Here is a 55,230-nt window from a genome sequence, read left to right as displayed (position 1 = left end):
AGCGAGCCCGCCTCGCGCTCGATGCGGCGCGACACCTGCAGCTCATCGGCATCGTTGAAGGCGGCGGGTGCCGTGCGGTCGGTGTTGTCGAGGAAAAGCGTGACTTCGGCGGTGTTGCGCGCAGGCCGCGCACCCGAGCCCGAGAAGATCACGTCGTCCATGCCGGACGCGCGCATGTTCTTGTAGGAGCTTTCGCCCATCACCCAGCGCAGCGCTTCGACGAGGTTCGACTTGCCGCAGCCGTTCGGCCCGACAATGCCGGTCAGCCCGCGTTCGATGACGAACTCGCCGGGCTCGACGAAGGACTTGAAACCAAGGAGGCGAAGGCGCGAGAACTTCATTCGCGCCGCCCGACACTACAGGGGTGCGCGCCGAAGCCGGACCGCTTCGGCGCGGCCTGGATATCAGAGCAGAGGGTCGATGATGGCCGACATTTCCTCAATCGACATCGCCCCTTTGTAGGTCTTTCCATTGATGAAGAAGGTCGGCGTCGAGTCGACCTTGAACTCGTCCGCTCCGCGTTTCTGGACTGCTCTCACATCGTCCAGAAGTTTCTGGTCCGTCAAGCAGGACTCAAAGGACTCCTGTGTAAAACCGGCGAGCTTCGAGATCTGCAGCAGCGCTTCCTTGGTATTGCTGACGCCAACCCAGCTCGGCTGCTGCTTGAACAGCACGTCAACCATGGCGAAGTAATTATCCTTCGAGCAGCGCGCCAGCATGAAGCCGGCCTCCGCGCTCGGGTCGAATGGGAATTCGCGCAGGATGTAACGGACCTTGCCGGTGTCGATGTATTTCGATTTCAACTGAGGGAAGGTGGTGTCGTTGAAATGCGCGCAATGCGGGCAGGTCATCGATGCGTATTCGACGATTGTGACCTTGGCGTCGTCCTTGCCGAGCTGCTTGTCGGGCAGCGCGCCGGGCTTCAGCAGTTCCGCCATGTCGACGGTGCCTTGCGCCTCGGGCACCTGGGCCGCCGCCGGCGTCGCGGCCGGCTTGGCAGGCGTCGACAGGTTGGCCGGCTTCACATCGGCGGCCTTGGCCTCCTCGCCGGAGTCGCTGCATGCTGCAAGCAGCGCCACCGCAGGAACAGCAGCCAGCGTGGTCAGAAGGTTTCTGCGAGACAAGCTATTGCCAAACGGGCTTTTGCCAAACGGGGCACGGTTCATGCGAATCACCTGATATCGGTTGGATTTTGCAATGCAAGGGCTAGAAAAGGCGAGAGTTGGCGCGAATTAAGGCATCGCGATCCCCAATCCAATCGGGAAACTTGATCACAAGCATCACGAATGCGCGAGATCGGTAACGCATTCATGACGCTTCTTACGATCCTTTGGGCTTCCTTTCACCCATAATTGTGGCGCCGAGCCGCTCCAGCGAAGCGCGCAGGCCGTCGTCCTCGATCTTGCCGACCATGCGCGAAAGCTTCGATTTTTCGGCCTCGCTCAAAGCCCGCGGCGCCGGCTTTGGGCGCGCCTTTTGCGAAAGCACCGGTTTTTGCAGAATCTTGATGCGGCCGACCGCGTTGAAACCCAGGAAGGCGTTGACGCGGTTGATCACCTCGCCGGCCTCGTGCTGCAGATGCAGCGCCGCCATGCCCTCGCAGGCGATGATCAACGTCGCCGGCTCGAACGGATCGTCTTCGTGCAGGCGGCGCGGCCACTGGATCTTCTCCGGCCGCGAATGGCTGGCGAGCCGAGGCCCGGCGATTTCTTCCCAGGACTGCACCAGCCCGATCGAGATGCCGGCGCGCTTCTTCAGCACCGGATCGAGGATCTCGGTCGCGAGATCGCTGACCGGAACGGGATTGCCGAAGGGCCTTTTCCCTGCCATGTGCGTTCTCCAGTCCCCAGTTCATCCGATCAATGGCACCACTAAACCAGACCCGCAAGGCATCACAGCAGGCCGCATCCAGCGACGCGGGATCCGGAGATACCAGCAAAGCTGGATCCCGGGATATCGGGGCCTGCCTGCTTGCCTGGTATGATGCGCATCATCGCGACTTGCCCTGGCGCGTGACGTCCGGCGCGTTTGCGCGCGGCGAAAGGCCCGACCCCTATCGCATCTGGTTGTCCGAGGTGATGCTGCAACAGACTACGGTCGAGGCGGTAAAAGCCTATTTCCGCAAGTTCGTCGAGAAATGGCCGACGGTCGAGGCGCTGGCGGCGGCGCCCGCCGAGGACGTGATGAAGGCCTGGGCCGGGCTCGGCTATTACTCAAGAGCGCGCAACCTGAAGGCCTGCGCCGACCTCGTGGCGCTGCGAGGCGGCCGCTTTCCCGACACCGAGGCGGCCCTGCGCGAATTGCCCGGCATTGGTGCCTACACAGCGGCGGCGATCGCGGCGATCGCCTTCGACCGGCCGGCGGCAGTCGTTGACGGCAATGTCGAGCGGGTCGTGGCCCGGCTCTATTCGATCGAGACGCCGCTTAGCGAAGCCAAACCGCAAATCCGCGCCCTGGTGGAAAAGCTGGTCCCGCAAACGCGGCCCGGCGATTTCGCCCAGGCGATGATGGATCTCGGCGCGACGATCTGCACGCCGAAGCGGCCGCGCTGCATGCTGTGCCCGGTGCGCGAGGATTGCAGCGCCATTCTCAGCGGCGATCCGGAACGCTTTCCGGTCCGCCTGCCGAAAGACGACAAGCCGCTGCGCAAGGGTGCCGCCTTCGTCGCCGAGCGCGACGACGGCGCCATCCTCTTGCGCAAGCGGCCCGACAAGGGCCTGCTCGGCGGCATGACGGAGGTGCCGACCACCGCCTGGACCGCCAGGGTGGATGGCGCGACGACGGCGGATGCCGCGCCTTTTCCCGCCGATTGGCGGCGTGCCGGGCAGATCGGCCACGTCTTCACCCATTTCGCTCTCGAGCTCGAAATCTTCCATGCCCACGTCAAGCGCGATGCGCCGGCGGGGCATTTCTGGTCGCTGGCCCATGAAATTTCGGGGGAAGCGCTGCCCACCGTCATGAAAAAGGTAATCGAGACGGCCATACCGGGCGCGACCAAAAAGCAGCACCCGCATTGAAAGGACCGCAATGACCGAAATCCGCCATATCGTCTTCGACATCGGCAAGGTGCTTATCCATTACGATCCGGACATTCCATTCAGCCGCCTGATCCCCGATGCCGAGGAGCGGCGGTGGTTCTTCGACAATGTCTGCACAAGCGCCTGGAACATCGAGCAGGACCGTGGCCGGACCTGGGAAAAAGCCGAGTCGTTGCTGATCGCCGAGCATCCCGCCCATGCCGAGAACATCCGCAACTTCCGCCGCCACTGGCACGATATGGTGCCGCATGCCTATGACGACAGCGTCGCGCTGCTCGAGGGCCTGATCGATGACGGCCGCGACGTGACCCTGCTCACCAACTGGGCGTCGGACACATTCCGCGAGGCTCGCGCCCGTTTTCCGTTCCTTGAAAAGCCGCGCGGCATCACGGTCTCCGGCGACATCGGCCTGATCAAGCCGGACCGCGCCATCTACGACCATCACGTCGCTTCGTTCGGGCTCGATCCGGCGGCTTCGCTATTCATCGACGACAGCCAGAAGAATGTCGACGGCGCCAAGGCCGCCGGCTGGCAGGCGGTGCTGTTCACCGACGCCGAGACGCTTAAAGCAGACCTTGAGCGGCTGGGGATTGCTGCCTGATCTGAATCGCTTGCGGCGATCCGTTGATGTTTTGGTTCAGCTTCAGGCGAATCAGCCCCCTGCCCGCTCCATGCCGAGGCGGGCGATGCGGCGCAGCTCGTCGATCGGGGTCAAGCCGCCGCTGCGCTCATAGTGCCAGAAGGTCCAGCCATTGCAGGCATCCAGCCCCTGCACCTCGGCGCCGATCTTGTGGATGGAGCCGGCGCTGTCGCCGATGGCCAGCGTGCCGTCGGCGCGCACTTTGGCCGCCCAGCGCTTCTTGGCGTCGTAGAGCGTGGCGCCCGGGGCCACCAGGCCATTGTCGAGCAGGCTGATGAAGGCGACGCGCGGTTCGGCGCGCTTGCCGGACAGCACGGTGAGATCGGCGCTTTCCAGGGGCCGTACCGCGGCGATGCGCTCATTGGCGGCATCGATATAGGCTTGCTCGCGCTCGATGCCGACAAAGTGGCGGCCCAGGCGCTTGGCGACGGCGCCGGTGGTGCCGGAACCGAAGAAGGGATCGAGCACGACGTCGCCCGGCTTGGTCGAGGCCATCATGATGCGGGCAAGCAAGGCCTCCGGCTTCTGCGTCGGATGCAGCTTGTTGCCGTTCTCGTCCTTGAGCCGCTCGCCGCCGGTGCAGATCGGGAACAGCCAGTCGGAGCGCATCTGCAGGTCGTCGTTCGAGGCCTTCAGCGCTTCGTAGTTGAAAGTATAGCCCTTGGCCTTCTGGTCTCGCGAGGCCCAGATCATCGTCTCATGCGCGTTCTGGAAGCGCCGGCCACGGAAATTCGGCATCGGATTGGTCTTGCGCCAGACGATGTCGTTCAGGATCCAGAAGCCGAGATCCTGCATGCGGGCGCCGACGCGGAAGATGTTGTGATAGGAGCCGATGACCCAGATGGTGCCGCTGGGCTTCAGCACGCGCCGCGCCGCGAGCAGCCAGGCACGGGTAAAGGCGTCATAAGCCTCGAAACTCTCGAATTGATCCCAGTCGTCGTCGACGGCGTCGACCTTGGACTGGTCGGGCCGGTGCAGGTCGCCGTCGAGCTGCAGATTATAGGGCGGGTCGGCGAAGATGATGTCGATCGACTTTTCCGGCAGGCGGTCAAGCGCGGCGACGCAATCGCCTTTCAGGATGATATCCAGCCATTCAGACCGCTGGGGAGCGTGGGAAAGCTCGTCGAGAAGACGCATGGCAGACATCAAAACACCCAAAGCACGCGTTACGGTTTACTGACCGTTATGGTTACCGATCAGCGTAAACATTCGGTGAAGGCTGCAGACGCTTGCTCGGTTTGCGAAGAGCGGCCCGTTGGTGTATGCCGCACCGCTTGGGCCAGCCATGCCGTGCTCCCCTTCTCAACTTCCGGATTGCCATGCCCCAGCCAGACCTTGTCATCTTCGATTGCGACGGCGTGCTCGTCGATTCCGAAATCATCGCCGCGCGCGTCGATGCCGAGCTTCTGACATCGGCCGGATTCGAGATTTCGGCCGAGGAGCTTGCCGAGACCTATGCCGGCCTGACCTTCAAGGACATCATGCTGCGGGTCGAGGAGAAGTCGCGGATCCCATTCCAGGCCTCGCTGATCGACCGCGAGGAGGAACTCGTCGACCGCAAGCTGCGCGCAGACGTGCGCATCATCGACGGCGCTCGCGAGGCGGTGGCTGCCGTCACCGCGCCACGCGCGGTCTGCTCCAATTCACGCACCGAGCGGGTCGAATTCATGCTGGAGAAGGTGCGGCTGCTGCCGTTCTTCGCCGGCCGCATCTTTTCGGGTCTCGATATTCGCGGCAAGAAGACCAAGCCGGCGCCGGACGTGTTTCTCTATGCCGCCGAAAAGCTCGGCGCCAACCCGAAGAACACTTTCGTGATCGAGGATTCCGTGCACGGCATCGCCGGCGCCAGGGCCGCCGGAATGCGTGTCATCGGCTTCACCGGCGCCGGGCACAGCTATCCGGGCCATGCCGATGCGCTGACCGAGGCCGGCGCCGAAACGGTCATCCGGCGCTGGGCGGAGCTCAACAGCACGATCGCGGCGCTGTCGGAGTGGTCGGAAGACGCTTGAGGATCGTTCGAATCCTGGCCCTTGCTCAGTTGGTCGCCGGAGCGCGCTTCTTCCTCTTGCCTTTCGCCTTGTCCGCCGAGGCGACCGGCGTGTTCTCGTCATAGCCGGCATAGGCCTGGTAGTCGCGCGCGGTCGGCTCCGGCACCACGACATTGCTGTCGACGAAGACGAATTGGGTAGCGGCCGATGGGTCGGTAACCTGCACCTGATACGGATGCAGCTGCGAATAAAGCACCTCGTCGCCATGCTGAACTGCGATGCGGATCGGCATGGTGACGGTGCCGGGCGCGAACATCGGCCCCGGCACGATCTTGCCGGCGACGGCTATCTTCATCGACATCTGGCCGTTGGCATGGGTGCAATCGCGCGTCACGTCGGTGATCGACGCCTGGTAGATAATCTTCGACGGATCGTGAGCGGGATCGATCGGCTGGCCGTTGGGTCCGGTCTGTGCGGCCGCGGCGGCTGCCTCGGCCTCAGCGTCGGCCGCGGCGTCAACCTTCTTTTTCTTGGGCTTCGCCGTCGTGCCCTTGGCATAGGTGTTGAAATAGGCAGTGCCGTCGCGCAGCGTCACCTTCGGACAATAGGCTCGCAGCTGGCTGGCAAGGATCTTGGGATCCTGCGGCGGCGGCGGCGCGACAGGATCCTTCTTGGTCAGACCAAAGTTAAGAATACCATTGTCGCTCGATTGGCAGCCGGCGGCGGCAAGCATAAAGCCGGTGAGCGCCAGACCCGCGACAAAACGACGGTTGACCGAATAAAAAGCCATGAAACTGCACTTCCCTCTCACAAAGCCGGTGACGTATAGCAACCGCGCGGCAAAAATGCGACTGAGCGGGCTCGGAAAATTAACCAATTGCCGTGGATGACGCGACCGGCAGCAATAGGCCTTTGACGATGCAATATGTGAGTACCCGCGGGGATGCGCCCGCGCTTGGATTTTCCGACGCTGTGCTGGCCGGCCTGGCGCGCGACGGCGGGCTCTACGTGCCGCGCGAGTGGCCACAGTTTTCGGCCGCCGACATCCGCGCCATGCGCGGCCTTGCCTATCCGGACCTTGCCATCCGCGTGCTGACGCCGTTCCTCGGCGGCGAGATCGCGGCGCCCGTCTTCGAGCGGCTGGTGCGCGAGGCCTATGCGACTTTCCGGCACGAGGCCGTCTGCCCGCTGGTGCAGACCGGGAAAAACACCTTCATCCTCGAGCTGTTCCACGGCCCGACGCTGGCCTTCAAGGACGTGGCGATGCAGTTGCTGGCGCGGCTGATGGATCATGTGCTTTCGGAACGGGGCAAACGCGCCACCATCGTCGGCGCGACCTCGGGCGACACCGGGGGTGCCGCGATCGATGCGTTCGCCGGCCGCGACCGCACCGACATCTTCATCCTGTTCCCGCACGGCAAGGTATCGCCGGTGCAGCAGCGCCAGATGACGACGTCGAGCGCGGCAAACGTCCATGCGCTGTCGGTCGAAGGCAATTTCGACGACTGCCAGGGCCTGGTTAAGGACATGTTCAACGACCACGCCTTTCGCGACAGGGTGTCGCTGTCGGGTGTGAATTCGATCAACTGGGCCCGCATCATGGCCCAGATCGTCTATTATTTCTCGTCGGCCCTGTCGCTCGGCGCGCCCGACAGGCCGGTCTCCTTCACCGTGCCGACGGGCAATTTCGGCGATATTTTCGCCGGCCACGCCGCCAAGCGCATGGGCCTGCCGATCGAGCGGCTGATTATCGCCACCAACGACAACGACATCCTGGCACGCACACTGGCGAGCGGCGAATACCGCACCAAGGGCGTGTTCGCCACGACCTCGCCGTCGATGGACATTCAGGTGTCGTCGAATTTCGAGCGGCTGCTGTTCGAGGCCGCAGGCCGCAATGCCGAGACCGTGCGGCGCTATATGAACGGCCTGAAGCAGTCGGGCGCCTTCACCATCGAGGAGGGCGAGCTCAAGCGCATCCGCGCCGAGTTCGATGCCGGCCGCGCCAGCGTCGACGAGGTCGCCGCCACCATCCGTGCGACGCTCGAGGCGAGCAACTACCTGCTCGATCCGCATACGGCCGCAGCCGTCCGTGTCGCCGCCAGCCAGGACTCCGGCGCGGTGCCCATGGTGGTGCTCGGCACCGCGCATCCGGCGAAATTCCCGGCGGCGGTCGAGGCCGCGAGCGGCATCACCCCTGCCCTGCCCGCATGGCTAGGCGGCTTGATGACAGCCGACGAAAAATACACGATACTTCCATCCGACTTGAAAATGGTGGAAGATTACGTGGACCGCCACTCGCGGGCGGCGCGTTAGGGAGTACTTGCCATATGGGTGTTGAGGTAAGCCGTCTGTCGAACGGCCTGACAGTCGCCACCGAAACCCTTCCAAGCATCGAATCGGTTGCCCTTGGTGTCTGGGTCAAGTCAGGCGCCCGCAACGAGCGCGACGAAGAGCATGGCATGGCCCATCTGCTCGAGCACATGGCGTTCAAGGGCACGAAGCGCCGCAGCGCCTTCGAGATCGCCTCGGAAATCGAGAATGTCGGCGGCGAGATCAACGCCGCCACCAGCGTCGAGACGACCTCCTACTACGCCAGGGTGCTTTCCGACGACGTGCCGCTGGCGGTCGATATCCTGGCCGACATCCTCCAGGAATCCGAATTCGATCCCGACGAGCTGGAGCGCGAGCAGCATGTGATCCTGCAGGAGATCGGCGCGGCGCACGACACGCCCGACGACATCGTCTTCGACCGCTTCACCGAAACGGCTTTCCGTCATCAGACCATCGGCCGCTCAATCCTCGGCACGCCGGAGACGGTCAAATCCTTCACCTCCAAACAGTTGCACAGCTTTATCGAGCGCCAATATGACGCCGAGCGGATGGTCGTCGTGGCCGCCGGAGACGTCAAGCACGACAATTTCGTGCGCGAGGTCGAGAAGCGGCTTGGCGGCTTCCGTGCCAAGGCGGCGGGCAATATCCCGCAATATGCGCAATATGTCGGCGGCGACTTCCGCGAGGACCGCGACCTGATGGATGCGCAGATCGTGCTCGGCTTCGAAGGCCGAGCCTATCATGTGCGCGATTTCTACGCCTCGCAGGTGCTGTCGATGATCCTGGGCGGCGGCATGTCGTCGCGGCTGTTCCAGGAGGTGCGCGAGAAGCGTGGCCTCTGCTACTCGGTCTATGCCTTCCACTGGGGTTTTTCCGACACCGGCATCTTCGGCGTGCATGCCGCCACCGGGCAGAGCGACATCGCCAAGCTGGTGCCGGTGATCATCGGCGAATTGCAGAAGGCCGGCGAGAGCATCCAGCAGGACGAGCTCGACCGGGCGCGGGCGCAATATCGCGCCGGCCTGATCATGTCGGCCGAAAGCCCAGCGAGCCGCGCCTCGCAGATTGCCCGGCAACTGCTGTTGTTCGGGCGGCCTATTGCCAAAGAGGAATTGATGGAGCGGCTTTCGGCGCTGACCGTCGAGCGGCTGACCGATCTCTCCTCGCGGCTGTTCTCGACCAAGCCGACGCTTACCGCGGTCGGTCCCGTGGGCACGCTTGCGCCCTATGAGGCGATCCTCGAATCGCTTGCGGGCCCGCAGACGACGGCCCGCCGGCTCGCCGTCTGATCTTCGACCAAAACCGTGTTCGCGCTCCCTTTCTTTCGCCGCGACCTGCCGGCACTGAAGGGCGACAAGGTCACGCTGCGCGTGCCCTTGACCAACGACTATCGCGAATGGTCGGCGGTGCGCGGCGAAAGCCGCGCCTTCCTCGAACCCTGGGAGCCGCGCTGGCAGCCGGACGAGCTCGACCGCAATGCCTGGCGCCTGCGCATCAGCCGCTACCGCGAGGATTATGCCCAAGGCACGGCCATCGCCTTCTTCATCTTCGAAAAATCGAGCGGCAAGCTCGCCGGCGGCATCACGCTCGGCAACATCCGCCACGGCGTCGCGCAGAGCGGCCATATCGGCTACTGGATCGGTGAACGCTTCGGCGGCCGCGGCCTGATGACCGAGGCGGTCAAGCTGGTGTCGCGCTTCGCCTTCGATACGCTGCGGTTGCACCGGATCGAAGCTGCCTGTATTCCCGAAAATGCCCGGTCGATCCGTGTGCTTGAAAAAGCCGGATTCCGGCGCGAAGGACTTCTGCGATCCTATCTCAGGATCAACGGCATCTGGCAGGATCACTACCTCTACGCCCGGATAGCGGACGATCCGCCGGGCGATGGAACGAAGGGCTGATTGTGACGAATTTTCCGCGATTAGCGTCGCTATTCGCCCTCATCATGACGGTCGTCGTCACGCTTTTTTCGGCCATGCCGGCTTTTGCCGTCGAGCCGATCAAGATCGCGCGCGACGACAAGGCGCTGGACCTGTCGCGCGCCGTGGAAATCTACCGGAACCAGGGTGAGAATTTCCAGGTCTCGACGGCGCCCGGCCCCGACGGCATAGTGCGGCGCATCGAAGTGGAAGCTAATGATGCTCGCTCGAGCGGCGACTGGGCCGTCTTCGCGCTCGCCAACACCACCGACCAGCAGCTCGATCGGCTGATCGTCGCGCCGCATTTCCGGCTGGTGAATTCCGGCATCTTCTGGCCGGATCTCGGCTCGACGCGCATCGCCGCCATCACACCCAGCGAGGGCTTCGCGCTCGACCGCCAGACAAGCCCCGACGCCGACGTGTTCCGGGTGACGCTGAACCCCGGAACGGTGGTGACCTTCATCGCCGAGCTCGCCTCGCCGAAACTGCCGCAGGTCTATCTCTGGGAGCCGGATTCCTACAAGGACTCAGTCAATTCCTACACGCTGTTCCGCGGCATCGTCATCGGCATTTCGGGGCTTCTTGCGCTGTTCCTGACGATCCTGTTCGTGGTCAAGGGAACCTCGATGTTCCCGGCGACCGCGGCGCTCGCCTGGGCGGTGCTGGCCTATATCTGCGTCGACTTCGGCTTCCTCAACAAGATCATCGAGATATCGCCCGGCAACGAGCAGATCTGGCGGGCCGGCACGGAGGTGGCCTTGGCCGGAACCTTCGTGGTGTTCCTGTTCGCCTATCTCAACCTCAACCGGTGGCATGGTCATTTCAGCTACGGCGCGCTGGTTTGGATCCTCGGGCTGCTGTTGATCGCGGGGGTGGCCATCGTCGATCCGGCGGTCGCCGCCGGCGTTGCCCGCATCTCGTTCGCCGCCACCGCGCTAACGGGCCTCGGCCTCATCATCTTCCTCGGCATCCGCGGCTATGACCGCGCGATCATGCTGGTGCCGAGCTGGGTGATGGTGTTGCTATGGCTATGCGGATCGTGGATGGCGATCACCGGCATGCTGGACAACGACATCGCCCAGCCGGCGCTGGGCGGCGGGCTGATCCTGATCATCCTCTTGATCGGCTTCACGGTCATGCAGCACGCCTTTGCCGGCGGCGCGCTGCATCAGGGCCTGTTCTCCGACCTGGAGCGGCAGGCGCTCGCCGTCGCCGGCTCGGGCGACATCGTCTGGGATTGGGACGTGCTGCGCGACCGCGTGGTGACTAAGCCCGACATCAGCCTGCAGCTCGGCCTTGCGCCCAACAGCCTTGGGGGTGCGGCCCGCAACTGGCTGCCGGTGCTGCATGCCGACGACCGCGACACGTTCCGCACCACGCTCGACGTGGTGCTGGAGCATAGGCGCGGCAAGGTAGCGCAGAACTTCCGCCTGCGCGGCGCCGACGGCCATTACCACTGGTTCTCGCTGCGCGCCCGCCCGGTGATCGGCTCCGACGGCGAGGTGATCCGCTGCGTCGGCACCATGATCGACGTCACCGAGCAGAAGAAATCCGAGGAAAGGCTGCTGCACGACGCCGTGCATGACAATTTGACCGGCCTGCCGAACCGCGAATTGTTCATGAACCGGCTGGAAGCGATCATCTCGATCGCCCGCACCGAGGAGAAGGTGCGCCCGACGGTCTTCATCATCGACATCGATCGCTTCAAGCAGGTCAATGACGGCCTTGGCATCTCCGCCGGCGACACCATTCTGCTCACTGTCGCGCGCCGGCTGCACCGGCTGCTCAAGCCGAAGGATTCGCTGTCGCGCTTTGCCGGCGACCAGTTCGCGCTGATGCTGCTTTCGGAACAGGACCCGGCCCGCATCGCTGCCATGGCGGACGCCATCAAGCACGCGATCAACAATCCGATCACCTTCGCCAAGCGAGAAATCGTGCTCACCGCATCGATCGGCCTGATCACCTGGACGACGGCGCAGACTTCGGCCGAGGACATGGTCAAGGACGCCGAGCTTGCCATGCACCAGGCCAAGCGTTTCGGCGGCGACAGGATCGAGCCCTTCCGTCCCGCCTTCCGCACCGTCGGCACAGACCGGCTGCAGTTCGAATCCGACCTTCGCCGCGCCATCGAGCGGCGCGAGTTCACGCTTGCCTATCAGCCGATCGTGCGACTGGAGGATGGCAGCGTCGCCGGCTTCGAGGCGCTGCTGCGCTGGGACCATCCGCGCCGCGGCATGATCCCGCCGGGGGACTTCATTCCGGTCGCCGAGAATTGCGGGCTGATCGTGCAACTCGGCCTGTTCGCCATGCAGCAGGCGGCCGAGGACCTCGCCACCTGGCAGAAGCAGATCGGCGACGCGCCGCTCTCGGTCTCGGTCAACCTGTCCAGCCGTCAGCTCATCCGCCGCGACCTGGTCAGCGACGTCCGCTCGGTGATCGCGCGCGCCAATCTGAAACCGCGCTGCTTCCGGCTGGAGCTCACCGAGTCCCTGGTGATGGACAATCCCGAGCAGACCGCGCATGTGCTGACCAAGCTGAAGCAGCTCGGCATCGGATTGTCGCTCGACGATTTCGGCACCGGCTATTCCTCGCTCTCCTACCTGACGCGCTTCCCTTTCGACACTATCAAGATCGACAAGAGCTTCGTCGACGACGCCACGCCGAAGCGTGCCGTGCTGCTCAAATCGATGGTCAACATGGCGCATGAGCTGGGGCTTTCGGTCGTGGCGGAAGGCATTTCGGATGAAAGCGACGCGCTGGAGCTGCGCCAGATGGGCTGCGAATATGTGCAGAGCTTCATGTTCGGCGCGCCGATGCCCGGCGACCAGGTGCTGAAGACGCTGAGGGAGCAGTATCCGCTCACCCAGGCTTAGGTTGGCGCGCTTGATGCGGCCGGTCGTTCCAATCGAGTAGCGAGACACTCTGCGATTGGCCGTTACGTCCATCACATCGTCATTCTCGGGCTTGACCCGAGAATCCATTCCGTGACGTTAACGCATTGAAAAGCGTTGCAGAGTTCTGCACCGCTGCACTCTATGCTCGATGTAACGGCATGGATCCTAGGGTCTGCGCGCGTCGCTTCGCTCCTTGCTCCGCCCTAGGATGACGAACGGGCTAAGCGTGCCCGGCGGCGGCGCTCAGATGGGCGAGGTCGATGCCGATCGAGGCAAGGATACGGTCGTATTTGCGCTCGATATCGGTGTCGAAGAGAAGCTCCGGCGTCGCCGGACAGGTGAGCCAGCCATTCTCGGAGATCTCCGTTTCGAGCTGGCCGGCGCCCCAGCCGGAATAGCCGAGCGCCATGAGGGCATGGCGCGGGCCGCGGCCGGTCGAGATGGCCCGCAGGATATCGACGGTTGCCGTCAGACAGATATCGTCGGAGACGTTGAGCGAGGATTCCACGCGATAGTCGCCCGAATGCAGCACGAAGCCGCGGCTGCGGTCGACGGGCCCGCCGTTGCGCACGACGAAATCGCGCGTATGCGCCGGCAGGCGGATCGCTTCCTGCTCGTTCATGATGCCGAGTTGCACAAGCAGGTCCGGAAACAGCATCTGCTGCGTCTGATTGATGATCAGGCCCATCGCGCCCTCGTCGCTATGGGCGCAGATGTAGATGACGGAGCGCGCGAAACGGTCGTCCTTCATGCCGGGCATGGCAATCAGGAACTGATCGTCGAGGAAACCGCGTCCGGCGGCCGACTTCTTGTGGCGCAGCAAGTCCATGGCCTCAGCGTAACGCGTTTCGGCAGCGCCGAAAAGATGGTGCCAGTCCCCGATGTCACGCAAATATGATACCGGGAGAGCGACGAAGTCATTGCGCGGCCAAGAACGGACGGTCAAATCACCGCATGCGATACATGAAATTACTGGTTCTCGGCGTCGTTTTCGGGTGGGCTACAAGCCCATCGGCCGAGGCCTCCTCCTCGAACTGGTACAACAGTGAAGGCGGCAAGGTTCGGCTGGTGACCACCGGCAAGCCCGACCAGGCCGGCAAGATCCACGGCGTGCTCGACATCGTGTTGAAGCCCGGCTGGAAAACCTATTGGCGCGATCCAGGCGACGCCGGCGTGCCGCCGCAACTCGACATATCGGGCAGCACCAATGTCGCCGACGCGCAATTGTCGTTCCCGCCGCCGCAGCGGCATGACGACGGCTACGGCAAATGGGCCGGCTACGATCGTCCGGTGTCGCTGCCGGTGACGTTCACGCTGTCTTCGCCCGACCAGCCGGCGACCATCGATGCCAATATCTTCCTCGGCATCTGCGAGACGATCTGCATTCCAGTGCAGACCCGGCTCAGCGTCGATCCCGGGTCCGACCCCGATAACGCGACCGACGCGGCCCTGGTGAAAACCGCACTTGCGACGCTGCCCTCCCCGGCCCGGTCCGATTTCGGCATCAGCGTGCTGTCCAGCGACCATGAGACCCTTGTCGTCCAGGCGCAGTCGCCCGGCGATCCGCAATCCGTCGATCTCTTCATCGCCGGCGAGCGCGACTACATGTTCGGCGCGCCGGTGCGCAGTCAGAAGGATGGCAAGCTCGTCTTCACCGTGCCGATCCTCGACCGGCCGTCGGCGGCGCCGACCGATGGCGGGCTGTATTACACGCTGACCAGTGCCGAGGGTTCGGTGGACGGGCTGCTGCCTTTCCCTTGATCCAGGGTCTTTCTGAGCCGCAATTCCGGACGGAAAACCGCTGCACACTTTTCCTGGAATTGCTCTGAAGAGTTGCCGGAGCCCGCGCAGTCCGATATCGAAGGCATCGATCCTTCCCATCCCCCAAGCGAGGCACCCCATGACCATTGCGGTTGGCGAAAAACTGCCCGAAGCGACCTTCAAGACCATGACCGCGGACGGCGCAAAGTCGATCACCGGCGATGAGATCTTCGCCGGCAAGAAAGTCGTGCTGTTCGGCGTTCCCGGCGCCTTCACGCCGACCTGCAGCAACAACCACCTGCCTGGCTATCTGGAGAATCATGACGCCATCCTGGCCCGCGGCGTCGACACGATCGCCGTCGTCTCGGTCAACGACGTGCATGTCATGGGCGCTTGGGCGCGGTTCACCGGCGGCGAAGGCAAGATCCTCTATCTCGCCGACGGCAGCGGCGATTTCGCCAAATTGGTGGGACTCGACAACGATCTTTCCGGGGCCGGCATGGGCCTGCGTTCGAAGCGCTTCTCAATGATCGTCGACGACGGCAAGGTCGTGGCGCTCAATGTCGAGACCAAGCCGGGCGTCGACGAGAGTGGCGCGGCAAAAATCCTCGAGCAGCTCTAGATCAGGTCAGGTTTCGTTGGCCCCATGATCTTGTCCGAAAACCAGTTCCACTTTTTGCGTTCGCTGACCTTCGGTTCAGGATCATGCTCTGATGTTTGACACCGTCTGGCGCGCAGTGGCGATCGGCATCGGCGCCACAGTATTCATGGATGTCTGGGCGATCGTCCTCAACAAGGCGTTCGGCCTGCCATTGCCCAACTGGGGCATGGTCGGACGCTGGGTGCGGCATCTGCCGAAGAGGGTTTTTCACGACGATATCGGCAAGGCGGCACCTTATGCGCATGAAAAGGCGCTCGGCTGGGCATTCCACTACCTCGTCGGCATTCTCTACGGCGTGATCCTTGTCGTGCTCGCCGGCGCGGGCTGGCTGGCGGCACCGACATTCCTGCCGGCCTTCATCCTCGGCATCGTCACGGTTGGGGCCGGCTGGTTCCTCCTGGCGCCGGGCATGGGCGCCGGCTGGGCGGCGTCCAAGCTTCCCAATCCGATGAAGGTGCGCGCGCTCAACCTCCTGGCGCACACGGTGTTCGCGCTCGGCATGTTCTCGACGGCGCTGCTGATACGGTGATGTTTCCCGTCACTAGCGGTGATGAGCTGATCAGAATAGACGGTTCAAATCCCTGCGCCCGTCCACGACACGAACGATCTCGACCAACTCTACCGGGCCATCGTCCCCATCCGGTGCCGTTTCGTAGAGCAGTACAAACGGCGCCGCCACCAACATGCGCGTCGAGGCCCGAATATCAGGCCGCCTTACGCCCATGCGTGGCTGGTCCGCCAACTGCAGCGCCCGATCCTCTATCCAGTCGTAGTAGCGATCGGCGGCCCTCAAGCTTTCACTGCCAATGGCCACATAGATGTCGATTAAATCGGCTCTGGCCGCTGGTGACCAGACTACCTTAACGGCCATTCGGCGCGGCGTCCTTTAGCCTCTGCCGAGCTTCCTTTCTGAGAGTGTCAAAGTCCAAGGGCTCCGGTCTCCCGCTCGCCTTGCCCTCGTCCCAGAGCCGCTGCAAACGATGTAAGTCCTCTTGGCGTAGTTCTCGCTTGGCCAACCAATCCCGCACCGCTTCTCGCACGATTTCGCTCGTGGTCGCGTATTCGCCGGTTTCCACGGCCTCACGCATGACAGCCGCCTGCTGCGTCGTGACCGCCACGCTGATTTTTTCCACGTTTGCCATCGGCAGCCATCCTTGCTCTATGGTAGTAAATAATACTCCCTTTGCAGGGCTGCAATCAATGGCACTGCTCATCAGGAGGCGATCAAATGACGTGATCTGGCGCCCGATCGTCGATCGGCCGCCAGGCGTGGAGGATGCGGCGCGCGCCGATATCAAAGGCGAAGTAGTTGCCGCCGCCCGCCGGCTGATCCGCGACACGACTGATTTGGCGGGAATCGAGCAGAAGCAGCAGAAGTGTCCCCACGCCTCCATGGCCAATGAAAGCCAAGTTGCCGGTGAGGCCGGTGCCAAGCACGGCGTCGACTTCGTCCATGATGCGCTGCTGTGCGTCTATCGCCCTTTCCCATCCGCGGATACTGTCGTGCGGCCTGGCGAAGAACTCGTCGGCAACCGCTTCGAATTCCGGCGGCGGCAGGAAGCCCGTCGCCGATCGGTCGTTCTCGTGCATCCGCTCCCGCACCTCGACCTCGAGATGAAGGTGCTTCGCCAGGATTTCCGCAGTTTCGACCGCCTTGCGTTCAGCGGACGACACGATGCGCCCTATCGAGCCAACCCAGGGCTGGTCGAGCATCGCAACAGCCCTTGCCCGGCCGATGTCAGACAGCCCCCATTCCGGCACCGGAATTTTGGCGTCGATCCGAACCTGCGGATGGGTAATGTAATAGGCGATCGGCAAGGCAAACTTTCTCCGATCAGATGCGGGCTCGATTGCCGATCAGTAGCTCTGGGTCGAGCGTCGCGCCTTTGCAACCGCCGGCCGCTTCGGCTGCGCTGCGGGCTGCGCCGCCAAAACAGGCTTCACCGGGCCCTTCTTGAACGGTGCCATGCCCTGCCGGGCCAGTTCGTCAGCGCGCTCGTTCTCCGGGTGGCCGGCATGGCCTTTAACCCAGTGCCAGACGACCTTGTGACGCCGGTTGGCCTCATCGAGCGCCTGCCAGAGCTCGCCATTCTTGACCGGCTTCCTGTCGCCGGTCTTCCAGCCGTTCTTCTTCCAGCCGTGGATCCATTTGGAGATGCCGTCCATGACGTATTTGCTGTCGGTGTAGAGGTCGACCGCGCAAGGCTCCTTCAGCGCGTTGAGCGCCGTAATGGCGGCCAGCAGCTCCATGCGGTTGTTGGTGGTCTCGGCCTCGCCGCCGGACAGCTCTTTGGTGACGCCGTTGTAGCGCAGCACCGCGCCCCAGCCGCCCGGCCCGGGATTGCCCGAGCAGGCGCCGTCGGTGAAGATCTCGATCTGCTTGTTCATGTCAGCCCGTATTCGGATGGCGACTTGATGGCGCGGTGGAAGCGCATGCGGCGGATATATTCGGTCGGATCGCGCTTCATCACCAGCCCGCCATCCGGAATGGTCAGCCAGTCATAGAGGCGGGTCAGCATGAAGCGCAGCGCCGAGCCGCGCGCCAGCATCGGCAGCGCCGCCTTCTCGTCGTCCTGAAGCGGCCGCACCGACTGGTAGCCGGCCAGCAGCGCCGCCCCCTTGGTCAGGTTGAAGGCAAAATCCTTCTCGAAGCACCAGGCGTTGAGGCAGGTTGCGACATCATAGGCGTAGAGGTCGTCGCAGGCGAAATAGAAGTCGATCAGTCCCGAAAGCTTCTCGCCGAGGAAGAAGACATTGTCCGGGAACAGATCGGCATGGATGATGCCCTTAGGGAGGCCGGTGGGCCAATTGCGCTCGAAATCGGCGAAATCGGCATCGACCTCGGCCGCCAAGCCGGGCTCGACCTCGTCGGCGCGCTCGCGCGAGGCAGCCCAGAGCTTGCGCCAGCCCTCGATCGCCAGCGCGTTCGGCCTTCGCATCTGAAAATCCTGGCCGGCAAGATGCAGGCTGGCGAGCGCCTTGCCGACTTCGCCGCAATGCGCGGCCGTCGGCCGCCTGAGCGACAGGCCTTCGAGGAAGGTGATGATGACGGCGGGCCGGCCAGCCAGCGTGCCGACGACGGTGCCGTCATGCGCGGTGACCGGCAGCGGGCAGGAAATGCCTTTCCTGGCAAGATGGCCCATCAGGCCGAGAAAGAACGGCAGGTCGGCCTTGTCGACCCGCTTCTCGTAGAGCGTCAGGATGTAGGAGCCGGTCGAGGCGTGGACCAGGAAATTGGAATTCTCGGTGCCTTCGGCGATGCCCTTATAGGAGAGCAGCTCACCCACCGGATAGGCCTTGAGGAATGCGGTCAGCTCGCCTTCGTTGACGTCGGTGTAGACAGCCATCCGGTTTCACGCCGCTCCATTGACGAAGGCCATGTCGGCCGCCGTCAGTTCGACATCGCGCAAAACCCGCATCACCGGAAAATCCTCCGTTTCCGTGGCCGTGACGGCCAGATCGATGGTGACGTCGAAGCGTTGCCGGAACGCGTCGATGATCTCGTCGACGATGATTTCCGGCGCCGAGGCGCCGGCCGACAGGCCGAGCGTCCTGATCCCGGCGATCTCATCCCACGGAATTTCGGCGGCGCGCTGCACGAGAAGCGACATTGTGGCGCCGGCGCGCTCCGCCACTTCGACAAGGCGACGCGAATTGGACGAATTGGGAGCGCCGACGATAAGGAAAAGATCGGCGCCGGCCGCTGTCTCCTTCACCGCTTCCTGGCGGTTGGTGGTGGCGTAGCAGATCGATTCGGCCGCGGCCGCATGCAGTTCGGGAAACCGCTCCTGGAGCGCCCGGATGATGCCGGCGGTGTCCTCGACCGACAAGGTCGTCTGGGTGACGAAGCCCAGCGCCGAAGCGTCGAGGGGGACGAAACGCGCGGCGTCAGCCTCGGTCTCGATCAACGTCACCGCGCCTTCCGGCAATTGTCCCATCGTGCCGATCACCTCCGGGTGACCGGCATGGCCGATCAGCAGCACATGGCGACCGAGCCGCTGGTGGCGCATCGCCTGCTTGTGCACCTTGGAGACGAGTGGGCACGTGGCGTCGAGGTAAAAGAGATTGCGCGCCTGCGCGTCCGCCGGCACCGATTTCGGCACGCCATGCGCGGAAAAGACCACGGGCGACTGGCGATGCTCCGGCGGAATCTCAGACAGTTCCTCGATGAAGACGGCGCCCAGGCTCTGCAGCCCTTCGACGACGTAGCGGTTGTGCACGATCTCGTGGCGGACATAGACCGGCGCGCCGTATTTCTTCAGCGCCAGCACGACGATCTGGATGGCACGGTCGACACCGGCGCAGAAGCCGCGTGGCTGGCACAGCCTGATCGTCAGCGGTGGCTTTTTCTGGGTCATGAATGCAAGGCCGATTCAGTCGGAACCAAGAACATGATGCCGAAAGGTGTGAAGCGGTTTTCGGACGACATCATGCTCTATCTGTTTGATTAGGCGAAATGAGGTGCGCACCCCTGCCCTGTCAAGAGCGAGCACGCTCACTGCTCCTTCGCCGGGCGGCGCAACCTCAGGATCAGCACGGCTGCAAGGGCGGCGGCCAGCCCGTACCACGTGACGGCATATTGCAAATGGTTGTTCGGCAGGTCGATGATGGTGACGCCACCGACCGGCAGGCCGCCAGGATTCGGCGTCTTGTCGGCATCGACGAAGAACGGCACCAGCACGAACCCGGCAGGCAGACCGGCGGTCGCCGCCATGACGTCGCGGTCCTTCCAATAGAAGATGTTCTTGGCGACGTCATTGTCGGGAAGCATCATCGACGGCTTTGCAGGCAGCGGATTGCGGGCGAGTCCGGTCACCGTCACCTTGCCGGCGACTTCGCCCTGCCGGCGCTTGGAGGGATCCTTGAGGTCGTAGGGAACGAAGCCGCGGTTGACGAGCACGAAGCGGCCGTCCTCGAGCTGCAGGGGCGTGTAGACGTTGAAGCCGCTGTCGCCTTGCCAAGTGGAAAAGAAGTGCCGCTCGCCCTGATGCAGGAAAGTGCCTGTTACCGTCACGGGCGTGTAGTCGACATCATGGGAAGCGGCGAATTCCTTCTCCACGTCCGCTAGAGCCAGCGGTGCGGAATGGGTGCGCTTGTCGATGGTTGCGAGCAGGCCTTCCTTCCAATGCAGGCGCTGGACCTGCCAGGTGCCGAGCCCGATCAGGACAGCGAACAGGACAAGGCCGAGGCCAAGCAGCAACGCCGTGCGCGGCCGCGAAGGGCCGCCAACCAAATCGGTCGTCTCGCTCATTTGTTGGAATCCAGCCTGCCTTCAGCAGCCTTCTTGGAGTACTGCAAGGTGATCAGCACGCCCTTGATCAGGCGCAGCGCCGTCAGGCAGAGCACCAGCGCCAGCGGTATCCACAACATAAAGTGCAGCCAGAGCGGCGGACTGAACGTCACCTCCATCCACAATGCGAGGCCAACGACGACGAAGCCGATGATCAGGATGACGAACACGGCCGGCCCGTCGCCCGCATCGGCGAAGGAATAGTCGAGTCCGCAATTATAGCAGCGCTTGCCGATGGTGAGGAAACCCGAGAACAGCTTGCCTTCGCCGCAGCGCGGACAGCGGCCATGCAGACCGGCCGAGATCGGATCGATAGGTGGCCAGATCGCCTTGTCTTCGCTCATGTTCTCACCGTAGACCTTTTTGTCCCAAAGAATAAGGCGGCCACGTCGCCGCAGCCGCCCTTTGGGATTCCGAAACCCGTCGGTTTAATGGCCTTCGATCAGTGCGCCGTTCGAGGCCCAGACATAGATGGCGCTGAACAGGAACAGCCAGACCACGTCGACGAAGTGCCAATACCAGGCGGCCGCTTCGAAGCCGAAATGCTGCTTCGGGGTGAAGTCGCCGCGCCACGCGCGGATCAGGCAGACGAGCAGGAAGATGGTGCCGATGATGACATGGAAGCCGTGGAAGCCGGTCGCCATGAAGAAGGTGGCGCCGTAGATCGAATCCCTGAAGCCGAACGGAGCGTGCATGTACTCGTAAGCCTGCACCATGGTGAACAGCATGCCGAGGCCGACGGTCAGCACCAGGCCGTTAATCAGGCCCTTGCGGTCGCCATGCAGAAGCGCGTGGTGCGCCCAGGTCACCGTCGTGCCCGACAGAAGCAGGATGATGGTGTTGTAGAGCGGCAAGTGGAAGGGATCGAGGACTTCAAGCCCCTTCGGCGGCCAGACACCGCCGGTGAAGGCGGTGCGGGCATATTGCGAGGCTTCGCCCGGGAACAGGCTGGCGTCGAAGAAGGCCCAGAACCAGGCGACGAAGAACATCACCTCGGAGGCGATGAACATGATCATGCCGTAGCGCAGATGCAGCGACACGACGCGCGTGTGGTGACCCTCATGCGCTTCCTTGATGGTGTCCGACCACCAGGCGAACATCGTGTAGAGCACGATGATCATCCCGATGAAAAACAGCCACGGATTGGCGATGTTGTGGCCGAAGACCGGGAAGTTGCCGCCCTTCAGATACTGCATCAGGCAGACACCGCCGATGGCGGTGACCAGCGCGCCGACGGAACCCAGGAAAGGCCAGGGGCTGGGGTTGACGAGATGGTAGTCGTGTTGTGGTTTTGCGTGCGCGTCTGCCATATCAACCCCCGAGGCTTGCGTCGGAATCTGGAACTTTGTTGCTGCTGCCAGCGGCCGGCGCCGAGGAGGCGACCGGCTGTTTGTTTTCGACCGGGAACATCGTGTAGGACAGGGTGATGGTCTTCAAGTCCTTGAGTTCCGGCACGTTGACGATGTCTGGATCGACATAGAACACGACCGGCATGTCCAGCGTCTCGCCGGGTTTCAGCGTCGTGTCGGTGAAGCAGAAGCACTCCACCTTGTTGAAATAGGCACCGGCCATTTCCGGCTGCACGTTGAACGAGGCGCGGCCGGTAATGGTGCGGTCGAACTTGTTGGTGGCGCTGTAATGCGCCTGCGCCGTCGCGCCGATCTTGATCGTCACCGAGCGGGCGACAGGCTCGAACTGCCATGGAATGCCGTTGGTGTTGGCATCGAAGCGGATGGTGATATCACGGTCGAGCACGCGGCCGGCATATTGCTTCTCGGCGCGCTGCGTGGTCCCGCCATAGCCGGTGACCTGGCAGAACATCTTGTAGAGCGGCACCGCCGCATAGGCCATGCCGACCATGCCGGTGAAGAAGGCGAGGCAGACGGCGGCGACGATGCCGTTGTTCACCTTGCGGGGCTTGCTGCTGGCCTCGCCGCCCATCAGCCGCCTCCCAGCAGGCCGGAGCCGGTGATGCTGGCTCCGCTGTGACCGAAGCGCACGATGGTGGCGGCATAGAAGATGACGACCAGCGCTGCCAGCGCGAGACCGATGGCGATGGAGCGGTTGCGGCGGGCCTTCTGCTGGCGTTCGGTCAGCGTGACCAGTTCGAGCTTCTTGTCAGCCACGATCATGCTCCCCCCATCATGAGGGCGCGCCCGACCACGCAATCGACGAGATAGGCGGCAAAGATAGCGAAGAGATAGAGCAGCGAGTAGCCGAACAGGGCTTTGGCCGGCTTCATCGCGCGGTCGCCGTCGGCCATGGCAAGCACTTTCCAGGCATACCAGACGAAGCCCGCGCCGAGGGCCGCCGAGACGACGCCGTAGCCGGCCGTGGTGTAGCCGAGCGCCCAGGGCAGCACCCCGACCGGCGCCAGGATCAGCGCATAGGCAAAGATCTGCCTACGGGTCGAGGCATGGCCGGCGACATTCGGCATCATCGGGATGCCGGCGCGGGCGTAGTCGTCGGATTTGAAGAGAGCCAGCGCCCAGAAATGCGGCGGCGTCCACAGGAAGATGATCAGGAACAGGATCACGCTTTCGAGGCTGACCGAGCCGGTCACGGCGGCCCAGCCGATTACCGGCGGGATGGCGCCGGCGGCGCCGCCGATGACAATGTTCTGCGGCGTCCAGCGCTTCAGCCACATGGTGTATATGACGGCGTAGAAGAAGATGGTGAAGGCGAGAAGCGATGCCGACAGCCAGTTGACCAGCACGCCGAGCGTCATCACCGACAGCACCGACAGCACAAGGCCAAAGCTCAACGCCTCGCCTGGGGTGACGCGACCGGACGGCACCGGGCGGCCGGCGGTCCTCGTCATCACGGCGTCGATGTCGGCGTCGTACCACATGTTGAGCGCGCCGGAAGCACCGGCGCCAATGGCGATTGCGAGGATGGCGATCACCGCCATGAGCGGATTGATGGCGACGGGCGCCGCGATCATGCCGACAAACGCCGTGAAGACGACCAGCGACATGACACGCGGCTTCAGGAGGGCGAAGAAATCGCCTGCGGTCGCTTCCGACATGCGAAAACCCGCTTCCTCCATCAATCTGTCTTCGGCAAGGGCCATGCGTACTTAAAGTCCATCATTCCGTTGGCCAAGACCGCCGGGCAAGCCGGCGGCCTCGTATGCGTCGGGACGCTGCCTACCTGATCTTCGGCAGCTGTTCCCATTGGTGGAATGGCGGCGGCGAAGGCAGCTGCCATTCGAGCGTGGTGGCGCCCTCGCCCCACGGGTTGGCGCCGGCGACGCGCTTCTTCTGGAAGGCCTCGAACACGCCGTAGAGGAAGATCGCGACACCGACGGCCGCGATGTAGGAGCCGTAGGACGACACCATGTTCCAGCCGGCGAACGCGTCCGGATAGTCGACGGTACGGCGCGGCATGCCGGCGAGGCCGAGGAAGTGCTGCGGGAAGAAGATCAGGTTGACGCCGACGAAGGTCACCCAGAAGTGGGTGTTGGCGATAACCGGCGAGTACATGTAGCCGGTCATCTTCGGGAACCAGTAGTACCAGCCGGCGAAGATGGCAAACACCGCGCCCAGCGACAGCACGTAGTGGAAGTGGGCGATCACGAAATAGGTGTCGTGCAGCGAGCGGTCGAGACCGGCATTGGCCAGTTGAACGCCGGTGACGCCACCGATGGTGAACAGGAAGATGAAGCCCAGCGCCCACAGCATCGGCGGCTTGAAGGAGATCGAACCGCCCCACATGGTGGCGATCCAGGAGAAGATCTTCACGCCGGTCGGCACCGCGATGACCATGGTGGCGAACACGAAGTAACGCTGCGTGTCGAGCGACAGGCCGGTCGTGTACATGTGGTGCGCCCAGACGATGAAGCCGACGGCGCCGATCGCGACCATGGCGTAGGCCATGCCGAGATAGCCGAACACCGGCTTCTTCGAGAAGGTCGAGACGATATGGCTGATGATGCCGAAGCCCGGCAGGATCAGGATGTACACCTCGGGATGGCCGAAGAACCAGAACAGATGCTGGAAGAGGATCGGGTCACCGCCCTGATCCGGCACGAAGAAAGCGGTGCCGAAATTGCGATCGGTGAGCAGCATGGTGATGGCGCCCGCCAGAACCGGCAGCGACAGCAGCAGCAGGAAAGCGGTGATCAGCACCGCCCAGGCAAACAGCGGCATCTTGTGCAGCGTCATGCCGGGAGCGCGCATGTTGAAGATGGTGGTGATGAAGTTGATGGCGCCGAGGATCGACGACGCGCCGGCGATATGGATCGAGAGGATCGCCAGGTCCATCGCCGGGCCCGGCTGGCCGGACGTCGAGAGCGGCGGATAGATGGTCCAGCCGCCGCCGACGCCGAAGGCGCCCGGCGCGCTCGGCACGAACATCGAGGAGAGCAGCAGGATGAAAGCCGGCGGCAGCAGCCAGAACGAGATGTTGTTCATGCGCGGGAAGGCCATGTCCGGCGCGCCGATCATGATCGGCACCATCCAGTTGGCGAAGCCGCCGATGAGCGCCGGCATGACCATGAAGAAGATCATGATCAGGCCGTGCGCGGCGCCGAAGGCGTTGTACATGCTCTTGCCGCCGTCGATGGCGGCGTCGCCCTGCATGCCGTAGACCATCTGCGCCAGGCCGCTGAAGATCTGGATGCCCGGCTCCTGCAGCTCCATGCGGATGGCGACCGAGAGCGCGGCGCCGATGATGCCGGCCATGATCGCGAAGATCAGGTAGAGCGTGCCGATGTCCTTGTGGTTGGTCGAGTAGACCCAGCGGACCCAGCCATGCGGCCTGTGGTCGCCGTGATCGTGAGCTGCAGCCTCTGCCATGTTCCGCTCCGTTCCCTAAATCTTGCTAACCCGCGGCATCAGTTGCCGGCGGCCGCTACCTTGTTGGTACCATCGATCTCGGCCATCAGCGCCTTGTTGGCGGCGGGCACGTCGGTCTTGGCCGTATCCAGCCAGGTCTTGAACTGCGCATCGGACACCACGCGCACGGCGATCGGCATGAAGGCATGGTCCTTGCCGCAGAGCTGCGAGCACTGGCCGTAGTAGAGGCCTTCCTTCTCCGCCTTGAACCAGGTCTCGTTGGTGCGGCCGGGGACGGCATCCATCTTGATGCCGAAGGACGGCACGGCGAAGGAGTGGATGACATCGGTGGCGGTGATCAGCACGCGAGTCATGGTGTTGACCGGCACGACCAGCTCGTTGTCGACCGCCAGCAGACGCGGATAGCGGGCGCGATCTTCCTTGCCGGCCTTGGCGCGGTCGGCATCCTGAAGAACCGCCGAGTTGAAGGAGAAGGTCTTGTCGATCTGGTACTCGTAATCCCAGTTCCACTGGTTGCCGGTCGCCTTGACGGTGAGCTTGGCTTCTTCCGGCGGCGTGTACTGCGCGGTGAGCAGCTGGAAGGAGGGAATGGCGATGAGCAGAAGCACGATCACCGGCCCGACGGTCCAGATCACCTCGATCAGCGTGTTATGGCTGGTCCTGGACGGCACTGGATTGGCGCTTGCGCGGAACCTGACGATGCAGACCAGCAGAAGCACCAGCACGAGGATGGTGATCGGGACGATGAACCACATGGTGTAGTTCCCAAACCGCTCGATCTGCCGCATCATGTCGGTCGCGGGCGCCTGGAAGGTCATCTCCCATTCCCGCGGCTGGTCGGCGCGAGCCGCCGCACTGGAGAAGAGCACGGCCGAAGCTGCCGTACCTGCCAAGAATTCAGCGCTTGCCAGGAATTTCCTCATCGCCCTCTCGTCTCCCACTTCCCGCGATCTGGTCGCACCAATAACGGACGACACCGGAATTGGGAATCCCGGGCTGTCCCGAGGCTGGTTCAAACCATACTCTATTTCCCTCCGCAAGAAAGGAGCGGAGGAAACCGTGCGGCATTTTTGCGCGCAGGCCGAAGGCTGCGTTCGGCGCCCGCCATGCTATATGCGCGACGGTCGCAATTCGGGCGAATTTGCTTTGGAAAAGCATGCAATTGCCGGTATCGGGGCGGACCGGCGGAGGTCTCGTCCTTTACTTGGCCCCGGCGCGGCTTAAAGTGCCGTGATTCGCAATGGAGCCGTTATGACTTCCTGGCTTTCGAGAACCCTGGCGAAGGTCGTCCTTGCCGTCGCCTTGCTCGGTGTCGGCGTAGCCGTCGGCGCCCCCGCCTCGCCTAACGACGCCAAGCCGCCGAGCGGCACGGTGAAGTCGACGCATGGCGCGTGGTCGATCATCTGCGATACGCCGGCAGGTGCTACCTCAGAGCAATGCGTGATGATGCAGAACGTCGTCGCCGAGGACCGCCCTGAAATGGGGCTTTCGGTCGTGGTGCTGCGCACAGCCGACAACAAGGCCGAGATCCTGCGCGTGCTGGCGCCGCTCGGCGTGCTCCTGCCCAACGGGCTTGGCCTCAATGTCGACGGCAAGGATATCGGCCGCGCCTATTTCGTGCGCTGCTTCCAGGACGGCTGCTACGCCGAGGTGATCCTTGAAAAACCGCTGCTCGACACGCTGAAGAGCGGCACGTCGGCCACCTTCATCGTGTTCCAGACGCCCGAGGAAGGCATCGGCATTCCGGTCGATCTCAAGGGCTTTGCAGACGGCTTCGCCGCCCTACCTTGATCTTCTTGCCCATGCACCGCGGCCATTTCCGACGCTGAGGTCGAATGGCGAATGCGGATTTGGCGGCAGGAGGCTCCATGCGCACGTCATTGTCCGCTTTCATCGCTGGGCTGGCGCTGGCCGGTGCGGTTTCGGTCGCCCGGGCCGAGGACGACGAAATCCTCCAGAGGCCCGACTCGGCGGCGATCCTCGATATCGCCAAGGGCTTCGGTTCCGCCAGGATGGGCAAGGACGACAACGGCGATCCGATGATTTCGGGGCGGATCGACGGCGTTAAATACCTGATCTATTTCTACGGCTGCGAAGACCACGAGAACTGCAAGTCGCTGCAATTCGCGACCGGCTTCGCCGACCCGCTTACCGCTGACCAAGCCAACGCCTGGAACGCAAAATACCGGTGGGTGAGGGCCTATTCGGGCGACGGCTCGAATTTCAGGATGGATGTCAGCTTTGCGGGCGGCATCACCAGGGCCAATCTCGAGAAGCAGTTTTCCAATTGGAACGCGATGGCCGGCAACATCAAGGATTTCGTCAGCGGCAAGTGATGGCGGCGCAATCGTCGGCTTGACCCAGTTGGCGATTGTGCGACGACGGCTTCGCGCCTACATGCCGAGGAACGATTTGTTTCCATGAATGGATTTGCCATGAACAGCCTGATCGGCCAATTCGACATTTCAGACGATCGCGTCAAGGAGATCGTCACCGAGACCATCAAGGGCGCCGACGACGGCGAGCTGTTCCTCGAATACAGCGAGAACGAAGCGCTGATGTTCGATAATGGCCGGCTGAAGACGGCCAATTTCAACACCGACCGGGGGTTCGGCCTGCGTGCCGTGGCCGGCGAGGCCAGCGGTTATGCGCATTCGAGCGATCTCTCCGAAGCCTCGCTGTTGCGCGCGGCGGACGCAGTCTCGGCTGTCAAAGGCGGCTATTCCGGCACATTGGCCGGAGCGCCCGCCCGCACCAACCGCCATCTCTATGGCGACGAGAACCCTATCCCCTCGCCTTCCTTCGAGGCCAAGGCCAAGCTGTTGCAGGAGATCGACGGCTGGCTGCGCGCCAAGGATCCGCGCGTGCGCCAGGTGACGGCGTCGCTTGCCGCCTCGTGGCAGCATGTCGAGATCGTGCGCGGCGACGGCCAGATCGTGCGCGACATCCGCCCGCTGGTGCGGATCAACGTTTCCGTGGTGGTCGGCGATGGCGACCGGCAGGAGAGCGGCTCCTACGGGATGGGCGGCCGCAAGAGCTTTGGCGAGTTCGTCGGCGAGGAAAGCTGGAAGCATGCCGCCAGCGAGGCGCTGCGGCAGGCGCTGGTCAATCTCGAGGCCGTCCCTGCGCCGGCGGGCACGTTCGACATCGTGCTGTCCAGCGGCTGGCCGGGCGTGATGCTGCACGAGGCGGTCGGGCATGGGCTCGAAGGCGACTTCAACCGCAAGAAGACATCGGCCTTCGCCGGCCTGATGGGCCAGCAGGTGGCGGCAAAGGGTGTCACCGTGGTCGACGACGGCACCATGCCCGAGCGGCGCGGCTCGCTGACCGTCGACGATGAAGGGACGCCCTCGGCGCGCAACGTGCTGATCGAGGACGGCAAGCTCGTCGGCTATATGCAGGACCGCCAGAACGCCCGGCTGATGGGCATGAAGGCGACGGGCAACGGCCGCCGCGAAGGCTATGCGCACCAGCCGATGCCGCGCATGACCAACACCTACATGACCTCGGGCGACATGGAGCCGGAAGAGATCATCGCCTCGGTCAAGAACGGCATCTATGCCGTTTCCTTCGGCGGCGGCCAGGTCGACATCACGTCGGGCAAGTTCGTGTTCGGCTGCACCGAAGCCTACATGATCGAGAACGGCAAGGTGACGCAGCCGATCAAGGGCGCGATGCTGATCGGCAACGGGCCGGACGCCATGCACCGCGTCAGCATGATCGGCAACGACATGAAGCTCGACACCGGCATCGGCATGTGCGGCAAAGCCGGACAGGGCGTGCCCGTCGGCGTCGGCCAGCCGCATCTGCGGATGAACCAGATGACGGTGGGCGGCACCAGGGTTTGAGGTCTATCGTCCACTGCCTGACGAACGACCATCCCGAGCAGTCTCCGCGCGCCAGGCGGGTTGATTCCGGCTCCACCTTGAAGTGAACACAATCGTGTTAGGACATTATTAATTGTTCAATTGGCGGGGCGGGCGTTTGCGCATTAGCTTGTCGCCAGTCTTCTCGTTGCGGTGGTGTCGGCAATGCAGCGTTCTCCTGGCGTCCTGACTTCTTCTTTCCTCATTGGCCTCGTTTCCCTGGTTGGCGCATCATCGCTGCAAGTCGGCCCTGCAGCGGCGCAGTCGTCGCTGTTCAATCTAACGGCTGCGAGCGCCGCCGCAGTCGGCGGCAGCACCAGCGTCCCATATGGCTGGCTCGATTTCTGTCATCGCCGGCCGAAGGAATGCAACGTGCCTGCCCTGCCTGCCACAAGCGTCAGGCTGACCGCGCAGAAAATGAGCATCCTCAAGCGGGTAAACCAGAAGGCGAACCGTTCCATCAAGCCCGTCAGCAATTACGACCACTGGGGCACGACGATGGACCACTGGGACTATCCGACAGACGGCAAGGGCGACTGCAAGATCTACGCGCTCTACAAGCGCAAGCTGCTCCTGGAAGCCGGCTTCCCCCGGCAGGCGCTGCTGATGACGGTGGTGCGCGACCTCCACAATGAGGGCCACACCATTCTGACGGTGAAGACCGACAAGGGCGATCTCGTGCTGGACAATCTGGTCGACGAAATCCGCCCCTGGAACGCCACCGGCTATTATTTCCTGAAACGCCAGTCGCAGCAGAACCCGAACACCTGGGTGTCGATCAACCAGCGCGGCGGCACAGCGAAACGACTGTCTCCGAGCTCGTAAGGGCCAGAGCGTTTCACCGTTTCGCGGAAACGGCGAGCCGCTCTATTTTCCTGGGATGCAATTCCGCACGGAAGGCTATGGCGAAGTCGCCGAGCCCGAACCTTTCACCTTTTCCCGCAATCGCTCCCGGCGTGACCAGAGCGGTCTTGTCTGCTTTGACGGACTGATCCGTCACGTTCTCCACCTCGCAAATTCATAGGCCGGAAAATCCGGCCCATGAACGGGCGTTGCCGCCCGCGGCCAAGCAAGCCTTGCTGGCCTACTGCTGGCAGGGCGGCTCGCCAGGACGCCCGCAGGTCGGCTTCTTGTTTCCCTGCGGCGGCTGCTCCTTGGGCTGCTGCGGCAGGCGCCGTTCCTGTATCTGAGGCTGAGGCCGTAGCTGCTGCTGCAAGCGTCTTTCTTGCATCTGAGGCTCAGGCCTCAATTGCTGCAGGCGTCTCTCTTGTATCTGAGGCCTTGGCTGCGCCTGGAACTCTGGCCTTTGCGGCCTGAGCACCTGCACGTTCGGCCTTTCCTGCTTGAAGCTGCGCTGGACGTTGATGCCTGCGCCGGCGGAACCCTCTTCGCCGTTCGGCAGCCTGCGGAACTTCCTGTTTGCGTTGGCCGAACCCTGATTCTGGTCGGAGAACACACTCGGATTGTTTCTCCTGAGCCGCTCCTGCACGCTCGCCCGGTTGTCGGCCGGCGCGCCATTGACGGTCGGCAGCTTGCGGAACTTCTTACCGCTGTCGCCTCCGTTGACCGAGCCTTGATCGCTCGGGCTGAGGGCTGTCTGGCCTCCCGACAGATCCTTGCGTGTCAGCTTCCTCGGTCTGCCTTCGTTCTGGCCGGACAACGCATTCGGATTGTTCTTCCCGAACCTCTGCTGAGCGTTCTGCCCGTTCTCGGCTGGCGCGCCATTGACGGTCGGCAGCTTGCGAAGCTTCTTACCTCTATCGCCTCCGTTGACCGTGGCTTGATCGCTCGGGCCGACAGTTGTCTGGCCTGCCGACAGATCCTTGCGTGTCAGCTTCCTCGGTCTGCCTTCGTTCTGGCCGGACAACGCATTCGCATTGTTCTTCCCGAACCTCTGCTGGGCGTTCTGCCCGTTCTCGCCCGGCGCGCCATTGACGGTCGGCAGCTTGCGGAACTTGTTCTTCTTGCCCTGATCGTCGAGAACTCCGTTCTGCTGGTCGTTGCCCGTGACGGGGGGGCCGGCATTCCCGGTAGCCTGCTGGTTGCCGCTCACAGGGCCTTGCTTGCCCAGCACCCTCCTGTTGGGCGCGTTCTGGCCGTTGAGCACCGGCTTGCCGTTGACGAGCGGCAGCGCTCTGCCGTCAGCTCCCGGCAAGGCGTGATCAGTCGAGAGCTTGCCCATCGTCCTCGCCTGCGGCGTCACACCCGGCTGCTGGCCCTGCGTGACAGCCTGGCCCGGTTTCAGCGATTGCGGCGTCTCACCAGGCTGCTGGCCCTGAGTGGCAGCCTGGCCCGGCTTCAGCGGCTGGCCGCCCTGATTTTGCTTGAACAGCGCCGCCCTTTTCTGCAGCAACGGCGGCAACGCCACCTTGGCCGCCAGCGAGGCCGCGCCCGCACCAACCGCCATCTTCTGCCCGGTGGTGAGGCCGCTGGGTGCATTTGCGTTTGGCTGTCGGGCCTGATTGGCCGGCTCGTTGTTGATCGTCGTGTTGTTGTTGATGACGGTCGTGTTGTGAATGTTGTTGAAGATGATGTCGTTCGGCGGCGGCGCAATGTCACGCGGCGGCCTGACCCAAACCGGCACGGGGACGAAGACCGGCGTCGGCAGGACGTAAACATCGACCGGCGGCGGGGGCGGCGGCAGCACGACGAAATCGGGCGGCGGCGGCGGCAGGAATATCACGTCGATCGGCGGCGGCGGCTCGAAGTCGAAATCGGGATCGTCGAAATAGAGCACCGGCCTGTCGACATAGATGATTTCCTCCGGCGGCGGCGGCGGCACGTCGTAGACGATGACAGTGAAGCTCGTCGGTGGCTCGAGCTCGGCGTCGAAATGCTCCAGCCGGCGGCGCGCGTCCCAGGCATGCAGCCCGTGCGGATAACGCTCGAGATAGGACCAATAAGCCTCCGGCGTGTCCCGCAGCCATGTTTCGCGCCAGGTGATCGCCTCGCGTCGCGCCGCGATGATGGCCCGCACACGCTTGGCCATCGGATCGTGCGGATAGGCAACGAGGAACTCCTCGTAGCCGCGCATGGTATCGCGGTCGAGTGCCGCGACATAGGCGTCATGCGCATTGAAGTCGCGGATCGGCCTGGTCCGGTTGGCCCGTTCTTCGGCCTCCGAAACCTTCGGCGGCGGCGCGTCCGGAGCGCGTTCGAAGAACACGAAAGGCGCGCTGATCTTCGAAGCGTCCCACGGAATTTCGGCACCTTGCGTCACCTCGTTGACGCGTAGCCGCGTGCGGTCGAAAACATCGTCAAGCGCTATGCCGCCTTCCCGCATCATCTCGGCGAGCGCCTGAGCATAGGCGCCGTATGGGCCCTTGCCTTCCGGCGCAACCGTTCCGGGCGCCGCGTTGAACGCAATCAGCATGTTGGGGTCGGGGTCGACCAGCGCGAGACCGCCGGCCAGCGGCTGGCTCATTTTCGGAAGGCCATTGGGCCGAGCCGCGTCGAGGACGACGATATTGACCTTCGCCGGCAATCCCGCCAGGGACTTGGTGATATCGGAGAGCCGCATGGCCTGCAGCGGCACGTCGGCCGGATTGGCGATCTGGGCGTCGACCGGCAAGAAATAGTTCTCACCTTCGAACTGCACGCCGCGGCCGGCCAGGTATACGAAAACGGTCGCGTCCGGGCCGGCGGCGGAAACCTTTCCAAGGAAATCGCGCAGCGCGCCGCGCAACGATTCCTGGTCGACATCGCGCGCGCCGACCACATCGAACCCTGCTGCCTGCAGGGTCTGGGCGATCAGGCCGGCGTCATTCGCGGAGGTGACCAGCGCATCCGACGGATAGGCGGCGTTGCCGATGACGAATGCGAGACGTTTCTGCTGTTGGGCGAGCGCGCACGTCGTGGACGCGACGGCGAACGCGATGAGAATGACGACAAGGCCGATGACTTTCCGAAGCGAGCGCATTGCAATCCGCCATCCTTGTCCGCCATTTCGTCCAACGCGACAACGCCGGAGAGGCAGGAATGTTTCCCTAACCGCAGAATTAAGACCCTGCAAAAAGGCGGCTTTAGGGCGCAATTTCGTCGAAAGAACAGAGGCTTCACAGTTTTCACGCGAGCCTCCGGCCGCGAGCTACCGCCGCCGCTTCGGCTTCTCCAAAAGCGCGACCGCCTCGACATGCGGCGACCACAGGAACTGGTCGATCGGCGTGACGCTCTTCAGCGTGTAGCCGCCATCGATCAGGATGCGCAGATCGCGCGCGAGCGTCACCGGATTGCAGGACACCGCGGCGACCAGCGGCACGTCGGAGCGGGCGATCTGCTTCGACTGGTCCTCGGCGCCGGCGCGCGGCGGATCGAAGACCAGCCCGTCGAAGACGTTCAACTCCTTGAAGGTCAGCGGCCGGCGGAACAGGTCGCGGCGTTCGCTGGTCACCCGCTTCAGGCCGCTGGCAAAGCGGAAGGCGCGGTCGAGCGCGGCAAGCGCCGGCGCATCGCCCTCGACGGCATGGACCTCGGATTGCGCGCCGAGCCTGAGCGCGAAGCTGCCGCAGCCGGCAAACAGGTCCGCGATCTTCCTGGCGCGCGACAGATGCTGGCCGACGAGGCTTGCCATCACCTGCTCGGCGGCCTCTGTCGCCTGCAGGAAGGCGCCCGGCGGCACGGCGACCGCGACGGGCCCGAACTGCACCACCGGCTTCTTCGGCTCGACGATGATCTCGCCGTCGACGGAAAGCCTTGCCAGGCCTTCGGCCAAGACGAAATTGGACGCGATACGGCGCTGATGGTCGCCAAGCTTGCCGGCATCGTGCACAGCCACGTCGAGGCCTGAAGCGGTGACGGTCACCGTCATATGAAATGCCTTCGGGGTGGCGCAGACCAAGCCGGCCAGGGCGCGCAGTTTGTCAAGCGCCGAGACGATCGCGGGCAGCGAGATCGGGCATTCCTCGATCGGGATGATCTCGGAAGACAGCGCGCGCACGAAGCCCAGCAGCATGCCGGCGTCCGTGCGCCTGGCACTGAAGGTGACGCGGCGGCGGGTGTGCGGCGCGCAAGGCACCAGCGCAGCGATGTCGCAAGCGATGCCCTTGAGCTTCAGCGCCTGCACGACCCTCTCGCGCTTCCATTGCCGGTAGGCTCCAGCCTCGTAATGCTGCAGCGCGCAGCCGCCGCATTCGGTGAAATGGCGGCAGGCGGGATCGATCCTGAGCGGCGAGGCTTCCAATACCGACATCAGCGCGGCGCGGTCCTTCTGGCGCGCGGCCGTGACCGTCTCGCCCGGCAGCGTGAACGGGATGAAGACCTCCCCGCCTTCGGCATTGGCGATACCGTCGCCCTGCGAGCCCAGCCTTGCAATGGTGAAGCGTGTGCTCATCGCCCGTCCTTCATGGCGGCGAGCAGGAACTCGCGGTTGCCGTCGCCGCCTTCGATCGGCGACGGCTCGAGTCCCAGCACGCGCCAGCCGGGAACGCCGGCCAGCCAGTCGCGCAAATTTGCGGCAATCCGATCGGCATCGCCCGGATCCTTGAGCAGGCCGCCCTTGCCGATGGCCTCACGGCCCGCCTCGAATTGCGGCTTGACCAGCAGAACTGCCTTGGCGCCCTCGCCCGCCAATTCCAGCGCCGGCGGCAGCGCCAGCTTCAGCGAGATGAAGCTGACGTCGCAGACAAGGAAACCGGGAACGCGGCCGCCGAGATCGGCGGCCGTCAGATCGCGGGCGTTCAGTCCTTCGATCACCGTCACACGCGGGTCGCCGGCAATGTCGGGATGGATCTGGCCGTGACCGACATCGATCGCCGTGACATGGGCCGCGCGGCGCTCGAGCAGCACCTGGGTGAAGCCGCCCGTCGAGGCGCCGACATCGAGCGCTTCGCTGCCGGAAGGATCGAGGCCGAAACGGTCGAGGCCGGCGATCAGCTTCAGCGCCGCGCGCGATACATAGGCCCGCGCCGGATCGTCGATGGCGACCAGGCAGTCCGGCGCGACGGGCTGGCCGGGCTTGCGGGCGACGGCGCCGTCAACCGTCACCGTGCCGCGCTCGATCGCGTCGCGGGCGCGCGAACGGCTGGCAAACAGACCGCGCCCGACGAGCAATTCGTCGAGCCGCTGGCGCCGGCTGGCTGGCAAAGGGGAACTCATCGGCCTTCATTGGCGAAAGCCGGGCGCGAACGCAATGGTTGAATATGGCGCAAGAGGCTGCAGAATGCCGAGAGGAACAGGCGGTTCGTCAGCCGGTGGAGGTGGCAATGCTGAGGGGTACCTGTCATTGCGGCGCAGTTCATTGGACGCTGGAAGGCGATCCCGGTGGTATCACCGCATGCAATTGCACGCTTTGCCGCCGCTACGGAGCGCTCTGGGCCTATGACTATGTCGATGAGCGCATCCGCGTCGCCGGACCGCTGAAATCGTACACACGCGCCGAGGTGGCGGAGCCCGCGCTGGAAATCCTGTTCTGTCCGACCTGCGCCTGCGTGGTCGCCTGGCGTGGCCTGCGCTCCGGCGAAAGCGGCCGCACGCGCATCGCTGTCAATGTCAGGCTTGCGCCGCCCGAGGAGGTCGCCGACCTGCCGATCGACCATTTCGACGGCCTCGACACTTTTGACGACCTGCCGCGCGACGGCCGCTGCGTGCGCGATATGTGGTTCTAAAAAATGGTGCGCGAAACCTGGCGCTCGACGGCGGGCATCAGGCCGTCATTGCCGGAGGCTTGCTTGCGCGGCGGCTCAACCGGAGTGGGCGCGACGGGACCTGCATCCGGCAGCACGACGAGTTGAGGAACCTGCTTATAGGAGAAGCCGCCGCGAATATTGCCCATCTTGCCGGCAACGATATCCAGCACCGCCTTTTCGAGATTGCGGTCGTAACGTGTTTCGGCTGCCGCCGACGCCGTCACGGCCGCCAAAAGGGCTACTCCGCACAGAAGCGTTCTCATTTTTGGTTGTCTCCCTGCCTGGCCCGAGTTTCTAGCAGGGCGCCGTTGAAAATCGGCCAAGAGACAGGGTAAGCGAACCGCCAAACGGGAGCGTTAACAGATACCTACATCTGGCATCCGGCAAAACGATTCACCGCTTGAAGCTCTGATTCAGGCGCGCTGCGCCTGCACGCCGCGACCGAGCGCGGCGAAGACCGTGCGTACGATGCCTGCCGAATCCAGCCCGGCATCGGCATACATCTTCTCCGGCTTGGCATGGTCGGTGAACGCGTCCGGCAGCACCAGCGGGCGCACCTTGAGGCCGCTTTCGAGAAGGCCTTCATGGGCGAGGAAGTGCAGCACCTGGCTGGCGAAGCCGCCGATGGCGCCCTCTTCCACGGTCACCAGCACCTCATGCGAACGGGCGAGCCGCCGGATGAGATTCTCGTCCAGCGGCTTGGCGAAGCGGGCGTCGGCAACGGTGGTGGAAAGACCGGCAGCGCCAAGTTCCTCGGCCGCCAACAGGCAATCCTGCAGCCGCGTGCCGAAGGAAAGCAGCGCGACCTTGGTCCCTTCTTTGAGGATGCGGCCCCTGCCGATCTCGAGCAGCGAGCCGCGCTCCGGCATGTCGACGCCGACGCCGTTGCCGCGCGGATAGCGGAAGGCGATCGGACCGTCATCATAGGCAGCCGCGGTGCGCACCATGTGGCGAAGCTCGGCCTCATCGGCGGCGGCCATGACGACGAAGCCCGGCAGCGTGGTCAGGAAGGTCGTATCGAAAGCGCCGCAGTGGGTGGCGCCGTCGGCGCCGACGAAACCGGCGCGGTCGATGGGGAAGCGCACCGGCAGTTTCTGGATCGCAACGTCATGGACGACCTGGTCGTAGGCGCGTTGCAGGAAGGTAGAATAGATGGCGGCAAAAGGCTTGTAGCCTTCAGTAGCAAGGCCGGCGGCGAAGGTCACCGCATGCTGCTCGGCAATGCCGACATCGAAGGTTCGCTTCGGAAACACCTCGCCGAAGAGATCGAGACCGGTGCCGCTCGGCATGGCGGCGGTGATGGCGACGATGCGGTCGTCCTCGCGCGCTTCCTGGATCAGGCTTTCGGCGAAGACCTTGGTGTAGGCGGGCGCGTTGGCCGGCGCCTTGGCCTGCGCGCCGGTGATGACGTCGAACTTGTTGACGCCGTGATATTTGTCGGCCGCGGCTTCCGCCGGCGCGTAGCCCTTGCCCTTCTGGGTCACGACATGGATCAGCACCGGGCCTTTGCCATTGTCACGGACGTTCCTCAGCACCGGGATCAGATGTTCGAGATTGTGACCGTCGATGGGGCCGATATGGTAGAAGCCGAGCTCCTCGAACAAGGTGCCGCCGGTGACGTAACCACGCGCATGCTCGACCGCACGGGTGATGGCGCGGTCGGCGCGCTTGCCTAGATAGGATGTCAGCTTCTTGCCGAAATCGCGAAGGCCCAGATAGGCCTTGCCGGAGGCGAGCCTCGCCAGATAGGCGCTCATGGCGCCGGTCGGCGGCGCGATCGACATGTCGTTGTCGTTGAGGATGACAATCAGCCGGGCGTCGAGCGCGCCGGCATTGTTCAGCGCCTCGAAAGCCATGCCGGCCGACATCGAGCCGTCGCCGATGACGGAAATGACATTGTTGCGGCCGCCCGACAAGTCGCGGGCCATGGCCATGCCGAGACCGGCCGAAATTGAGGTCGAGGAATGCGCGGCGCCGAACGGGTCGTATTCGCTCTCGGCCCGCCGGGTGAAGCCGGAGAGGCCGCCTTCCTGGCGCAGCGTGCGGATGCGGTCGCGGCGGCCGGTCAGGATCTTATGCGGATAGGCCTGGTGGCCGACGTCCCAGATCAGCCGATCCTGCGGGGTGTTGAAGACATAATGCAGCGCGACGGTCAGTTCGACGACGCCGAGGCCGGCGCCGAGATGGCCGCCGGTCTGCGACACGGCGTCGATGAGCTCGGCGCGGAGTTCCGCGGCAAGCTGCGGCAGCGCGCTCTCATCAAGCGTCCGCAAATCCGCCGGAATGCGGACCTTGTCGAGCAGCGGCGTGTCTGGCTTCACTCGGGCGCGTCCTGCCTTATCGATCGAACACGGCGCTATCAGCAGATTGCGCCATAATCATGCGCGGCAATAGTCCGTCGGCGGACGAATGTAAATGTGCGTCAGTGACGCGTGCTACGCTGCAAGGTGTATTGAGATTCAGGTCAGGCCGCGCCGAAAATGATGGATTCCGAGAACCGGAGCGGAGCGCACTCAAAGTACGTGAGCACCGGAAGCGCAGGAAACCCGCATTTGCAGGCCGGCCTCACCTGAATATCAACACACCTTAGTTCTCGGGAAGCGGGATGAACTCTTCCTCATCGCCGGGAACGATATCGAAGCGGCCTGTCTTCCATTCCTGCTTGGCCTGCTCGATGCGTTCCTTGGAGGACGAGACGAAATTCCACCAGATGTAGCGCTTGGAGCCCAGCGAAGCGCCGCCGAACAGCATGAAATGCGCGCCGCGCTCGGAAGAGACCACGATCTCCTCGCCCGGCTTGAACACCAGGAGCCGCTCGGCCGGGAAAACATCGCCGGCAATCGAGACGTCGCCTTCCAGCGTGTAGATGGCGCGCTCCTCGGCATCGGCCGGAATCTTCACGCTGGCAGCGGCGGCCAGCCTGAGATCGGCGTAGAGCGTGTCGGAAGCGGTCGCCACGGGCGAGCGCAGGCCTGAGAACGCGCCAATGACGACGCGGCCGCTGACACCCTCGGCATCGATCTGCGGCAAGCGGGCCACCGACGTGTTCGCGAACACCGGGGCAATCTCCTCCTTGCCGTCGGGCAGCGCCAGCCAGGTCTGCAGGCCGGAGACCGACATCGGCGCGCCGCGCAATTCCTGTGGCGTGCGCTCTGAATGAACGATGCCGCGCCCCGCGGTCATCAAATTTACGTCGCCCGGCGCGATCACCATTTCGGTGCCGAGCGAATCGCGATGCCTAATCCTGCCGTCGAACAGATAGGTGACGGTGGAAAGCCCGATATGCGGATGCGGACGCACGTCGAGCGCATGGCCGGCGCGCAGGATCGCAGGGCCCATGCGGTCGAAGAAGATGAACGGCCCGACCAGCCGGCGCTTCGCCGTCGGCAGAGCGCGGCGCACCTCGAAGCCGCCAATGTCCTTGGCGTTCGGAACGACCATCAGCTCGATCTGGTCGCAGGCGAAAGCATCGCCGGGTTCGGGATCGTTTCCCGGAAAGAAGCTCATGTCGGATCCTCAGGCGAAACGCAGCGCCGACCTGGCCTTCGCCTTGGCAGCTTCTTCCTCGCGGTTGCGCGGTTCCTGGTTGGTTTCGAGCGAATCGATCAATTCGCGCGCGACAGCGGCGATCGCCTCGACGGCATGGTAGAAGGCATGCTCGTTGCGCTTGGACGGCTTGGTCGAGCCGCTAAGCTTGCGCACGAATTGCAGCGCTGCGTCATGCACTTCGTCATTGGTCGCCGGCGGCTCGAAATTGGCCAAGGTCTTGATGTTGCGGCACATGGCTTGAACTCCTTACCTGCTTTCTTTGCCCTTACCCGGTCCGAGATCATCCGCTGAGGTGTTGAGATTCAGGTCAGGCCGAGCCGAAAATGGTGGTTTCCGAGAATCGGAGCGGAGCGTACTGGAAGTACGTGAGCACCGGAAGCGCAGGAAGTTGCCATTTGCAGGCCGGCCTCACCTGAATATCAACACCTCAGTCGGCGTCCAGCGGTTCAGTTCCCACCGGTTTGCCGTCGCGCGACAGCCTGATCTTCTCGACCTTGTCCTCGGCCGCTTTCAGCAGCCGGTCGCAATGCGCCTTCAGCGCCTCGCCGCGCTCATAGATCTTGATCGACTGGTCGAGCGGGACGTCGCCGCGCTCAAGATCATCGACGATCTTCTCCAACGCGTCGAGCGCCTGTTCGAAGCTCATCGCCTTGACGTCCTCATTGCCTTCCAATGCCATACTCTATCCCTTCATCAGCCGCCCGACATGGGCGGCGACTGAAAATGCCAGTCCCTGCAGATCGTAGCCGCCTTCCAGCAGACTGACGAGCCTGTTGGAACTGTGGCGCCCGGCGCGCTCCATCAACTGGCCGGTCGCCCAATCGAAATCGTCCTCGGTCAGGTTGATCTCGGCCAGCGGATCGCGGTGGTGCGCGTCGAAGCCAGCGGAAATGATGATCAGGTCCGGCGCGAATGCATCGATGGACGGCAGCACGCGCGACAGGAATGCGTCGCGGAACAGGTCGCTGCCGGTCTGCGGCGCCAGCGGCGCGTTAACGATATTGCCGGCGCCGGTCTCGTTCTTCGCGCCGGTGCCCGGGTAAAGCGGCATCTGGTGCGTCGAGCAATAGAGCACCGATGGGTCGTCCCAGAAGATGTCCTGCGTGCCATTGCCGTGATGAACGTCCCAGTCGACGATGGCCACACGCTCGGCCTGGTGCTTGTTCTGGGCGTAGCGGGCGGCGATCGCCGCCGTGTTGAACAGGCAGAAGCCCATTGCCGTGGTCTTTTCGGCATGATGTCCAGGCGGACGGGCGGCGACGAAGACGTTTGCCGCACGGCCCTCGAAGACGTCGTCTACCGCCGCGTTGGCACCGCCGATCGCGGTGATCACGGCCTGCCAGCTTTTCGGGCTGGCGCTGGTGTCGGCGTCGATCGACACGATCCCGCTCTCAGGGATCGCCGCGCGCACGCGCTCGACGAAATGCTCGGGATGCGCATAGAGGATGGTTTTCTCGTCGCCTTCCGGCGCCTTGACGCGGTCGAGCGCCGCAAAAGCCTCGTCGTCCAGCACGCGCTCGATGGCGCGCAGGCGGTCGGGCCGCTCGGGATGGCCGGGCGGCGTGAGGTGTTCGAGGAAGATCGGGTGCGTATAGAGACGGGTGGCCATGGCGCCTAATCTAGGGACCTATGACCGCAATGACCATGTTTGGCGGCCGAATGGCTGGGGAAATCGCGTCTTGTCGTGTCGCTAACGCCATTGGCGCGGCCCAAGCTTCGCTGTAAGGTCGCGTCGCTGCCAGGTGCCCGCGACGCGGGAGAATCGGGAACACGGTTGAACTCCGTGGCGTGCCCAACACTGTAAGGGGGACCGCGCCGGCACACGCCACTGTCGAAGACGGGAAGGCGCCGGATGCGGGACGATCCCGAGCCAGAAGACCGGCCCGGCAGACATGGTTTTCCGCTTGGTCAGGCGGGGGACTGCTTGTCGCAAGGGGAAAAGCGATGACGGCAGCAGCGATCGCCGCGAGTGGCGACGACTTTGACCAATTGGCGCGCGACGCGGTCTACCGGGCGATGTTCACCAGGCGCGACGTGCGCAGCCATTTCGTCCCCGACGATCTCGACGACAATGTGCTGGCGCGGCTCATCACCGCCGCGCATCACGCCCCGTCGGTCGGCTATATGCAGCCGTGGAATTTCATCGTCATCCGCGATGCCGAGCGGCGCAGACAAGTGCGCGACCTGTTCCTCGCCGCGCGCGAGCAGGAGTTGCCGGCGATCGAGGCGGAACGGCAGGCGCTCTACCGCAAGCTGAAACTCGAGGGCATTTGCGAAAGCGCGCTCAACCTGTGCATCACCTGCGATCGGCAGCGCTCGAAGGACTCGCCTCTCGGGCGTTGGCACAATCCGGAGATGGATCTCTACAGCACCGTCTGCGCGGTGCAGAATTTCTGGCTGGCGGCGCGGGCCGAAGGCGTCGGCGTTGGCTGGGTGAGCATCATCGAAACCGAGGCATTGAAGCGGCTTCTCGCGATCCCGGAGCATGTCACGCCGATCGCCTATCTTTGCGTCGGCCGCGTCTCGGCCTTCGCGCCGAAGCCGGACCTCGAGGCGCATGGCTGGGGCAAGCGCCTGCCGCTGCCCGAACTGGTCATGAGCGAGACGTTTCGCGGCGCCGGCGAGGCGCCGCTTAAATCGGCAATCGCAAAGCTCGGCAGCGCATCAAAGCCATGATCAGGCGGCCCTCGGCGTATCCCAGCGCGAGCCGCCGCCGAAAGAGCCCAGCGCCTTGTCGCGCAGTTCCCTGAATTTGGACGAGGTCTCGGCGAGCCGGCGGTCCCATTCGGGATTAGGCGCCTGGCCTTCGATGGCTTCGAAATAGACCTGCATCAGCGAGGCGATGGCGAAGGGCTCGATGAAGGCTGCCTTGAAGGCCCAGGCAAAGACGATGGCCAGCACGAAGGCCCAGCCGGCAAGCTGGCCCGGCATGACCCACAGAATGGCGGCCGCAGGCGCCAGCATCAACAGGAAGATGACGAAGGAGACGCCCCACATGACCGCCGCCAGCCAGACGGCGTTCTTGACCATGTGCCTGCCGTTCTGCGCGTAGAGCACCACGCCTTGTCTTGCCGTCTCGAAAGGCGAGCTCGAATTGATGCGGATGTTGTAGCCGAGGATGATTTCGTCGACATAGGTCAGCGACAGGCGGATCACCGTGTTGATGAAGCTGACGATGCCGCTCAGGCCCGGAATGGGCAGGAAGGCGGCGATGCCGCCGATCAGGCCGGTGATGGCTCGGATGGCGCCCTTGACCAGCTGGTCGACGACGAAAAGGATGTTGGCCTCGGCAAAACGCTGGGTGACCACTTCCTTCGCGTAGGCGATCTGGCCCCGGCCGTCGGGGACATCTTGGCCGTCGATCAGATGCACCATGACGGCGATATGGCCCGCTTTCAACACATAGAGGATGTATTCGCGTATCCAGTAGACGGCGATCGAGACGACGCCGAAGCCGACCACGCCACCCCACAGTGCGAAGGACATCGGGCCGTCGGGATCGGTGGAGATGTGGCCGACGCCGTAGCCGACGCTGGCGCCCGTACCGGTCGCCATGATGTAGGCGACCGTGATGCCAAAATAGACGATCATGCGAAAGACGATGAACGGCCATGTCCGCGTCATGATCGACACGGATCTGGCGATGCTGAAGTCCCACATGGCCCCGACTCCCCTCACCTTCAGAGTTGGCGGTGGAGGATGCGCTCGCCCCGGCGATTGTCAATCGCGGCAGGGTTGCGCCGACCCGAAACCGGTGCATAAGCCGGTGGCTTGATTACCCGAGCGTGCCGTCAAGGCTTCTTTCGCAAGCCTTCGAGCAACTGCTTGAAGGCCGTGATCGCTTTTTTCGAGGTCGCCTCGGGGTCCGTCGAATTGGCGATGCGCTGCGCGGCCTGGCTGCTGGCGCCATTGATCAGCCGTGAGGTCGTCTCGGGATCAAGCTCCGGAACGACCTCGCCCTCTTCCTGCAGCCTGGTCAGATGGTTGGTCATCGAGGCGGTGCAGGCGCTGGCATTCGGCCACTGCGCCGGATCGCCGAGCACCGCCGGGCCGTCGCGGAACATGATGCGCTGGATTTCCGGCTCGAGCGCCATCTCGATATAGGTGGTGCATTCGTCGACGAAATGCTGCCAGCGGGTGGGCGCTTTCGAAGCAACCTCGTTCACCCGCACAGCCATTTCGCCGTCGATCTCCGCGATCACCGCCTGCAGCAGTCCCTTCTTGTCGCCGAAATGATGGTAGAGCGCGCCGCGCGTGAGGCCGGCCGACGCGGTGAAATCGTCCATCGAGGCCTCGGCATAGCCGATCGTGCCGAAAGCATGGCGAGCGGCCGCGATCAGCTTGGCGCGCGTCTCGGCGATCATCTCCTTGCGCGGTCTGTGCATGGTTCTGGCCCTACTCACATACGCCTCGTATGCCAATTGACATACGTGGCGTATGAACTATCTCACAGTCATACGCAGCGTATGTAATTTTACTATGCGCCGTTGTCGAGGAGCAGGATCATGCGAAACCCTTATTCGGACATCTTTCGGGCTCCCGGCACGAAAGGCTTTGCCGCGGCGGCTTTCATCGCGCGCTTGCCGATCGCCATGGCCCCGATCGGCATCGTGGCGATGCTGTCGCAGACACATGGCGAATACTGGCTGGCCGGCGCCGTCTCGGCGACCTATGCGCTGGTCAATGCTTTCCTGTCGCCGCAAGTGTCGCGGCTGGTGGACCGACGTGGCCAGACGGCGATCGCAGCACCCATGACGCTCGTCTCGGTGCTTTCCTTCGCGACATTGATCGTCGCGGCCAACCAGCACTGGCCTATCTGGACGTTGTTCAGCTCGGCGCTACTTGCCGCCGCCATGCCCAGCATCCCGGCGCTGGTCCGGTCGCGCTGGACCGAGATCTTCCGCGACCGGCCGGAGCTCAACACGGCGTTCGCCTTCGAATCGGCCGCCGACGAACTGGTCTATGTCGCCGGCGCCTCGCTGTCGGTGGGCTTGAGCGCCGCGCTGTTCCCGGAAGCCGGCATGGTGGTCAGCACATTGCTGCTTGCGCTCGGCTCGGCGGCATTCCTGCTGCAGCGCTCGTCCGAGCCGCCGGTCCGCCCGGCCGAACATGGCGCGGCCGGCTCGGCGATCCGCCTGCGGCCGGTGCAGATCATCACCTTCGCACTGATATTCGTCGGCGCGACCTTCGCCACGACGGAAGTGACGACGGTGGCGATCACCAAGGAGCTTGGCCAGCCTGAGGCGGCGAGCCTCGTCATCGGCGTCTATGCGCTGGGATCCTTCGTGCTCGGCATCATCGTCGGCGCGCTCAGCCTCAAGGCGCCGCTGCAGCGGCAATTGGCGGTCGCGGTCACCGTGATCGCGCTCACCACCTTGCCGCTGCTCTTTGTCGACACGGTGCCGACGCTAGCGCTGGCTGTGTTCGTCAGCGGCGTCGCGATCTCGCCGACCTTCATCACCGCCTTCGGCCTGATCGAGCGCCACGTGCCGCCGGCGATGCTCACCGAAGGCGTCACCTGGGTGACGACCGGCATCGGCATCGGCATGGCGCTGGGTTCCTTCGCCGCCGGCTGGATGGTCGACACTTTCGGTCCGCAGAACGGGTTTTGGGTTTCGGTCGCGGCCGGCGCCATCGCGCTGGCCACCGTGCTCGTCGGCCAATGCCGGCTGGCGATTGATGATTGCGATGTGGACAGCGGCGAAGCGGTGGTTCCGGCGGAGTGATCGAACGAAGCGTCCAGCACTCGTTTCGCCAGCGTTCGGAATTGGCCGAGACCCTCGCGACTTCGTCATCCACGGGCGGAGCGACGCGAAGCGGAGCGCAGACCCGAGGATCCATTCCGTGACCTTGATCATAGAGCGCAGCGGAGCAGAATTCTGAACCGTCGCGGCGCTTCGAGGTCACGGAATGGATCCTCGGGTCTGCGCGCGTCGCTTCGCTCCTTGCTCCGCCCGTGGATGACGACGTCGCGGAGGCTTCCGCCAATCGCCTGCGTCGCGGAGGCTCCATCAATCAGACTGCCGCTAGGACCTCTGGCGCGTCAGGTCCTTCGACGGACTACAGAATCTCGGTCTTGGCGATGTGAATGCCAAATCCCTCGAGGCCGACATAGTGGCGCTCGCGCGAGGCGATCAAGTTGATCGAGGAGATACCCAGGTCCTTGAGAATCTGGGCGCCGAGACCGATCTCTCGCCATTCGTTCTCGCGGCGGCGGGCTTCCTCATGGTCCTCGCGGTCGCCACTCGCGGGCCGCTTGCGCTCCTGATGGGCGACGCCGACCGAGCCTTCACGCAGATAGACGATGACGCCGCGCCTGCGCTCGCCCATGGCCTTCATGATGCCGTCGAGCCGATGGCTGGTGCCGAAGACGTCGGTGACGACATCTTCCGAGTGCAGCCGTACCGGCACCTCCTCGCCATCGCGGATGTCGCCGAAGACGACCGCGAGATGGTGCATGGAATCCCAAGGCAGCGTGTAGGTGAAGGCCTGCGCCTTGCCGCCGGGCGTGTCGATGTCGGAGCAGGCCACGCGTTCGACCAGCGTCTCCTTGCGCTGGCGATAGGCGATGAGGTCGGCGACCGAGACCTGCTTCAGCCCATGTTCCTCGGCGAAGGCCTGCACTTGCGGCCCGCGCTTGACCGTGCCGTCGTCATTGACCAGTTCGGAAATGACGCCGACCGGCGGCAGGCCGGCGAGCTTGCAGAGATCGACTGCGGCCTCCGTATGGCCGGAGCGCATCAAGACGCCGCCTTCGCGCGCGATCAGCGGGAAGATGTGGCCGGGACGCACGAAATCCGACGGGCCGACATTGCCATTGGCAAGGTTGCGCACGGTGAGCGTGCGGTCGTCGGCGGAAATGCCGGTCGTCGTGCCATGCTTGAAATCGACGCTGACGGTGAAGGCGGTGGTGTGGGCGGAATCATTGTCCGCCACCATCGGCGCGAGGTTCAGCCGCCTCGCGTCCTCGCGCAGCATCGGCGTGCAGACGATGCCGGAGGTGTTGCGGACGATGAAGGCCATCTTCTCCGGCGTGCAGTGGACGGCGGCAACGATCAGGTCTCCCTCGTTCTCGCGCCCGTCATCGTCCATGACGACGACGATCTCGCCGCGCTCGAAGGCACGGATCGCTTCGACGATCTTCTTCTGGTCGTAGGGCATTGGCGCTCGCTTCGCTCGCAGGGAGTAGGCAGTAGGCAGTAGGCAGTAGGCAGTAGGCAGTAGAAGAAAGAAAATGGCTGTGTCGGGCGGTCTACTGCCTAATCCCTACTGCCTACTCCCTTCCCTGTCTGTCCTCTGTGCCGCAAATAATGATCGGCAATCGCGCAGGCAACCATGGCCTCGCCGATCGGCACGGCGCGGATGCCGACGCACGGGTCGTGGCGGCCCTTGGTCATCACCTCGACATCCTTGCCATCCTTGTCGATCGACTGGCGCGGGGTCAGGATCGACGAGGTCGGCTTGACGGCGAAACGGGCCACAATCGCCTGTCCTGTCGAGATGCCGCCCAGTATGCCGCCGGCATTGTTGGACAGAAACACTGGCTTGCCGTCATTGCCCATGCGCATCTCATCGGCGTTCTGTTCGCCGGTGATGCGGGCCGCCTCGAAACCATTGCCGATCTCGACGCCCTTGACGGCGTTGATCGACATCAGGCCGGACGCGATGTCCTGGTCGAGCTTGGCGTAGATCGGCGCGCCGAGGCCGGCCGGCACGCCGTCGGCGACGATCTCGATCACCGCGCCGACCGAAGAGCCAGCCTTGCGGATGCCGTCGAGATAGGCGGTGAAGACCGGGACCGAGGCCGGATCCGGAGTGAAGAACGGGTTCTCGGCGTCGCCGACGAAATTCCAGTTCCAGTTGGCGCGGTCGATCGACTTTTCGCCCATCGAGACCAGCGCGCCGCGCACCACCATGCCGGGCACTATCCTGCGCGCCAGCGCACCCGCCGCGACCCGCGCTGCCGTCTCACGCGCCGAGGAGCGGCCGCCGCCGCGGTGATCGCGCAGGCCGTATTTGACGTCGTAGGTGTAGTCGGCATGGCCCGGCCGATACTGGCGGGCGATCTCGCCATAGTCCTTGGAGCGCTGGTCGACATTCTCGATCAGCATCGACACCGGCGTGCCGGTGGTGATCATCGTCTCGCCGTCCTCGTCTAGGATGAAGCCGGACAGGATCTTCACCTCGTCCGGCTCGCGGCGCTGGGTGACGAAGCGCGACTGGCCGGGGCGGCGGCGGTCGAGCTCGGCCTGGATGTCCTCGCGCTTGAAGCGGATGCCGGGCGGGCAGCCGTCGACAACGCAGCCGAGCGCGGCGCCATGGCTTTCACCCCAGGTGGTGACTCGAAAGAGGTGGCCGAATGTGTTGTGCGACATGAGGATACGCCCTGCCCCGGCGAGGGAACCCGGTTAAGGCTGCCTTCTATTGGCGTTTTCCACAGTGGTCAAACGCTGATCGGGTGTGCATCAAACTGTGATGTGGCGGATTTAGTTTTGACACATTCGGTTGGTTTCTGCTCTCTTCCCATCCGCCGTTGAGGACCCGCCGCTGACAAGCCGGCGCAATGACCTAAAGAGGACGACGATGCGTACCCTGATTGGCGCGGCCTGCGCCATGTTGCTGATTTCCACCGCCGCCGCGTTCGCCGGCCAGACCGAAGGCCTGATCAAGAAGGTCGACAAGGACACGCTGACGCTGACGCTCGACGACGGCAAGGCCTACAAGCTCAACGCCGAGACCGACATCGACTCGCTGAAGCCCGGCATGGACATCGTCATCGCCTATGACGTGACCAATGGCGAGAATGTCGTGACGGATATGCAGCTGCCCGACAGCGACCAGAATTAAATTAGGGTAGGCCGGCCTGCGAAGGCGGCTTCCGGTGCTTACGTACGGAAGTACGCTCCGCTCGGGCCTTCGCCGCCCGAAGCTCTCATGAGGGGTCTCCGCGCTACGAAGGCTACGGCCAGCGTAGGCCCGTTCTCGGAATCCAGCCTTCTCGACTCGGCCTGACCTGAATTGCCAGGGCGCGATTTGTTAAAGCCACTCCAAGCTCCGACCCTCCAGCCGCAGCAGACGGTCCTGGGGGATTTCGAGGCTGGCGGCTTCCTGTTTGGAAATGCCGGTGACGAAGCGGAAGAAGCAGCGCATGACGCCGCCATGAGTGACGCAGACAGTGGGCCGGTCGAGTGCATCGAACCATGGCTTCACCCGTTCCAGCAGCATCTCGTAGCTTTCCGCGCCCTCGCCCGGCGGCTGGAAATCCCACTTCGCTGCGCGGCGACTTTTGGTCGAACCCGGGACACGCTTTTCGAGTTCGGCAAAGGTGAAACCCTGCCAGTCGCCGAAGCTTAGCTCCACGAGGCGTGGATCGGTGCGGTAGGCGGAAGGATCGAGCCCCATCGCGGCGCGCATCAGCTCCATCGTCTCGCGCGTGCGCCGCATCGGGCTGGCGACAAAGTCGAAATCCGCAGGATTTCTGACGAGCTCCGCCAGTCGCTCCCCATTGCGCGTCGCCTGCTTGCGACCGAATGCATTGAGGTCGGTGTCGGCCTGGCCCTGCAGGCGGCGCTCGGCATTCCACTCAGTCTGGCCGTGGCGCGCGATGTAGACGAGCGGATACATCAGGTCTTCCAAGGTCGGGCCAGGGCCTGGGACGAAGGATGGGCGGAGGTAAGGATCAGTCCTTGACAGTCGAGATATCCGGCGCGTCGACCGCCTTCATGCCAACGACATGGTAGCCGGAATCGACATGATGGACCTCGCCGGTCACGCCGCGCGACAGGTCCGACAGGAAATAGACGCCGGAATCGCCGACCTCTTCCTGGGTGACCGTCTGCTTCAGCGGCGAATTGTACTCGTTCCACTTCAGGATATAGCGGAAATCACCGATGCCGGAGGCGGCCAGCGTCTTGATCGGACCGGCCGAGATCGCGTTGACGCGGATCTTCTTGGCGCCGAGATCGACCGCGAGGTAGCGCACGCTTGCTTCCAGCGCCGCCTTGGCGACGCCCATGACGTTGTAATGCGGCATCACCTTCTCGGCGCCGTAATAGGTCAGCGTCAAAAGCGAGCCGCCATCGGTCATCAGCGGCTCGGCGCGCTTGGCGATGGTGGTGAAGGAATAGACCGAAATGTCCATGGTCCGCAGGAAATTGTCGCGCGTCGTCTCGACATAACGGCCGGTGAGCTCGTCCTTGTCGGAAAAGGCGATGGCGTGGACGAGGAAGTCGAGCTTGCCCCAGTGCTTCGCGATGTCGGCGAAGACCGCGTCGAGGCTTTCCGGGTCGGTGACGTCGCAATGGCCTGCGACATGCGCGTTGAGTTCGGCCGCGAGCGGCTCGACGCGCTTCCTGAAGGCCTCGCCCTGATAGGTCAGCGCGATTTCGGCGCCGTGATCGACGCAAGCCTTGGCGATGCCGAAAGCGATCGACCGATTGTTGGCGACGCCCAGGATCAGGCCCCGCTTACCGGCCATCAGGCCCTGTCCACCCGCCATGTGCAAGCTCTCCGCAAGAATATCTGCTTTGTGGAGAGCCTATCGCACAGGCACAAAGCCCCTTCAAGCGCTCAAAAGACACTGCAACAGGAACAAAATTCCCTCAATCAGCCTTTTCTGCGGCGCATCAGGGCCTCGAGTTCGGCATCGCCGCCTTCCGGCAGCATCAGCCGCACATGGGCATAGAGATCGCCATGGCCGCCTGCCTTTTCCGGCAGGCCCCTGCCCTTGAGGCGCAGCACCTTGTCCGAGCTCGACCATGCGGGCACGTTGACCGCGAGCTTGCCGGTCGGCGTCTCGACCGCCACTTTGGCGCCGAGCACCGCATCGGCCAGATCGACGGGAAGATCGACATGCAGGTCGCGGCCTTCGATGCGATAGCGCGAATGGCGGCGGATGTGGATCTTGACCAGCGCGTCGCCAGGCTGGCCCGGACCCTGCTCGCCCTGGCCCTTCAAGCGGATCGTCTGGCCATCCTCGACATAGGCCGGCAGCTTGACCGCCACCTTGCGGCCGTCGGGGAACATCGCCGTCACCTTATCGGCGGTGGCTGCCTCCTCGACACTGATATCCATGGTGACGTTGAGGTCCGCGGCCTGGACCGGCTGACGGCGGTCGGCCCGGCCGGCGCCGCGGGCACCGGAGAAGGCATCGCCAAAAATCTGGCTGAAGATGTCGCTGTTGCCGTCGAACGGATCGCCGCCCGGGCGCCCGCTGCGAAATTCGAAATGGGCGCCGCCGGGGCCCTGCTGACGGCGGAATCCGGCGAACGGATCGCCGCCGGCCGCACCTTCAAAGCCCTGGAATTTAGGCTTGCCGTCGGCGTCGATCTCGCCGCGATCGTAGGCAGCGCGCGTCTTCTCATCGCCGACGATCTCGTAAGCCTGGTTGGCGGCGGCAAAACGGTCCTTCGCCTTCGGATCATTCGGATTCTGGTCCGGATGATACTTCTTGGCGAGCTTGCGGTAAGCCGATTTTATGTCCTTGGCCGATGCGTTCTTGGCAACGCCCAGCACCTCATAGGGGTCGCGCATGCTTCCTGCCTGCATGAGAGAATGGATTTATGAGTCGCCTCCTATATGCGCTCGCATAGGAAGAAATTCCAGTGGCGCAAGGGCAATTGGCGCCCGAAAATCAGAGTGCCGGATAATCAGAGCGCCTTGAATTCCTGCATGCGCCAGCCGCCGGCCTCGGCTAGGCACAGCTCGCCCTTGTAGAGGGCGACGCCGTCGAAGCTCTCGCGCGTGGCGCTGAAGCGGCGGCAGGTCAGGCCGCCATCCTTCAGTTCCACCAGTTCTGTGATCGCGCCGCGGGACCCGGTCCCAGCATTGGCCCATGGCACCGCTTGGCCGCCGAGCTCCTTCACGTCGGCGGAAGAAACGGCATTGCCGATGGTGGTCTGGTCGGAGTCCTTATCAGCCGCCGGGGCAGCCGGCGACGACGGCGCGCTGGAGGTGATGATCGAGCGGTCGACGTCGGCCTTTTCGAGGCTGAAGCCGCCGGCACCGCAGCCGGCAAGCGGTAGCGCCAACATCACGACCACAGCCTTGACGCTGGCAGAAGCGATAACGCCCCATTGCCTGCTGTCAAAAGCTTGCGCGATACGCGACAATCGGCCAACTCCTCCCGCAACGGTAAAAATTCGGAAAACTATGAACGAAACTGAGTTAACAAGCAGTGACTTCACCGAGGCCGCGGAGCCGTTCAGGCTCTTTGCCGCATGGCTGGAGGACGCCACCAAAAGCGAGCCCAACGATCCCAACGGCGTGGCGCTGGCAACCGTCGACGCCGACGGCATGCCGGATGTGAGAATGGTGCTGCTCAAGGGGTTCGACGAAAAGGGATTTGTCTTCTACACGAATTTCGAGAGCGCCAAGGGCCGCGAGATTCTTGGCAGCATGAAGGCGGCGATGTGCTTCCACTGGAAATCGCTGCGCCGCCAGGTGCGTATACGCGGGCCGGTGGAGATCGTCAGCGACGCCGAGGCCGACGCCTATTACGCGACACGCCCGCGCGGCAGCCGCATCGGCGCCTGGGCCTCGAAACAGTCGCGGCCGCTGGAAAGCCGGTTCGCGCTGGAAAAGGCGGTGGCCGAATACACGGCGCGCTACGCCATCGGCGAGATTCCGCGGCCGAAACATTGGTCGGGTTTCCGCATCCTGCCGCAAACGATCGAGTTCTGGCAGGACAGGCCGTTCCGCCTGCACGACCGCATCCTTTTCTCCCGCAACGCCGCCGGCTGGGACAAGACGCGGCTTTATCCTTGAACGGTGCCGCAGGCGAAGGGCTCAGCCCTTCTTGCGCGTCATGAAGGCGGTGAGCGCCCCGCGCGCCTCATCCGACTTGAGCCGCTCGCGGAAATGCTCGCTTTCGACCTCGATGCGGGCGATCAATTCCTCGCGCGGCGCGCGCATCAGGTCGCGCGCGATCTTCAGCGCCTCTGGCGGCTTGGCCGCGATGTCGGCGGCGGCCGCCAACACGGCGCTTTCCAGGGAGTCTTCCGCGACGACATCGTAGATCATACCCGCGGCCTTGGCGCGCTCGGCCGAAAAGCCTTCGCCCAGGCCGAGCAACGCGAAGGCGCCCTGCCGGCCAAGCAGCCGCGGCGCGATCAGACTGGAGCCGGCTTCAGGCACCAGGCCGAGATCGACGAAGGGCGTGCGGAACAGCGTGCGCGGCGTGGCGAAGGTCAGGTCGCAATGCAGGTTGAGCGTGGTGGCGATGCCGACGGCGATGCCGTCGACCCCCGACACCATCGGCTTTTCGGCCTTGGCCAGCGCCATCAGGAAATCCCAGACCTCGTTGCCGCCCTCGCCGCCGGTGGCGATGACCAGGAAATCGGCTAGGTCATTGCCGGCGGAAAAGGCGCCCGGAACGCCGAGGAAGACATGGACGCGGACCGCCGGATCGGCGTCGCCTTCGGCGAGCGCCGCCGACATCTTCGCATACATGGCGCGCGTCAGCGCGTTCTTCTTGTCCGGGCGGTTGATGCGGATGATCTGCACGGCGCCCTGGCGCTCGACGAGGATGTGGTCTGTCACGATCTTTTTCCTTGTGAACGTCAAGCGGAAATCAGTTGCTTGCCGGCGGCGGCGAGGCTCTCGGCGCCGTCGACGACACGCTCCTTGAGCGCGCGCGTCTCACCGAGCAGGTTTTCTGCAAAGAAGCGGCAAAGCGCGACGCGGCTGCGGTCGGCCAGCCCGCCTTGCGCCAGATAGGCGCCGCCGGCAGCGAGCGAGATCAGGCGCAGATAGGGCGTGGCGCCGGCCATCGCGGCGTCGGTCTTGCCGTCGGCCATGAGCTTCTGCAGGAACCGCGTCGCCTCGTCGAGATCGGCCAGCGCATGGTCGAGATTGTCGGCGGTGCGGCCGAAACCGTCAATGTTGGAGGTGCGCACCGCATCGGCCACAGCTTTCAATTCGCCGATATAGGAATGCACATGCTCGCCACCGCCGAGCGGCAGCTTTCGCGCCACAAGATCGATCGCCTGGATGCCGTTGGTGCCTTCATAGATCGGCGCGATGCGCGCGTCGCGATAGAGCGCTGCGGCACCTGTCTCCTCAATGAAGCCCATGCCGCCATGCACCTGGACGCCGATCGAGGCGACCTCGACGCCGACATCGGTCGAGAAGGCTTTAGCGAGCGGCGTCAGCAGGTTGGCGCGGTCGCGCCAATTGGCGGCGGCCTCGCCCTGGCCGACGCGCGCGCGGTCGATGGCATGGGCGCAGGAATAGGCGATCGAGCGGGCGATCTGGGTCAGCGCCTTCATGGTCAAGAGATTGCGCTGCACGTCCGGGTGATGGACGATCGGCGCCATGCCGGAGCCCGAATAGGCGGGAGCCTTGCCTTGGCGGCGCTCATTGGCATAGGCGATCGCCTTCTGCGTGGCGGCCTCAGCCACGGCCACGCCCTGCATGCCGACGGCAAGGCGGGCGTTGTTCATCATGGTGAACATGCAGGCCAGACCCTTGTTCTCCTCGCCGATCAGCCACCCGATGGCGCCGGGTGCGGAGCCTCGAAAACCGTCGCCGTAGATCATGGTGCAGGTCGGCGAGGCATGGATGCCGAGCTTGTGCTCGAGGCCCGAACAGAAGACGTCGTTGCGGGCGCCGAGCGAACCGTCGTCATTGACGAAAAACTTCGGCACCAAAAACAGCGAGATGCCGCGCGTGCCGGCCGGCGCGTCGGGCAGCCTGGCCAGCACCAGATGCACGATGTTGTCGGTGAAATCATGCTCGCCATAGGTGATGAAGATTTTCTGGCCGAAGATGCGGTAGGTGCCGTCGCCGACGGGCTCGGCGCGGCTGCGCAAGGCCGCGAGGTCGGAGCCCGCCTGCGGCTCGGTCAGGTTCATCGTCCCCATCCACTCGCCGGAGACGAGTTTTGCCAGGTATTTGGCCTTGAGGTCCTCCGAGGCGTGTGTGTCGAGCGCCTCGACCGCGCCCATGGTCAGCGTTGGGCCGATGCCAAAGGCCATGGCGGCGGAGTTCCACATTTCGAGCGCGGCGACGCCGAGCATGGTCGGCAGGCCCTGTCCGCCGAATTCTTCCGGACCCGACAGCGCGTTCCAACCGCCTTCGATCCAGCGCCGGTAGAGCTCCTTCCAGCCGGGCGGCGTGGTGACGGCGGCGTTCTTCAGCACAGCGCCTTGCTCGTCGCCGATCTTGTAGAGCGGAGCAACCTCCTCGCTGGCGAAACGGCCCGCCTCGGTCAGGATCGCATCGACAAGGTCCTCGCCGAGATCGCCGAAAATGCCGGCGTCGAGCGCCGGCTTCAGTCCCGCTACCTGCTTCAGCGTGAAGGCGATGTCCTCGATCGGCGCGCGATACATGTCTGCTCCTCCCATTCCGGCCGAGCGTAGGCGCATGGCCCAAGCGAAGCCATCCACCTTTGGGCCGGCCTCGCGCCTTCTTTTTACGTAAACGTCAACTTTTGTCACGCGGATTTTGCTTGGACTTCGTCATCCACGGGCGGAGCGGGAGCACCGCGAACGCGTAGAGCCGAGGATGGGCCTGACAACCGGAAAACCGCGTCCCACTTTTCCTGGATACCAGCCGAATGTAATTCGGCGTAGAATTTTGAATGGTAATTGCAAGCTTGAGATTGGCCGTGGCCTTCGCGATTTCGTCATTCTATGGCGGAGCAAGGAGCGAAGCGACGCGCGCAGACCATAGAAATCCTGTGTGTTGGTTCTGGTGTATGGTTGAAGTGGGAAGGAGACCGAATGAATCCTGGTCGTCCTTTCGGACAGGCCGTGGCATGGCTCGGTCCCTTCCCACCGGTGAACCATCAACCTGAACAGTTGCACGGGGCTGTTCCAAGCAGACCCCGCACCACAGGAAGAGGCGTGGACATGATAATGCAGAACTA

58 protein-coding genes and 1 riboswitch (1 of these 59 only partly in view) are annotated in these 55,230 nt (G+C 64.0%); of the genes, 19 read left to right on the top strand and 39 right to left on the bottom strand.

Going from position 1 to position 55,230, the window contains the following annotated elements:
* The 3 genes from smc to CK219_RS10895 form a co-directional block, all read right to left on the bottom strand.
* Positions 1–341, bottom strand: the 5' portion of a protein-coding gene (gene smc, locus CK219_RS10905) for a chromosome segregation protein SMC (protein ID WP_095766787.1). 3,118 nt of this gene lie to the left of the window's left edge; 341 of the gene's 3,459 nt are visible here — the first part of the coding sequence; it begins with the start codon at positions 339–341; its stop codon lies beyond the left edge, outside the window.
* 63 nt (positions 342–404) lie between these two features.
* Positions 405–1,166: a DsbA family protein gene (locus CK219_RS10900; RefSeq protein WP_095766786.1), complete on the bottom strand. Its 762-nt coding sequence runs from the start codon at positions 1,164–1,166 to the stop codon at positions 405–407.
* A 154-nt stretch (positions 1,167–1,320) separates the two neighbouring features.
* On the bottom strand, positions 1,321–1,830 hold the full coding sequence (locus CK219_RS10895; protein WP_095766785.1) for a DUF721 domain-containing protein: 510 nt from the start codon (positions 1,828–1,830) through the stop codon (positions 1,321–1,323).
* A 32-nt stretch (positions 1,831–1,862) separates the two neighbouring features.
* Between CK219_RS10895 and mutY the strand changes: the two genes are divergently transcribed.
* Together mutY and CK219_RS10885 are read left to right on the top strand one after the other, a co-directional pair.
* The gene (gene mutY, locus CK219_RS10890) at positions 1,863–3,017 is read left to right on the top strand and encodes an A/G-specific adenine glycosylase (protein WP_095766784.1); all 1,155 of its coding nucleotides are present in this window, start codon (positions 1,863–1,865) and stop codon (positions 3,015–3,017) included.
* A gap of 10 nt (positions 3,018–3,027) precedes the next feature.
* Positions 3,028–3,639: an HAD family phosphatase gene (locus tag CK219_RS10885; protein ID WP_095766783.1), complete on the top strand. Its 612-nt coding sequence runs from the start codon at positions 3,028–3,030 to the stop codon at positions 3,637–3,639.
* 51 nt (positions 3,640–3,690) lie between these two features.
* Here CK219_RS10885 and CK219_RS10880 read toward each other — a convergent pair whose 3' ends face one another.
* On the bottom strand, positions 3,691–4,824 hold the full coding sequence (locus tag CK219_RS10880) for a site-specific DNA-methyltransferase (RefSeq protein WP_095766782.1): 1,134 nt from the start codon (positions 4,822–4,824) through the stop codon (positions 3,691–3,693).
* Between the two features lie 173 nt (positions 4,825–4,997).
* Here CK219_RS10880 and CK219_RS10875 point away from each other — a divergent pair, with 173 nt between their 5' ends.
* Complete coding sequence (locus tag CK219_RS10875; RefSeq protein ID WP_095766781.1) at positions 4,998–5,687, top strand: HAD family phosphatase; 690 nt, start codon at positions 4,998–5,000, stop codon at positions 5,685–5,687.
* Between the two features lie 25 nt (positions 5,688–5,712).
* Here CK219_RS10875 and CK219_RS10870 read toward each other — a convergent pair whose 3' ends face one another.
* Positions 5,713–6,456, bottom strand: coding sequence for a hypothetical protein (locus CK219_RS10870; RefSeq protein ID WP_095766780.1), 744 nt, complete (start codon positions 6,454–6,456; stop codon positions 5,713–5,715).
* A gap of 128 nt (positions 6,457–6,584) precedes the next feature.
* On the opposite strand from CK219_RS10870, the gene thrC reads away from it, so the two are divergent.
* The 4 genes from thrC to CK219_RS10850 are packed head-to-tail and all read left to right on the top strand — an operon-like array spanning position 6,585 to position 12,792.
* Entirely contained in the window at positions 6,585–7,982 is a 1,398-nt protein-coding gene (thrC, locus tag CK219_RS10865) for a threonine synthase (RefSeq protein WP_095767157.1), read from the top strand.
* 14 nt (positions 7,983–7,996) lie between these two features.
* Positions 7,997–9,289, top strand: a complete 1,293-nt coding sequence (locus CK219_RS10860) for a pitrilysin family protein (RefSeq protein WP_095766779.1) — start codon at positions 7,997–7,999, stop codon at positions 9,287–9,289.
* 15 nt (positions 9,290–9,304) lie between these two features.
* On the top strand, positions 9,305–9,901 hold the full coding sequence (locus CK219_RS10855; protein WP_095766778.1) for a GNAT family protein: 597 nt from the start codon (positions 9,305–9,307) through the stop codon (positions 9,899–9,901).
* 2 nt (positions 9,902–9,903) lie between these two features.
* Positions 9,904–12,792 (top strand): EAL domain-containing protein, encoded by a 2,889-nt coding sequence (locus CK219_RS10850; RefSeq protein WP_176476983.1) that lies wholly within the window; start codon positions 9,904–9,906, stop codon positions 12,790–12,792.
* Between the two features lie 241 nt (positions 12,793–13,033).
* On the opposite strand, the gene CK219_RS10845 is transcribed toward CK219_RS10850, so the two are convergent.
* Positions 13,034–13,642: a YqgE/AlgH family protein gene (locus CK219_RS10845; RefSeq protein ID WP_095767156.1), complete on the bottom strand. Its 609-nt coding sequence runs from the start codon at positions 13,640–13,642 to the stop codon at positions 13,034–13,036.
* Between the two features lie 125 nt (positions 13,643–13,767).
* Here CK219_RS10845 and CK219_RS10840 point away from each other — a divergent pair, with 125 nt between their 5' ends.
* The 3 genes from CK219_RS10840 to CK219_RS10830 all read left to right on the top strand — a co-directional run bounded on the left by CK219_RS10840 (position 13,768) and on the right by CK219_RS10830 (position 15,764).
* Entirely contained in the window at positions 13,768–14,574 is an 807-nt protein-coding gene (locus CK219_RS10840) for a protein-disulfide reductase DsbD domain-containing protein (RefSeq protein ID WP_095766776.1), read from the top strand.
* 139 nt (positions 14,575–14,713) lie between these two features.
* Positions 14,714–15,196 carry a peroxiredoxin gene (locus tag CK219_RS10835; protein ID WP_095766775.1) on the top strand — a complete coding sequence of 161 codons (483 nt, stop codon included), beginning with the start codon at positions 14,714–14,716 and terminating at the stop codon, positions 15,194–15,196.
* A gap of 91 nt (positions 15,197–15,287) precedes the next feature.
* Positions 15,288–15,764: a DUF2938 domain-containing protein gene (locus CK219_RS10830; RefSeq protein ID WP_095766774.1), complete on the top strand. Its 477-nt coding sequence runs from the start codon at positions 15,288–15,290 to the stop codon at positions 15,762–15,764.
* Between the two features lie 30 nt (positions 15,765–15,794).
* On the opposite strand, the gene CK219_RS10825 is transcribed toward CK219_RS10830, so the two are convergent.
* The 14 genes from CK219_RS10825 to coxB form a co-directional block, all read right to left on the bottom strand.
* Positions 15,795–16,106 (bottom strand): type II toxin-antitoxin system RelE/ParE family toxin, encoded by a 312-nt coding sequence (locus CK219_RS10825; RefSeq protein ID WP_095766773.1) that lies wholly within the window; start codon positions 16,104–16,106, stop codon positions 15,795–15,797.
* Complete coding sequence (locus CK219_RS10820) at positions 16,096–16,377, bottom strand: type II toxin-antitoxin system ParD family antitoxin (RefSeq protein WP_095767155.1); 282 nt, start codon at positions 16,375–16,377, stop codon at positions 16,096–16,098. The genes CK219_RS10825 and CK219_RS10820 overlap by 11 nt, the downstream gene beginning before the upstream one ends.
* An 82-nt stretch (positions 16,378–16,459) precedes the next feature.
* The gene (locus tag CK219_RS10815) at positions 16,460–17,053 is read right to left on the bottom strand and encodes a histidine phosphatase family protein (RefSeq protein WP_095766772.1); all 594 of its coding nucleotides are present in this window, start codon (positions 17,051–17,053) and stop codon (positions 16,460–16,462) included.
* A 39-nt stretch (positions 17,054–17,092) separates the two neighbouring features.
* Entirely contained in the window at positions 17,093–17,623 is a 531-nt protein-coding gene (gene rnhA, locus CK219_RS10810) for a ribonuclease HI (RefSeq protein WP_095766771.1), read from the bottom strand.
* Positions 17,620–18,582, bottom strand: a complete 963-nt coding sequence (locus CK219_RS10805) for a homoserine kinase (protein ID WP_095766770.1) — start codon at positions 18,580–18,582, stop codon at positions 17,620–17,622. The genes rnhA and CK219_RS10805 overlap by 4 nt, the downstream gene beginning before the upstream one ends.
* Positions 18,583–18,588: 6 nt before the next feature.
* Complete coding sequence (gene ispH, locus CK219_RS10800) at positions 18,589–19,593, bottom strand: 4-hydroxy-3-methylbut-2-enyl diphosphate reductase (protein ID WP_095766769.1); 1,005 nt, start codon at positions 19,591–19,593, stop codon at positions 18,589–18,591.
* Positions 19,594–19,730: 137 nt separating this feature from the next.
* Entirely contained in the window at positions 19,731–20,486 is a 756-nt protein-coding gene (locus CK219_RS10795; protein WP_176476982.1) for an SURF1 family protein, read from the bottom strand.
* A complete protein-coding gene (locus CK219_RS10790) occupies positions 20,483–20,869 on the bottom strand; it encodes a DUF983 domain-containing protein (protein ID WP_095766768.1) in 387 nt (128 codons plus the stop codon). Before CK219_RS10790 ends, CK219_RS10795 begins: the two co-directional genes overlap by 4 nt.
* Positions 20,870–20,953: 84 nt before the next feature.
* The gene (locus CK219_RS10785) at positions 20,954–21,835 is read right to left on the bottom strand and encodes a cytochrome c oxidase subunit 3 (RefSeq protein WP_095766767.1); all 882 of its coding nucleotides are present in this window, start codon (positions 21,833–21,835) and stop codon (positions 20,954–20,956) included.
* A 1-nt stretch (position 21,836) separates the two neighbouring features.
* Positions 21,837–22,466, bottom strand: coding sequence for a cytochrome c oxidase assembly protein (locus CK219_RS10780; protein ID WP_095766766.1), 630 nt, complete (start codon positions 22,464–22,466; stop codon positions 21,837–21,839).
* Positions 22,466–22,657: a hypothetical protein gene (locus CK219_RS10775; protein WP_095766765.1), complete on the bottom strand. Its 192-nt coding sequence runs from the start codon at positions 22,655–22,657 to the stop codon at positions 22,466–22,468. Before CK219_RS10775 ends, CK219_RS10780 begins: the two co-directional genes overlap by 1 nt.
* Complete coding sequence (locus CK219_RS10770; protein WP_095766764.1) at positions 22,654–23,598, bottom strand: heme o synthase; 945 nt, start codon at positions 23,596–23,598, stop codon at positions 22,654–22,656. The genes CK219_RS10775 and CK219_RS10770 overlap by 4 nt, the downstream gene beginning before the upstream one ends.
* A gap of 76 nt (positions 23,599–23,674) precedes the next feature.
* Positions 23,675–25,324, bottom strand: a complete 1,650-nt coding sequence (ctaD, locus tag CK219_RS10765) for a cytochrome c oxidase subunit I (protein ID WP_095766763.1) — start codon at positions 25,322–25,324, stop codon at positions 23,675–23,677.
* Between the two features lie 38 nt (positions 25,325–25,362).
* Positions 25,363–26,247 (bottom strand): cytochrome c oxidase subunit II, encoded by an 885-nt coding sequence (gene coxB / locus CK219_RS10760; RefSeq protein ID WP_095766762.1) that lies wholly within the window; start codon positions 26,245–26,247, stop codon positions 25,363–25,365.
* A gap of 328 nt (positions 26,248–26,575) precedes the next feature.
* On the opposite strand from coxB, the gene CK219_RS10755 reads away from it, so the two are divergent.
* From CK219_RS10755 to CK219_RS10740, 4 genes are all read left to right on the top strand, one after another.
* Positions 26,576–27,115, top strand: a complete 540-nt coding sequence (locus tag CK219_RS10755; RefSeq protein WP_095766761.1) for an invasion associated locus B family protein — start codon at positions 26,576–26,578, stop codon at positions 27,113–27,115.
* Positions 27,116–27,192: 77 nt separating this feature from the next.
* Positions 27,193–27,660, top strand: a complete 468-nt coding sequence (locus tag CK219_RS10750) for a YbjN domain-containing protein (protein ID WP_176476981.1) — start codon at positions 27,193–27,195, stop codon at positions 27,658–27,660.
* A gap of 99 nt (positions 27,661–27,759) precedes the next feature.
* Positions 27,760–29,172 carry a metalloprotease TldD gene (gene tldD / locus CK219_RS10745; protein ID WP_095767153.1) on the top strand — a complete coding sequence of 471 codons (1,413 nt, stop codon included), beginning with the start codon at positions 27,760–27,762 and terminating at the stop codon, positions 29,170–29,172.
* A gap of 183 nt (positions 29,173–29,355) precedes the next feature.
* Positions 29,356–30,015 (top strand): transglutaminase-like cysteine peptidase, encoded by a 660-nt coding sequence (locus tag CK219_RS10740; RefSeq protein ID WP_176476980.1) that lies wholly within the window; start codon positions 29,356–29,358, stop codon positions 30,013–30,015.
* A 259-nt stretch (positions 30,016–30,274) separates the two neighbouring features.
* Here the strand turns inward: CK219_RS10740 and CK219_RS10735 are convergent, their stop codons facing one another.
* The 3 genes from CK219_RS10735 to CK219_RS10725 all read right to left on the bottom strand — a co-directional run bounded on the left by CK219_RS10735 (position 30,275) and on the right by CK219_RS10725 (position 35,283).
* Positions 30,275–33,109, bottom strand: coding sequence for a caspase domain-containing protein (locus tag CK219_RS10735; RefSeq protein ID WP_095766759.1), 2,835 nt, complete (start codon positions 33,107–33,109; stop codon positions 30,275–30,277).
* Positions 33,110–33,277: 168 nt separating this feature from the next.
* A complete protein-coding gene (locus CK219_RS10730; RefSeq protein ID WP_095766758.1) occupies positions 33,278–34,519 on the bottom strand; it encodes a class I SAM-dependent RNA methyltransferase in 1,242 nt (413 codons plus the stop codon).
* Positions 34,516–35,283, bottom strand: coding sequence for a TlyA family RNA methyltransferase (locus CK219_RS10725; protein ID WP_095766757.1), 768 nt, complete (start codon positions 35,281–35,283; stop codon positions 34,516–34,518). Before CK219_RS10725 ends, CK219_RS10730 begins: the two co-directional genes overlap by 4 nt.
* Positions 35,284–35,390: 107 nt before the next feature.
* Between CK219_RS10725 and CK219_RS10720 the strand changes: the two genes are divergently transcribed.
* On the top strand, positions 35,391–35,792 hold the full coding sequence (locus CK219_RS10720; protein WP_095767151.1) for a GFA family protein: 402 nt from the start codon (positions 35,391–35,393) through the stop codon (positions 35,790–35,792).
* On the opposite strand, the gene CK219_RS10715 is transcribed toward CK219_RS10720, so the two are convergent.
* The 6 genes from CK219_RS10715 to CK219_RS10690 form a co-directional block, all read right to left on the bottom strand.
* On the bottom strand, positions 35,789–36,037 hold the full coding sequence (locus CK219_RS10715; protein WP_245340468.1) for a hypothetical protein: 249 nt from the start codon (positions 36,035–36,037) through the stop codon (positions 35,789–35,791). The two genes, CK219_RS10720 and CK219_RS10715, sit on opposite strands and share 4 nt — an antisense overlap.
* 189 nt (positions 36,038–36,226) lie before the next feature.
* Positions 36,227–38,134, bottom strand: coding sequence for a 1-deoxy-D-xylulose-5-phosphate synthase (gene dxs / locus CK219_RS10710; protein ID WP_095766755.1), 1,908 nt, complete (start codon positions 38,132–38,134; stop codon positions 36,227–36,229).
* Positions 38,135–38,399: 265 nt separating this feature from the next.
* On the bottom strand, positions 38,400–39,320 hold the full coding sequence (locus CK219_RS10705; protein WP_095766754.1) for a pirin family protein: 921 nt from the start codon (positions 39,318–39,320) through the stop codon (positions 38,400–38,402).
* A gap of 9 nt (positions 39,321–39,329) precedes the next feature.
* Positions 39,330–39,596, bottom strand: a complete 267-nt coding sequence (locus CK219_RS10700) for a DUF2277 domain-containing protein (protein WP_095766753.1) — start codon at positions 39,594–39,596, stop codon at positions 39,330–39,332.
* 193 nt (positions 39,597–39,789) lie between these two features.
* Entirely contained in the window at positions 39,790–40,041 is a 252-nt protein-coding gene (locus CK219_RS10695) for an exodeoxyribonuclease VII small subunit (protein WP_095766752.1), read from the bottom strand.
* A gap of 3 nt (positions 40,042–40,044) precedes the next feature.
* Positions 40,045–40,971 (bottom strand): histone deacetylase family protein, encoded by a 927-nt coding sequence (locus tag CK219_RS10690; protein ID WP_095766751.1) that lies wholly within the window; start codon positions 40,969–40,971, stop codon positions 40,045–40,047.
* 114 nt (positions 40,972–41,085) lie between these two features.
* A riboswitch (cobalamin riboswitch) is annotated at positions 41,086–41,264 on the top strand.
* Positions 41,265–41,306: 42 nt separating this feature from the next.
* Between CK219_RS10690 and bluB the strand changes: the two genes are divergently transcribed.
* Positions 41,307–42,038, top strand: a complete 732-nt coding sequence (bluB, locus tag CK219_RS10685) for a 5,6-dimethylbenzimidazole synthase (RefSeq protein ID WP_095766750.1) — start codon at positions 41,307–41,309, stop codon at positions 42,036–42,038.
* On the opposite strand, the gene CK219_RS10680 is transcribed toward bluB, so the two are convergent.
* Positions 42,039–43,022 (bottom strand): hypothetical protein, encoded by a 984-nt coding sequence (locus tag CK219_RS10680; RefSeq protein WP_095766749.1) that lies wholly within the window; start codon positions 43,020–43,022, stop codon positions 42,039–42,041. It abuts the gene before it with no gap.
* Between the two features lie 131 nt (positions 43,023–43,153).
* Positions 43,154–43,747, bottom strand: a complete 594-nt coding sequence (locus tag CK219_RS10675; RefSeq protein ID WP_095766748.1) for a TetR/AcrR family transcriptional regulator — start codon at positions 43,745–43,747, stop codon at positions 43,154–43,156.
* Between the two features lie 120 nt (positions 43,748–43,867).
* Between CK219_RS10675 and CK219_RS10670 the strand changes: the two genes are divergently transcribed.
* On the top strand, positions 43,868–45,088 hold the full coding sequence (locus tag CK219_RS10670; RefSeq protein ID WP_095766747.1) for an MFS transporter: 1,221 nt from the start codon (positions 43,868–43,870) through the stop codon (positions 45,086–45,088).
* Between the two features lie 334 nt (positions 45,089–45,422).
* Here CK219_RS10670 and ribB read toward each other — a convergent pair whose 3' ends face one another.
* Positions 45,423–46,523, bottom strand: coding sequence for a 3,4-dihydroxy-2-butanone-4-phosphate synthase (gene ribB, locus CK219_RS10665; RefSeq protein ID WP_095766746.1), 1,101 nt, complete (start codon positions 46,521–46,523; stop codon positions 45,423–45,425).
* A 98-nt stretch (positions 46,524–46,621) separates the two neighbouring features.
* Positions 46,622–47,737, bottom strand: a complete 1,116-nt coding sequence (aroC, locus tag CK219_RS10660; protein ID WP_095766745.1) for a chorismate synthase — start codon at positions 47,735–47,737, stop codon at positions 46,622–46,624.
* A 208-nt stretch (positions 47,738–47,945) separates the two neighbouring features.
* Here aroC and CK219_RS10655 point away from each other — a divergent pair, with 208 nt between their 5' ends.
* Positions 47,946–48,209: a DUF1344 domain-containing protein gene (locus tag CK219_RS10655; RefSeq protein ID WP_041002438.1), complete on the top strand. Its 264-nt coding sequence runs from the start codon at positions 47,946–47,948 to the stop codon at positions 48,207–48,209.
* Between the two features lie 189 nt (positions 48,210–48,398).
* Here CK219_RS10655 and CK219_RS10650 read toward each other — a convergent pair whose 3' ends face one another.
* The 4 genes from CK219_RS10650 to CK219_RS10635 all read right to left on the bottom strand — a co-directional run bounded on the left by CK219_RS10650 (position 48,399) and on the right by CK219_RS10635 (position 51,472).
* On the bottom strand, positions 48,399–48,986 hold the full coding sequence (locus tag CK219_RS10650; RefSeq protein WP_095766744.1) for a histidine phosphatase family protein: 588 nt from the start codon (positions 48,984–48,986) through the stop codon (positions 48,399–48,401).
* A gap of 55 nt (positions 48,987–49,041) precedes the next feature.
* Entirely contained in the window at positions 49,042–49,860 is an 819-nt protein-coding gene (gene fabI / locus CK219_RS10645; protein ID WP_095766743.1) for an enoyl-ACP reductase FabI, read from the bottom strand.
* Positions 49,861–49,967: 107 nt separating this feature from the next.
* Complete coding sequence (locus tag CK219_RS10640; RefSeq protein WP_095767150.1) at positions 49,968–50,894, bottom strand: J domain-containing protein; 927 nt, start codon at positions 50,892–50,894, stop codon at positions 49,968–49,970.
* Positions 50,895–51,010: 116 nt separating this feature from the next.
* Positions 51,011–51,472, bottom strand: a complete 462-nt coding sequence (locus tag CK219_RS10635) for an RT0821/Lpp0805 family surface protein (protein WP_095766742.1) — start codon at positions 51,470–51,472, stop codon at positions 51,011–51,013.
* A 28-nt stretch (positions 51,473–51,500) separates the two neighbouring features.
* Between CK219_RS10635 and pdxH the strand changes: the two genes are divergently transcribed.
* Positions 51,501–52,127, top strand: coding sequence for a pyridoxamine 5'-phosphate oxidase (gene pdxH, locus CK219_RS10630; RefSeq protein WP_224637804.1), 627 nt, complete (start codon positions 51,501–51,503; stop codon positions 52,125–52,127).
* 21 nt (positions 52,128–52,148) lie between these two features.
* On the opposite strand, the gene CK219_RS10625 is transcribed toward pdxH, so the two are convergent.
* Positions 52,149–52,901, bottom strand: coding sequence for a crotonase/enoyl-CoA hydratase family protein (locus CK219_RS10625; RefSeq protein WP_095767149.1), 753 nt, complete (start codon positions 52,899–52,901; stop codon positions 52,149–52,151).
* 20 nt (positions 52,902–52,921) lie between these two features.
* Positions 52,922–54,691, bottom strand: a complete 1,770-nt coding sequence (locus CK219_RS10620; RefSeq protein WP_095766740.1) for an acyl-CoA dehydrogenase family protein — start codon at positions 54,689–54,691, stop codon at positions 52,922–52,924.
* Positions 54,692–55,230: the final 539 nt, after the last annotated feature.

This window comes from Mesorhizobium sp. WSM4313 (assembly GCF_002294725.1).
In the GTDB taxonomy this organism is placed as follows: Bacteria; Pseudomonadota; Alphaproteobacteria; order Rhizobiales; family Rhizobiaceae; genus Mesorhizobium.
Note: the sequence above shows the minus strand (reverse complement) of the source record. Positions and strands in the feature narration are given on the sequence as shown.

What these genes read in the sequence shown, in the direction of transcription:
- CK219_RS10900 (WP_095766786.1), bottom strand. Translation starts at nt 1,166, where the DNA reads ATGAACCGTGCCCCGTTTGGCAAAAGCCCGTTTGGCAATAGCTTGTCT.
- CK219_RS10895 (WP_095766785.1), bottom strand. Translation starts at nt 1,830, where the DNA reads ATGGCAGGGAAAAGGCCCTTCGGCAATCCCGTTCCGGTCAGCGATCTC.
- mutY (WP_095766784.1), top strand. Translation starts at nt 1,863, where the DNA reads ATGGCACCACTAAACCAGACCCGCAAGGCATCACAGCAGGCCGCATCC.
- CK219_RS10885 (WP_095766783.1), top strand. Translation starts at nt 3,028, where the DNA reads ATGACCGAAATCCGCCATATCGTCTTCGACATCGGCAAGGTGCTTATC.
- CK219_RS10880 (WP_095766782.1), bottom strand. Translation starts at nt 4,824, where the DNA reads ATGTCTGCCATGCGTCTTCTCGACGAGCTTTCCCACGCTCCCCAGCGG.
- CK219_RS10875 (WP_095766781.1), top strand. Translation starts at nt 4,998, where the DNA reads ATGCCCCAGCCAGACCTTGTCATCTTCGATTGCGACGGCGTGCTCGTC.
- CK219_RS10870 (WP_095766780.1), bottom strand. Translation starts at nt 6,456, where the DNA reads ATGGCTTTTTATTCGGTCAACCGTCGTTTTGTCGCGGGTCTGGCGCTC.
- thrC (WP_095767157.1), top strand. Translation starts at nt 6,585, where the DNA reads ATGCAATATGTGAGTACCCGCGGGGATGCGCCCGCGCTTGGATTTTCC.
- CK219_RS10860 (WP_095766779.1), top strand. Translation starts at nt 7,997, where the DNA reads ATGGGTGTTGAGGTAAGCCGTCTGTCGAACGGCCTGACAGTCGCCACC.
- CK219_RS10845 (WP_095767156.1), bottom strand. Translation starts at nt 13,642, where the DNA reads ATGGACTTGCTGCGCCACAAGAAGTCGGCCGCCGGACGCGGTTTCCTC.
- CK219_RS10840 (WP_095766776.1), top strand. Translation starts at nt 13,768, where the DNA reads ATGCGATACATGAAATTACTGGTTCTCGGCGTCGTTTTCGGGTGGGCT.
- CK219_RS10835 (WP_095766775.1), top strand. Translation starts at nt 14,714, where the DNA reads ATGACCATTGCGGTTGGCGAAAAACTGCCCGAAGCGACCTTCAAGACC.
- CK219_RS10830 (WP_095766774.1), top strand. Translation starts at nt 15,288, where the DNA reads ATGTTTGACACCGTCTGGCGCGCAGTGGCGATCGGCATCGGCGCCACA.
- CK219_RS10825 (WP_095766773.1), bottom strand. Translation starts at nt 16,106, where the DNA reads ATGGCCGTTAAGGTAGTCTGGTCACCAGCGGCCAGAGCCGATTTAATC.
- CK219_RS10820 (WP_095767155.1), bottom strand. Translation starts at nt 16,377, where the DNA reads ATGGCAAACGTGGAAAAAATCAGCGTGGCGGTCACGACGCAGCAGGCG.
- rnhA (WP_095766771.1), bottom strand. Translation starts at nt 17,623, where the DNA reads ATGAACAAGCAGATCGAGATCTTCACCGACGGCGCCTGCTCGGGCAAT.
- CK219_RS10805 (WP_095766770.1), bottom strand. Translation starts at nt 18,582, where the DNA reads ATGGCTGTCTACACCGACGTCAACGAAGGCGAGCTGACCGCATTCCTC.
- ispH (WP_095766769.1), bottom strand. Translation starts at nt 19,593, where the DNA reads ATGACCCAGAAAAAGCCACCGCTGACGATCAGGCTGTGCCAGCCACGC.
- CK219_RS10795 (WP_176476982.1), bottom strand. Translation starts at nt 20,486, where the DNA reads ATGAGCGAGACGACCGATTTGGTTGGCGGCCCTTCGCGGCCGCGCACG.
- CK219_RS10790 (WP_095766768.1), bottom strand. Translation starts at nt 20,869, where the DNA reads ATGAGCGAAGACAAGGCGATCTGGCCACCTATCGATCCGATCTCGGCC.
- CK219_RS10785 (WP_095766767.1), bottom strand. Translation starts at nt 21,835, where the DNA reads ATGGCAGACGCGCACGCAAAACCACAACACGACTACCATCTCGTCAAC.
- CK219_RS10780 (WP_095766766.1), bottom strand. Translation starts at nt 22,466, where the DNA reads ATGGGCGGCGAGGCCAGCAGCAAGCCCCGCAAGGTGAACAACGGCATC.
- CK219_RS10775 (WP_095766765.1), bottom strand. Translation starts at nt 22,657, where the DNA reads ATGATCGTGGCTGACAAGAAGCTCGAACTGGTCACGCTGACCGAACGC.
- CK219_RS10770 (WP_095766764.1), bottom strand. Translation starts at nt 23,598, where the DNA reads ATGGCCCTTGCCGAAGACAGATTGATGGAGGAAGCGGGTTTTCGCATG.
- ctaD (WP_095766763.1), bottom strand. Translation starts at nt 25,324, where the DNA reads ATGGCAGAGGCTGCAGCTCACGATCACGGCGACCACAGGCCGCATGGC.
- coxB (WP_095766762.1), bottom strand. Translation starts at nt 26,247, where the DNA reads ATGAGGAAATTCCTGGCAAGCGCTGAATTCTTGGCAGGTACGGCAGCT.
- CK219_RS10755 (WP_095766761.1), top strand. Translation starts at nt 26,576, where the DNA reads ATGACTTCCTGGCTTTCGAGAACCCTGGCGAAGGTCGTCCTTGCCGTC.
- CK219_RS10750 (WP_176476981.1), top strand. Translation starts at nt 27,193, where the DNA reads ATGCGCACGTCATTGTCCGCTTTCATCGCTGGGCTGGCGCTGGCCGGT.
- tldD (WP_095767153.1), top strand. Translation starts at nt 27,760, where the DNA reads ATGAACAGCCTGATCGGCCAATTCGACATTTCAGACGATCGCGTCAAG.
- CK219_RS10740 (WP_176476980.1), top strand. Translation starts at nt 29,356, where the DNA reads ATGCAGCGTTCTCCTGGCGTCCTGACTTCTTCTTTCCTCATTGGCCTC.
- CK219_RS10735 (WP_095766759.1), bottom strand. Translation starts at nt 33,109, where the DNA reads ATGCGCTCGCTTCGGAAAGTCATCGGCCTTGTCGTCATTCTCATCGCG.
- CK219_RS10730 (WP_095766758.1), bottom strand. Translation starts at nt 34,519, where the DNA reads ATGAGCACACGCTTCACCATTGCAAGGCTGGGCTCGCAGGGCGACGGT.
- CK219_RS10725 (WP_095766757.1), bottom strand. Translation starts at nt 35,283, where the DNA reads ATGAGTTCCCCTTTGCCAGCCAGCCGGCGCCAGCGGCTCGACGAATTG.
- CK219_RS10720 (WP_095767151.1), top strand. Translation starts at nt 35,391, where the DNA reads ATGCTGAGGGGTACCTGTCATTGCGGCGCAGTTCATTGGACGCTGGAA.
- CK219_RS10705 (WP_095766754.1), bottom strand. Translation starts at nt 39,320, where the DNA reads ATGAGCTTCTTTCCGGGAAACGATCCCGAACCCGGCGATGCTTTCGCC.
- CK219_RS10700 (WP_095766753.1), bottom strand. Translation starts at nt 39,596, where the DNA reads ATGTGCCGCAACATCAAGACCTTGGCCAATTTCGAGCCGCCGGCGACC.
- CK219_RS10695 (WP_095766752.1), bottom strand. Translation starts at nt 40,041, where the DNA reads ATGGCATTGGAAGGCAATGAGGACGTCAAGGCGATGAGCTTCGAACAG.
- CK219_RS10690 (WP_095766751.1), bottom strand. Translation starts at nt 40,971, where the DNA reads ATGGCCACCCGTCTCTATACGCACCCGATCTTCCTCGAACACCTCACG.
- bluB (WP_095766750.1), top strand. Translation starts at nt 41,307, where the DNA reads ATGACGGCAGCAGCGATCGCCGCGAGTGGCGACGACTTTGACCAATTG.
- CK219_RS10680 (WP_095766749.1), bottom strand. Translation starts at nt 43,022, where the DNA reads ATGTGGGACTTCAGCATCGCCAGATCCGTGTCGATCATGACGCGGACA.
- CK219_RS10675 (WP_095766748.1), bottom strand. Translation starts at nt 43,747, where the DNA reads ATGCACAGACCGCGCAAGGAGATGATCGCCGAGACGCGCGCCAAGCTG.
- CK219_RS10670 (WP_095766747.1), top strand. Translation starts at nt 43,868, where the DNA reads ATGCGAAACCCTTATTCGGACATCTTTCGGGCTCCCGGCACGAAAGGC.
- ribB (WP_095766746.1), bottom strand. Translation starts at nt 46,523, where the DNA reads ATGCCCTACGACCAGAAGAAGATCGTCGAAGCGATCCGTGCCTTCGAG.
- aroC (WP_095766745.1), bottom strand. Translation starts at nt 47,737, where the DNA reads ATGTCGCACAACACATTCGGCCACCTCTTTCGAGTCACCACCTGGGGT.
- CK219_RS10655 (WP_041002438.1), top strand. Translation starts at nt 47,946, where the DNA reads ATGCGTACCCTGATTGGCGCGGCCTGCGCCATGTTGCTGATTTCCACC.
- CK219_RS10650 (WP_095766744.1), bottom strand. Translation starts at nt 48,986, where the DNA reads ATGTATCCGCTCGTCTACATCGCGCGCCACGGCCAGACTGAGTGGAAT.
- fabI (WP_095766743.1), bottom strand. Translation starts at nt 49,860, where the DNA reads ATGGCGGGTGGACAGGGCCTGATGGCCGGTAAGCGGGGCCTGATCCTG.
- CK219_RS10640 (WP_095767150.1), bottom strand. Translation starts at nt 50,894, where the DNA reads ATGCGCGACCCCTATGAGGTGCTGGGCGTTGCCAAGAACGCATCGGCC.
- CK219_RS10620 (WP_095766740.1), bottom strand. Translation starts at nt 54,691, where the DNA reads ATGTATCGCGCGCCGATCGAGGACATCGCCTTCACGCTGAAGCAGGTA.